General features: G+C 47.8%; 43 protein-coding genes, 2 tRNA genes and 2 rRNA genes. 1 reads left to right on the top strand and 46 read right to left on the bottom strand.

Going from position 1 to position 41,962, the window contains the following annotated elements:
- The 36 genes from KNP94_RS15005 to metG all read right to left on the bottom strand — a co-directional run.
- A 16S ribosomal RNA gene (locus KNP94_RS15005) occupies positions 1–59 on the bottom strand; the annotation flags it as partial.
- Positions 60–458: 399 nt separating this feature from the next.
- Positions 459–1,940 (bottom strand): lysine--tRNA ligase, encoded by a 1,482-nt coding sequence (lysS, locus tag KNP94_RS15000; RefSeq protein WP_157898521.1) that lies wholly within the window; start codon positions 1,938–1,940, stop codon positions 459–461.
- 170 nt (positions 1,941–2,110) lie between these two features.
- The gene (gene dusB, locus KNP94_RS14995; RefSeq protein ID WP_088835990.1) at positions 2,111–3,106 is read right to left on the bottom strand and encodes a tRNA dihydrouridine synthase DusB; all 996 of its coding nucleotides are present in this window, start codon (positions 3,104–3,106) and stop codon (positions 2,111–2,113) included.
- A gap of 31 nt (positions 3,107–3,137) precedes the next feature.
- Complete coding sequence (gene folK, locus KNP94_RS14990) at positions 3,138–3,635, bottom strand: 2-amino-4-hydroxy-6-hydroxymethyldihydropteridine diphosphokinase (RefSeq protein WP_215115911.1); 498 nt, start codon at positions 3,633–3,635, stop codon at positions 3,138–3,140.
- Positions 3,632–4,003, bottom strand: a complete 372-nt coding sequence (gene folB, locus KNP94_RS14985; protein WP_088835988.1) for a dihydroneopterin aldolase — start codon at positions 4,001–4,003, stop codon at positions 3,632–3,634. Before folB ends, folK begins: the two co-directional genes overlap by 4 nt.
- Positions 4,004–4,005: 2 nt before the next feature.
- Positions 4,006–4,797, bottom strand: coding sequence for a dihydropteroate synthase (folP, locus tag KNP94_RS14980; RefSeq protein WP_159172872.1), 792 nt, complete (start codon positions 4,795–4,797; stop codon positions 4,006–4,008).
- Positions 4,794–5,633 (bottom strand): aminodeoxychorismate lyase, encoded by an 840-nt coding sequence (gene pabC / locus KNP94_RS14975; protein WP_088835986.1) that lies wholly within the window; start codon positions 5,631–5,633, stop codon positions 4,794–4,796. The genes folP and pabC overlap by 4 nt, the downstream gene beginning before the upstream one ends.
- Positions 5,617–6,198: an anthranilate synthase component II gene (locus tag KNP94_RS14970; protein WP_214771754.1), complete on the bottom strand. Its 582-nt coding sequence runs from the start codon at positions 6,196–6,198 to the stop codon at positions 5,617–5,619. The genes pabC and KNP94_RS14970 overlap by 17 nt, the downstream gene beginning before the upstream one ends.
- The gene (locus KNP94_RS14965) at positions 6,195–7,583 is read right to left on the bottom strand and encodes an anthranilate synthase component I family protein (RefSeq protein WP_088835984.1); all 1,389 of its coding nucleotides are present in this window, start codon (positions 7,581–7,583) and stop codon (positions 6,195–6,197) included. The genes KNP94_RS14970 and KNP94_RS14965 overlap by 4 nt, the downstream gene beginning before the upstream one ends.
- 92 nt (positions 7,584–7,675) lie before the next feature.
- Positions 7,676–8,620: a cysteine synthase A gene (gene cysK / locus KNP94_RS14960; RefSeq protein ID WP_215115910.1), complete on the bottom strand. Its 945-nt coding sequence runs from the start codon at positions 8,618–8,620 to the stop codon at positions 7,676–7,678.
- Between the two features lie 80 nt (positions 8,621–8,700).
- Positions 8,701–9,012 carry a SurA N-terminal domain-containing protein gene (locus KNP94_RS14955; protein ID WP_214803562.1) on the bottom strand — a complete coding sequence of 104 codons (312 nt, stop codon included), beginning with the start codon at positions 9,010–9,012 and terminating at the stop codon, positions 8,701–8,703.
- Positions 9,013–9,024: 12 nt separating this feature from the next.
- Complete coding sequence (gene hslO / locus KNP94_RS14950; RefSeq protein WP_029332221.1) at positions 9,025–9,951, bottom strand: Hsp33 family molecular chaperone HslO; 927 nt, start codon at positions 9,949–9,951, stop codon at positions 9,025–9,027.
- 11 nt (positions 9,952–9,962) lie between these two features.
- A complete protein-coding gene (locus tag KNP94_RS14945) occupies positions 9,963–10,724 on the bottom strand; it encodes a type III pantothenate kinase (protein WP_088835982.1) in 762 nt (253 codons plus the stop codon).
- 161 nt (positions 10,725–10,885) lie between these two features.
- Complete coding sequence (ftsH, locus tag KNP94_RS14940; protein WP_088835981.1) at positions 10,886–12,892, bottom strand: ATP-dependent zinc metalloprotease FtsH; 2,007 nt, start codon at positions 12,890–12,892, stop codon at positions 10,886–10,888.
- Positions 12,893–13,012: 120 nt separating this feature from the next.
- Positions 13,013–13,558 carry a hypoxanthine phosphoribosyltransferase gene (hpt, locus tag KNP94_RS14935; RefSeq protein WP_012368964.1) on the bottom strand — a complete coding sequence of 182 codons (546 nt, stop codon included), beginning with the start codon at positions 13,556–13,558 and terminating at the stop codon, positions 13,013–13,015.
- A gap of 33 nt (positions 13,559–13,591) precedes the next feature.
- On the bottom strand, positions 13,592–14,836 hold the full coding sequence (tilS, locus tag KNP94_RS14930) for a tRNA lysidine(34) synthetase TilS (protein ID WP_215115909.1): 1,245 nt from the start codon (positions 14,834–14,836) through the stop codon (positions 13,592–13,594).
- Between the two features lie 76 nt (positions 14,837–14,912).
- Positions 14,913–14,984, bottom strand: a tRNA-Glu gene (locus tag KNP94_RS14925).
- Positions 14,985–14,993: 9 nt separating this feature from the next.
- A tRNA-Met gene (locus tag KNP94_RS14920) sits at positions 14,994–15,070 on the bottom strand.
- Positions 15,071–15,223: 153 nt separating this feature from the next.
- The gene (locus KNP94_RS14915) at positions 15,224–15,748 is read right to left on the bottom strand and encodes a S1 domain-containing RNA-binding protein (RefSeq protein WP_088835979.1); all 525 of its coding nucleotides are present in this window, start codon (positions 15,746–15,748) and stop codon (positions 15,224–15,226) included.
- A gap of 83 nt (positions 15,749–15,831) precedes the next feature.
- Positions 15,832–16,212: an FtsB family cell division protein gene (locus tag KNP94_RS14910; RefSeq protein ID WP_215115908.1), complete on the bottom strand. Its 381-nt coding sequence runs from the start codon at positions 16,210–16,212 to the stop codon at positions 15,832–15,834.
- A 65-nt stretch (positions 16,213–16,277) separates the two neighbouring features.
- Positions 16,278–16,550: an RNA-binding S4 domain-containing protein gene (locus tag KNP94_RS14905; RefSeq protein ID WP_214767903.1), complete on the bottom strand. Its 273-nt coding sequence runs from the start codon at positions 16,548–16,550 to the stop codon at positions 16,278–16,280.
- Positions 16,547–17,977, bottom strand: a complete 1,431-nt coding sequence (gene yabN / locus KNP94_RS14900; protein WP_214803555.1) for a bifunctional methyltransferase/pyrophosphohydrolase YabN — start codon at positions 17,975–17,977, stop codon at positions 16,547–16,549. The genes KNP94_RS14905 and yabN overlap by 4 nt, the downstream gene beginning before the upstream one ends.
- Positions 17,974–19,524: a polysaccharide biosynthesis protein gene (locus tag KNP94_RS14895; RefSeq protein WP_088835975.1), complete on the bottom strand. Its 1,551-nt coding sequence runs from the start codon at positions 19,522–19,524 to the stop codon at positions 17,974–17,976. The genes yabN and KNP94_RS14895 overlap by 4 nt, the downstream gene beginning before the upstream one ends.
- Positions 19,521–23,039 carry a transcription-repair coupling factor gene (gene mfd / locus KNP94_RS14890; RefSeq protein WP_088835974.1) on the bottom strand — a complete coding sequence of 1,173 codons (3,519 nt, stop codon included), beginning with the start codon at positions 23,037–23,039 and terminating at the stop codon, positions 19,521–19,523. The genes KNP94_RS14895 and mfd overlap by 4 nt, the downstream gene beginning before the upstream one ends.
- Before the next feature lie 55 nt (positions 23,040–23,094).
- On the bottom strand, positions 23,095–23,652 hold the full coding sequence (pth, locus tag KNP94_RS14885) for an aminoacyl-tRNA hydrolase (RefSeq protein ID WP_088835973.1): 558 nt from the start codon (positions 23,650–23,652) through the stop codon (positions 23,095–23,097).
- A 100-nt stretch (positions 23,653–23,752) separates the two neighbouring features.
- Positions 23,753–24,709 (bottom strand): ribose-phosphate diphosphokinase, encoded by a 957-nt coding sequence (locus KNP94_RS14880; RefSeq protein ID WP_029332210.1) that lies wholly within the window; start codon positions 24,707–24,709, stop codon positions 23,753–23,755.
- Between the two features lie 69 nt (positions 24,710–24,778).
- Positions 24,779–26,128, bottom strand: coding sequence for a bifunctional UDP-N-acetylglucosamine diphosphorylase/glucosamine-1-phosphate N-acetyltransferase GlmU (gene glmU, locus KNP94_RS14875; RefSeq protein WP_214894486.1), 1,350 nt, complete (start codon positions 26,126–26,128; stop codon positions 24,779–24,781).
- A 326-nt stretch (positions 26,129–26,454) separates the two neighbouring features.
- On the bottom strand, positions 26,455–26,766 hold the full coding sequence (spoVG, locus tag KNP94_RS14870) for a septation regulator SpoVG (RefSeq protein WP_088835971.1): 312 nt from the start codon (positions 26,764–26,766) through the stop codon (positions 26,455–26,457).
- A gap of 162 nt (positions 26,767–26,928) precedes the next feature.
- Positions 26,929–27,768, bottom strand: a complete 840-nt coding sequence (gene purR, locus KNP94_RS14865) for a pur operon repressor (protein ID WP_029332207.1) — start codon at positions 27,766–27,768, stop codon at positions 26,929–26,931.
- Positions 27,769–27,837: 69 nt separating this feature from the next.
- Positions 27,838–28,698: a 4-(cytidine 5'-diphospho)-2-C-methyl-D-erythritol kinase gene (gene ispE / locus KNP94_RS14860; RefSeq protein WP_029332206.1), complete on the bottom strand. Its 861-nt coding sequence runs from the start codon at positions 28,696–28,698 to the stop codon at positions 27,838–27,840.
- Positions 28,699–28,794: 96 nt separating this feature from the next.
- Positions 28,795–29,034, bottom strand: a complete 240-nt coding sequence (locus tag KNP94_RS14855; protein WP_012368950.1) for a Veg family protein — start codon at positions 29,032–29,034, stop codon at positions 28,795–28,797.
- 84 nt (positions 29,035–29,118) lie between these two features.
- Positions 29,119–29,997: a 16S rRNA (adenine(1518)-N(6)/adenine(1519)-N(6))-dimethyltransferase RsmA gene (rsmA, locus tag KNP94_RS14850; RefSeq protein WP_029332205.1), complete on the bottom strand. Its 879-nt coding sequence runs from the start codon at positions 29,995–29,997 to the stop codon at positions 29,119–29,121.
- Positions 29,994–30,551, bottom strand: coding sequence for a ribonuclease M5 (rnmV, locus tag KNP94_RS14845; protein WP_214803549.1), 558 nt, complete (start codon positions 30,549–30,551; stop codon positions 29,994–29,996). Before rnmV ends, rsmA begins: the two co-directional genes overlap by 4 nt.
- Positions 30,552–30,620: 69 nt before the next feature.
- Positions 30,621–31,901 (bottom strand): 3D domain-containing protein, encoded by a 1,281-nt coding sequence (locus tag KNP94_RS16080; protein WP_088835969.1) that lies wholly within the window; start codon positions 31,899–31,901, stop codon positions 30,621–30,623.
- The gene (locus KNP94_RS14835) at positions 31,898–32,665 is read right to left on the bottom strand and encodes a TatD family hydrolase (protein ID WP_088835968.1); all 768 of its coding nucleotides are present in this window, start codon (positions 32,663–32,665) and stop codon (positions 31,898–31,900) included. The genes KNP94_RS16080 and KNP94_RS14835 overlap by 4 nt, the downstream gene beginning before the upstream one ends.
- A gap of 58 nt (positions 32,666–32,723) precedes the next feature.
- Complete coding sequence (metG, locus tag KNP94_RS14830) at positions 32,724–34,676, bottom strand: methionine--tRNA ligase (RefSeq protein ID WP_214894484.1); 1,953 nt, start codon at positions 34,674–34,676, stop codon at positions 32,724–32,726.
- Between the two features lie 341 nt (positions 34,677–35,017).
- On the opposite strand from metG, the gene KNP94_RS14825 reads away from it, so the two are divergent.
- The gene (locus KNP94_RS14825) at positions 35,018–35,314 is read left to right on the top strand and encodes a transition state genes transcriptional regulator AbrB (RefSeq protein ID WP_012368944.1); all 297 of its coding nucleotides are present in this window, start codon (positions 35,018–35,020) and stop codon (positions 35,312–35,314) included.
- 41 nt (positions 35,315–35,355) lie between these two features.
- On the opposite strand, the gene rsmI is transcribed toward KNP94_RS14825, so the two are convergent.
- The 10 genes from rsmI to rrf all read right to left on the bottom strand — a co-directional run.
- On the bottom strand, positions 35,356–36,213 hold the full coding sequence (rsmI, locus tag KNP94_RS14820; RefSeq protein ID WP_214771745.1) for a 16S rRNA (cytidine(1402)-2'-O)-methyltransferase: 858 nt from the start codon (positions 36,211–36,213) through the stop codon (positions 35,356–35,358).
- Positions 36,210–36,464: a GIY-YIG nuclease family protein gene (locus KNP94_RS14815; RefSeq protein ID WP_214894483.1), complete on the bottom strand. Its 255-nt coding sequence runs from the start codon at positions 36,462–36,464 to the stop codon at positions 36,210–36,212. The genes rsmI and KNP94_RS14815 overlap by 4 nt, the downstream gene beginning before the upstream one ends.
- Positions 36,457–37,194, bottom strand: a complete 738-nt coding sequence (locus KNP94_RS14810) for a tRNA1(Val) (adenine(37)-N6)-methyltransferase (RefSeq protein WP_214894482.1) — start codon at positions 37,192–37,194, stop codon at positions 36,457–36,459. Before KNP94_RS14810 ends, KNP94_RS14815 begins: the two co-directional genes overlap by 8 nt.
- Before the next feature lie 49 nt (positions 37,195–37,243).
- Positions 37,244–37,606: a DNA replication initiation control protein YabA gene (yabA, locus tag KNP94_RS14805; RefSeq protein ID WP_029332197.1), complete on the bottom strand. Its 363-nt coding sequence runs from the start codon at positions 37,604–37,606 to the stop codon at positions 37,244–37,246.
- Complete coding sequence (locus KNP94_RS14800; RefSeq protein WP_029332196.1) at positions 37,603–38,433, bottom strand: PSP1 domain-containing protein; 831 nt, start codon at positions 38,431–38,433, stop codon at positions 37,603–37,605. The genes yabA and KNP94_RS14800 overlap by 4 nt, the downstream gene beginning before the upstream one ends.
- A gap of 6 nt (positions 38,434–38,439) precedes the next feature.
- Positions 38,440–39,432, bottom strand: a complete 993-nt coding sequence (locus tag KNP94_RS14795) for a DNA polymerase III subunit delta' (RefSeq protein ID WP_088835963.1) — start codon at positions 39,430–39,432, stop codon at positions 38,440–38,442.
- The gene (locus tag KNP94_RS14790; RefSeq protein WP_029332194.1) at positions 39,432–39,761 is read right to left on the bottom strand and encodes a cyclic-di-AMP receptor; all 330 of its coding nucleotides are present in this window, start codon (positions 39,759–39,761) and stop codon (positions 39,432–39,434) included. Before KNP94_RS14790 ends, KNP94_RS14795 begins: the two co-directional genes overlap by 1 nt.
- Positions 39,758–40,396, bottom strand: coding sequence for a dTMP kinase (gene tmk / locus KNP94_RS14785; RefSeq protein WP_214894481.1), 639 nt, complete (start codon positions 40,394–40,396; stop codon positions 39,758–39,760). Before tmk ends, KNP94_RS14790 begins: the two co-directional genes overlap by 4 nt.
- A complete protein-coding gene (locus tag KNP94_RS14780) occupies positions 40,393–41,814 on the bottom strand; it encodes an aminotransferase class I/II-fold pyridoxal phosphate-dependent enzyme (RefSeq protein WP_214894480.1) in 1,422 nt (473 codons plus the stop codon). The genes tmk and KNP94_RS14780 overlap by 4 nt, the downstream gene beginning before the upstream one ends.
- 68 nt (positions 41,815–41,882) lie before the next feature.
- Positions 41,883–41,962 (bottom strand): 5S ribosomal RNA (gene rrf, locus KNP94_RS16215); the annotation flags it as partial.

Here is a 41,962-nt window from a genome sequence, read left to right as displayed (position 1 = left end):
TGCATGTATTAGGCACGCCGCCAGCGTTCGTCCTGAGCCAGGATCAAACTCTCCATAAAGTGTTTGACTTGCTCGTTTTTGTGACCAAAGTCACGTTGACGAAGCTTGCGCTTCATTCATTGTTTGTATCCGAAGATACGTTTTTTGCCTCATCGTTCAGTTTTCAAAGTTCGTCGTGTCGTTTTCAGCGACTTTAATATCTTACCAAGTTATCAACACAATTGTCAACAACTTTTTTTGATATTTTTTTCGGTGTGTCACAACCATTTGCGGCACAAGAAATAATATACCACGGCTTTTTCGATTGTACAAGCATTTTATTAGAAAAACATTTAAAAAGATTATTTACCCGTTTTATTGCTGATTGATTCCAATCCATCATGTCTTTTCGAGCCTTCATTTTTCATAATAAAGCTCCCTCTCTACTATATATAGAAGAAAGGGAGCAAACGTGTTTGTTAGTTTTGTTGGTGGCGCATCGTTGGGAATAAGAGAACGTCCCGAATCGATGGTGCATTTGTTAGCAACATGACAAGGCGATCGATTCCGATTCCAAGTCCACCCGTTGGCGGCATTCCGTATTCCAATGCTTCGATGAAATCATTATCCATCTCGTGTGCTTCGTCGTTCCCAGCTTCCTTTTCAACAAGCTGTGCTTCGAAACGTTCACGTTGGTCGATTGGATCGTTTAACTCCGTGAAGGCATTCGCATGTTCACGACGCACGATGAATAATTCGAAACGATCCGTAAAGCGTGGATCTTCTGGGTTTTTCTTCGCGAGTGGTGAAATTTCAACTGGGTGACCATAAACGAAAGTCGGTTGAACGAGTGTCTCCTCGATTTTTTGTTCGAAGAATTCATTTAAGATATGCCCCGTCGACATATGTGACTGAACTTCGATTCCGTGTTCATGGGCAAGTTCGTGGGCCCGCTCTTTCGAAATATCATCAAAGAAATTGATTCCTGTCGCTTCTTTAACGAGATCTGCCATATGGGCACGTTTCCAACCAACCGTTAAATCGATGACGTCTTCGCCATACGTAACTTTTGTTGTCCCAAGTACTTCTTGAGCGACGTGAGCAATCAGGTTTTCTGTTAAATCCATGATATCTTCATAGTCCGCATATGCCTCATACAACTCAATCATCGTGAACTCTGGGTTATGGCGTGTTGAAATTCCTTCATTTCGGAAGACACGACCAATTTCATATACTTTTTCAAGTCCACCGACGATAAGACGTTTTAGGTGCAACTCAATCGCGATTCGCATGTAAAGCGTCATATCAAGAGCATTGTGGTGCGTGATGAACGGACGGGCAGATGCTCCACCTGCGATTGTGTGTAACATCGGTGTTTCGACTTCCAAGTAGCCGAGACTATCGAGATATTGACGGATGCCTCGAATTACTTTGCTTCGGGCGATGAATGTCTCCCGTGATTCCGTATTTGTAATGAGATCGAGGTAACGTTGACGGTACCGTTGTTCCACATCTTTTAATCCATGATATTTATCTGGAAGCGGACGAAGTGCTTTCGTCAACAATGTAAACGACGTGACATGGACTGATAACTCGCCGACGTTCGTTTTAAAGACATAACCACTGATTCCGATGATATCACCTAAATCACATGTCTTGTAAATTTCATACGCTGCTTCTCCGACATCGTCTTTCCGGACATATAACTGAATTTGACCTGTCACATCCTGAACGTTCGTAAATCCAACTTTCCCTTTACGGCGTGTCGTCATGACACGTCCCGCAATCGTTACTTCCGGTTTTAATTCAGCTAATTCCTCTTTTTCGTTCTCGCCGTAAGCTGAACGAATGCTTGCTGTATCCGTTGACCGTTCAAAACGAGCACCGAACGGGTCGAGTCCTTGCTCACGCATCGCGTTCATCTTACCGAGACGCACCTGCATTTGATCATTCATTTCCATGTCCTGACTCACTGTATTCACTCCTTCTAAAAATTGTTCACGACGGTCTTCATCATTCTGCATCAAAAAGCTGCCGGCATGACCGACAGCACCTTGAAAAAAACCGATTCGCTCATCTTTAATGCAATTAGCGTACCATAAAACGGGTAATGCCGACTATACTTTACCTGTCACGCATGTACTACGGTTGTTTCCAAGGTTTCGACATACTGACGTAACAACTCTTGAAGACCGGCATGGGTATCAATATCGAATAAGGCTTTTCGGACTTGCCCGTTCCCACTTAATCCTTTGAGATACCACGCGACGTGGGTACGCATTTCACGAACGGCTAGTTTCTCACCTTTCAGTGCAACGAGTCGTGCCGCATGCAACAAGCAAATATCAATCTTTTCACGTGGTGTCGGCTCGGCTGGTAACGTCCCGGATTCGAGATACTGGATGGTCTGATAGAGCATCCATGGATTGCCGAGCGCCGCCCGACCAATCATCACACCATCTACACCGATTTCATCAATCATCCGTTGCGCGTCTTGCGGCGTTTGCACATCACCGTTTCCGATGATCGGAATCTGCACTGCCCGTTTTGCTTCCCCGATGATGTTCCAGTCCGCAACGCCCTCATACTTTTGCGAACGGGTCCGCCCGTGAATAGCAACCGCCTTTGCTCCACCCGCTTCCGCTGCCCGGACATTATCGACACAATAAATATGATGGCTGTCCCAGCCTGTCCGCATCTTCACCGTGACGGGCTTCTCGACCGCTTGCGATACAGCATGAACCATTTCATATACTTTATCGGGATCAAGCAACCATTTTGCACCGGCATCACATTTCGTGACTTTTGGAACCGGGCATCCCATGTTGATGTCAATGATATCCGCATTCGTGTTGGCATCGACATACTGTGCCGCCTTTACGAGTGTCTCCTTCGATCCGCCGTAAATCTGCAGACTGAGCGGCTTTTCGCGTTCGTCGACATACAGCATCTCTAACGTCCGTTCATTTTCATACAAAATCCCTTTATCGCTGACCATTTCCGCACAGACGAGACCTGCCCCGAATTCTTTTGCAATCAAACGAAACGCAGGATTGCAGACGCCCGCCATCGGTGCGAGGATGACACGATTGTTCAGTTCGACGTCACCAATCTTAAAACCTGACATGTAGCGCTCTTCCTCTCTTCTTCAATACCCTCTATTCCTTCACGATTCGTCTGACGCCCGCTCGTTCCGTTTCCGGTAGTTGCGCGTAGAGTTCCTCGACCGTCCTCTTTAAATCCGGTACCTCATATTGCGGATTCAATTCCTGCAACGGCGCGAGGACAAATGCCCGCTCTTGCATCCGTGGATGCGGCACCGTTAATCCTTCTGAATGTATATCATCTGTATTATAAAGGATGATGTCAAGGTCTAACGTTCTCGGTCCATTCTTGAACAATCGCTTCCGTCCTTCTTGGCGTTCGATGCCCTGCAAGTGCTCGAGCAACACCTCCGCGGACCAACTCGTCTCAAGTTCGACGACCATGTTGTAGAATAAATCTTGATCGAGGTAACCGACAGGAACGGTCTCATAAATCGAGGACGGGCGAATCGCTTGAATCTCCGGGTACGCCGTCATCGCTTCAATTGCAGCATGTAAGTGCCCGGCCTTATCCCCGATGTTCGACCCAAGGGCGATGTAAGCACGGTTCATGCATAATCCCCCCGAACCCGATTGATTTCTACCGCGACATGCTCATAGTGCCCTGCGATCGGTGGATCAGGTTTGATGACTTTGACGGTCGCTTCCAAAATTCGTGGATCGAGCAAAAAGACGTGTCGGACGATTCGGTCCGCGAGCGCCTCGACCAACTGAACGGCCTCCCCTTCGACGACATGTTTCGTCGCTTCATAGAGTTCCGCATAATTGACACTTTCCCGTAAATCGTCCGTCTCGCCGGCGCGTGATAAATCAAGTCCGATGGATAAATCCACATTAAAGCGCTGTCCTAACTTCGTTTCTTCTGCGAACACTCCATGATAACCATAAAAACGCATCCCTGAAACGTGTATGCGATCCATCTTCATTCCCCCTTCGGTAATTCTGCTGCAAGCATCGCGTCCATCATCAGAGCGGCCCGCTTGATTTCTTTCACGTCATGGACACGCATCCACTCGCAACCTTGTTGGATGCCGTAACAGACGGTCGCAATCGTCCCTTCCACCCGTTCCGCCGCCGGGAGTCCGAGCGTCAATCCGATGAGTGACTTTCTCGACGTCCCGAGCAGGACGGGGTATCCAAAATCTGTCGCGATCGCGAGGTGACGCATCAAAAATAAATTCTCTTCATACGTTTTCATGAAACCAATCCCTGGATCGAGCCAAATCCGATTTTCCGAGACACCCGCCTGTTTCGCTAATCGGATTGATTCTTCAAGGTCGGCGCGGACTTCAGCTAAGACGTCTGTTCCGTGTGGTTCCGTCCGATTATGCATCAGGATGATTGGGACTTCGTGCCGGGCGGCGACCGTTACCATTGAACGATCCCCCCATTTCGAACCCCAGACGTCATTGATGAGATCTGCACCGGCACGGACAGCGGCTTCAGCGACTTCCGGTTTATACGTATCAATCGAAATCAAAACATCGAGCTCACGCTTCAAGCGACGAATCACTGGAACAACGCGGTCGATTTCATCTGCTGCTGAAACAAATGCCGCACCCGGTCGCGTCGATTCTCCACCAACATCGATTGCATCTGCCCCGTCCGCAACAAGTTGCCTAGCATGACGAACAGCGAGTTCGACATCAACGTATTGTCCACCATCTGAAAACGAATCCGGCGTCACATTTAAAATTCCCATGATTTTTGTCAACGTTTTTCCCTCCTCGACCACCGCGTCTCGACGGCCTCATCGAATAGCTGACGCACACGTTGATAGCCGCTTCCCGATTGCCCCGGGAACGTTCGTCCGTCAAGTGATGAAACGGCGACTGCTTCTTGAACGGAATTCGTGTAGAGAATTTCGTCTGCCTCCATCAACTGTGGCAATAAAGCAAGGCGTTCTTCGACCATAAGTTGCTCCATCAAGAACTGGCGGGTGATCCCATTCAAGGCACCCGTCTCAAGCGACGGTGTATACCACTTCTCCCCATAACGCCAAAAAATGTTCGAAGTGATGCCTTCACAAATGAATCCTTCCTTCGTCAAGAAGAGCCCTTCCGCTTCCGGATTAAACAGTTGGCGTTTCGCAACTAGATTGTTCATGTAGTGATGCGACTTTAAGCGATACGCCGTTTCCGGTGTACTGCGTGGCAACCGGACCGTTTCAAGCGCCCGCTCCGTCGCTTGTCGCGCACCAATCGGTCTCGCATAAATCACGACCGTCGGCGTGTCATACCGCTCAACGGAGAGTCCGATATCACGGGGACCAGCCGAGACATTTAAGCGGATGTATAAATCAGTCGTCGCATGGGCACGGTATAAGGTCTCAATCGCAACTAACAGTTCATCCCGCGTATAGGGGATGACGATTCCAATCGCGGCACAACTCATCTGTAGCCGTTTAATATGATCATCAAATAAAAATGGATGTCCTGCATACGTACGAAATGTCTCAAAAATCCCCATTCCATATAAATAACCATGGTCAAATGGTGAAATCCGAACGTCTTCTTCTTTTACTACCTGTCCATCATGCCAAAGATACATATCGATTCAACTCCAAAAAGTTTTTTAACATCCGTTTCCCGTCTCGGGTCAAGATTGCTTCCGGATGAAACTGGACACCGACGATCGGTAACTCGCGATGTCGCAGGGCCATGATTTCTCCCCCTGCTTCCGCTGTCACTTCCAGGGCATCCGGAAAGGTCTCCCGCTCGACGACAAGCGAATGGTACCGTGTCACTGGTGTATCTTGAGCGATGCCTTCAAACATCCCGGTCGCGTCGTGAGACAATAACGAAACTTTTCCGTGCATTAAGTCTTGTGCCCGGACGACTTGTCCGCCGAAGACTTGTCCGATTGCTTGATGACCGAGGCAGACACCAAGGATAGGCAACTTGCCTGCGAAGTATTCGATCGCAGCAAGGCTGATGCCCGCCTCGTTCGGAGTACAAGGTCCTGGCGAAATCACTAGGTGATCGGGTTTGAGTTGTTCAATCTCCTCGAGTGTAATCGCATCATTCCGAAACACCTGGATCTCTTGCCCGAGCTCCCCAAAGTATTGGACTAAGTTGTACGTAAATGAGTCATAGTTATCAATCAATACAATCATGTCGTTCCCTCCGCCATTTCTTTTGCGACCCAAAGTGCCTTTGCCTTACTGAGTGATTCTTCATATTCGCTCACTGAACTAGAATCGGTGACGATTCCTGCTCCCGCCTGAATATAAGCGACGCCATCTTTGGCGACGAGCGTCCGAATCAAGATGTTGAAGATCGCATCGTCCGCCCAACTGATAAATCCGAGTGACCCTGTATAAATACCACGCCGGACCGGTTCTAACTCCTCGATGATCTCCATCGTCCGGATTTTTGGTGCACCGGTGATCGTCCCACCGGGGAACATCGCTGCGAGAACATCGCTCGCACCTTGGTGTTCCGCTACTTTCCCACGGACATTCGAGACGATATGTTGGACATGAGAATATTTTTCGATCACCATCAATTCATCGACATGAACGGACCCATACCGGCTGACCCGTCCTAAATCGTTGCGTTCTAAATCAACGAGCATGACGTGTTCCGCCCGCTCTTTTTCATTATCGAGCAGCGTCTTCGCAAGCGCTAAGTCTTCCGCTTCATCCTTCCCGCGCGGACGTGTCCCAGCAATCGGACGCGTCGCGAGATCGTCTCCAATTTTTTCGACGAGCAACTCGGGTGACGCTGAGACGAGCGTCAACTCTTCATCGACGAAGTAGCCCATGTACGGCGACGGGTTCACCTGCCGCAACACGTCATAGACATGAGCCGGCGATGTTAAGAGACGTTCATGTTGACGAACCGCAAGATTGACTTGAAAGACGTCACCCGCTTCAATATAACGTTTGACGCGGTCTGCCGCCTCGACAAAGTCGGCTTGTTCGAACGACCGCCCCCGCTCTAACCGTTCATTCAAAACCGGGCGAAAGACTGGCGCAGGACTCTCCACTTTCCAAGCAAGTACTTCAGTTTCAAGTGCTGCTTCCGCTGCCTCGACCGTATCACGCGTCACGGCAACGAATAACTGACCTGCCTGTTCGTCATACACGGCGACTTCATCGTACCAATACAACGAAATATCTGCTGTTTCTAAATCGTCCTCCGCTTCGTCCGGTAATCGCTCTAAATACCGGACAGCGTCATAACTGACGTAGCCTGCCAGTCCACCGAAAAATGCAGGCATCCCGTCCGGACGAGCCGATGCATGACGTGCGCGTACTTCTTCAATTAATGAAAACGGAGAATCTGTTCGTTCTTCGACACCATCACGTGTTGTAATCGTCGTTTGTCCGGATTTCGTGCGTAACTGCCCGACCGGGTGCACACCAGCCATCGTATAGGAACCGATACGACCACTTTCGAGCCAGATATGACCGGTTTGTTCTTTTGTCCGCTCCACATAACGGTTATAAAATTGTTCCTTCGTCCATGTAAATGCTACATATCTCGTCTGTCGCACTTGCGTCCCCCACCTCTGTACGTATTCTGTCCTCATTATACGCAAAAAAAAGGCACGCGGGAGTCGAATGACTTCCGTGTGCCTGAAAAAAATTATAGTTTCGAACCTTCTTCTTCCTCGACTTGATAGAGTGGCGTACTGAGGTAACGTTCTCCATTCGAAGGAATGATCGCTAACACATTTTTGCCTTTTCCAAGACGTTTGGCCGTTTTAAGAGCTGCAGCGATTGCAGCACCTGAAGAAATCCCACCGAGAACTCCGTTTGATTTCGCGGCACGGCGCGCATGATCAAATGCTTCTTCCGTCGTGATTTGTTCGACACCGTCATAGATGTGTGTATCGAGAATCGAGGGTACGAATCCAGCACCAATTCCTTGGAGCTTGTGCGGACCCGGTTTACCACCCGAAAGAACAGGTGAATCCGTTGGTTCGACAGCGATGATTTCGATTCCCGGGAAGGCGTCGCGTAATACTTTACCAGCACCCGTGATCGTCCCACCTGTTCCGATTCCGGCGATGAAGGCATCCAGTGATAGTCCTTCGAACGCTTCAACGATTTCAGGTCCTGTCGTCTGTTCGTGGACGACGGGGTTCGCTCCGTTGTTGAATTGTTGCGGCATGAAATGACCATGTTCCTCTGCTTCCGCCGTCGCTCGCGCGATTGCACCCTTCATTCCTTCCGGACCAGGTGTTAAAATCAACTCCGCGCCGTACGCACGAAGAAGAGTTCGACGTTCCATGCTCATTGTTTCTGGCATGACGAGAATGGCCCGGTATCCTTTCGCTGCTGCGACCATCGCTAGACCAATCCCGGTGTTGCCACTCGTTGGTTCGATGATCGTATCGCCCGCTTTCAGTTTCCCAGCATCCTCTGCCACTTCAATCATCGACAGCGCAATCCGGTCTTTGACACTTGACCCGGGATTCATGTACTCCAGTTTCAAGTAGACATCTGCATCCTCTGGTCCTGTCAGATGGTTCAATTTGACGATCGGCGTGCGGCCGACTAAATCTAGTACTGAATTTGCAATACGCATGACCATTCCTCCTCATAATGAAAAACCTTTAATTCCAAGTAATCCGATAAATCAATTATCAATGGACTGGATGAAATCTGTCAATCAAAGCGCTCCACGGTAGGTTTCGTTCCATTTTTGGATTGACGTTCTATCGCTTCTTGAATCAAACGATCGAGTGTATCTTGTTCGTGTTCTTTACGCATTACTTGATAGACATCCGCTCGTGTGATGTCTTCGTCTCCGACTGTCGCGACGACGTCTTCAAGCGGTCCACCGATACTTTCTTGGACGATCTTCGGAGAATCGACTTTCGGTAGTTCTCCCATGAAGGCATATGCTCCCGTTAAAAAGTTCGTCAACAGTAAGATGAAAATCAACATCCACAAGTACTTAGAGTTTACATTTCCCATTTTCAGACCCTCTTATGCTCGTTCGAGCGATTTTTCACGAAGTGATTGTAATTCTTCGACGCCATACTGATAGTGTTCTGAACAGAAATGACAAACTGCCTCTGCTCCACCATCTTCATCAATCATCGATTGAATCTCGTCAGGTCCGAGCGCCACGATGGCTGTCGCGAGCTTTTCGCGATCACATGTGCAACCAAACGTAACCGGCACTGTATCGAGGACTTCGTATGATTCACCGAGGACGAGTTCAAGCATTTCTTCCGGTGTTTTTTCTTCTCCGACAAGAATCGAGATTGGTTTTAATGCGGCCACTCGTGCTTCGAGTGCGGCAATCGTTTCTTCCGATGCGCCTGGCATCAATTGCACGATTAACCCACCTGCTGCGATGACCGACTCATCTTCCGGATAAACGAGCACACCTGCACCGACGACAGATGGACTTTGTTCTGAGACTGCGAAGTAATACGTAAAGTCTTCACTGATTTCACCGGTTTGGATCGGTGATTGCCCTCCGACGAAGTCACGAAGACCTAAGTCTTTGATAACGGAAATATTTCCGCGACCGACTGCATCGCCGACTTTTAATTTCGTCAGACCGTCTGCATTGACGTACGTATCCATTTCGACACGTGGATGGCTGACGTATCCACGGACCGTTCCTTTTGCATCGGCATCGACGATGATTTTTCCGATCGGACCGTCCCCTTCAACTTTCAGGGTCACACGTGTGTCGCCTTTTTGCATCGTTCCCATCATCGCACCGATTGTCAGCGTCCGGCCAAGCGCCGCCGTGACGACCGGAGTCGTTTGGTGCCGGAGCTGTGCTTCATACACCGACTTTGTCGAACGGATTGCAAATGCACGGACTTCGCCGTTAAAACCGAGCGCCCGTACTAAATAATCATCTTTTAGTTGTGCTAATAATTCTTCACGTTTCATTATTTATTCCCTCACTTATTTCGTTCGTAGATAATACGCAACCCGTCAAGCGTCAAAAATGGATCGACGATTTCAATCGTTGCGGATTCCTCGCTGATTAATCGGGCAAGCCCACCAGTCGCGATGACTTTTGCTTCACCCATTTCTTCTTTCATCCGGTGGACAAGACCGTCCACTTGCGCGACATATCCAAAATACGTCCCTGACTGCATCGCATGAATCGTATTCCGCCCAATCGCGGATTGTGGTTTCGCAATCTCAATGCGCGGCAGTTTTGCTGCTTTGTTATAGAGTGCCTCAGTCGACACCATGACACCCGGTGAAATGATTCCACCGTAATAGCGTTTTTGTGAATCGATATAACAATAGGTCGTTGCTGTCCCAAAGTCGACGATGATCAATGGACCATCATATTTGACCGTCGCGGCGACCGCATTGACGATTCGATCCGCCCCGACTTCCCTTGGGTTATCGACTTTTAAGTCGAGCCCGGTTTTAATACCTGGTCCAATCACGAACGGGCGTCGATTGAAATAACGGACGCACATATTCTCCAGTGGAAACACGACGGGGGGTACGACAGATGATAACACGATTCCCTCGATTTCTTCCACGTTTAACTCTGCATCCCGGAACAAGGCTTTGACGAGCATCCCGTACTCATCGGTCGTCCGTGTCCGATCGGTTGCGATCCGCCAGTGCTCGACCAATGTCTCGCCAGCATAGACACCCAGTACGATATTCGTATTTCCAACATCAATTACTAAGATCATTTGACTGATTCCCCACTTTTCTATACGATACCTGCAATATACGTTGTGATTATACCATGTCGTCTAAGCTTCACCTACCGAAGTGCGCAAGCATCACGGCATATAAAAACAGGACCAGCACCCGCATAGCGGGTACTGATCCTGTCTCGTTGTGTCAGCGATTAAATTTGATCATCACGGCGTGGTTGATCAGGCTTTTCTACATCCACATTTTGACCTTCGTCGATGACTGAACCACGTTGTGTCGGAGATTCTGTCGGTTCATCGATGACAGGAGTCGTCGATTCCGGTTTTTTCTCGTCTTCTGTTTGTTCAGCTACCACTTCTGGCTCGTTCTTTTTGTATTCACCTGTCTCAATGAGGTGGTGAATTTGTTTTTGATCCAGCGTTTCAACTTCAAGTAACGTTGTCGCAATCAAATCAAGCTGATCACGTTTTTCCGTTAAGATCGTTTTCGCTTTTTGGTAACAGCGGTTGATGATCGCTTGGATTTCTGTATCAATCTCATGCGCAATCGCGTCCGAATAGTTTTGTTCATTTTGGAAGTCACGTCCTAAGAAGACATTTCCGCCTTGACCTGAACCGAACTGAAGCGGTCCGAGTTTTTCACTCATCCCGAACTCCATCACCATCTTCCGGGCGAGTCCTGTCGCACGTTGGAAGTCGTTGCTTGCCCCAGTCGATACTTCACCAAAGACGATATCTTCCGCGACACGACCACCAAGCAATCCGGTAATTTTATCTTCAAGTTCTGGTTTTGTCATGAAGTAACGATCTTCTTTCGGAAGCATGACGACGTAACCGCCGGCATTCCCACGAGGAACGATTGTTACTTTATGCACTTCATCCGCATCATCAAGTGTGACACCGATGATCGTATGACCTGCTTCATGCCACGCAACGATTTTTTTCTCTTTCGGCGAAATGATCCGGCTCTTCTTCGCTGGTCCAGCGATAACGCGGTCAATCGCTTCTTCTAGATCGACAATGGAAATCTTATCCCGGTCGGTACGCGCTGCAACGAGTGCTGCTTCGTTCAACAGGTTTTCAAGATCAGCACCAGAGAATCCTGGTGTCCGCTGTGCGATTGCTTTTAAATCGACTGTTGAGTCGAGTGGTTTATTTCGTGCATGTACCTTAAGAACTGCTTCACGACCGACGACATCTGGACGCTCAACCGTAATTTGACGGTCAAAACGACCTGGACGAAGCAAGGCTGGGTCCAAGATATCAGCGCGGTTCGTTGCTGCGATCATGATGATGCCTTCATTTTCACTGAATCCGTCCATCTCAACGAGAAGTTGGTTCAATGTTTGTTCACGCTCATCATGTCCGCCACCGAGACCTGCGCCACGTTGACGACCGACTGCATCGATTTCATCGATGAAGATGATACACGGTGCATTTTTCTTTGCATTTTCGAAGAGATCACGTACACGTGACGCCCCGACACCAACGAACATCTCAACGAAGTCAGAACCTGAAATCGAGAAGAATGGAACGCCAGCCTCACCCGCTGCTGCACGTGCAAGTAACGTTTTACCTGTACCTGGAGGACCGACAAGAAGGACCCCTTTAGGGATACGTGCACCGAGACGTGCAAATTTACGTGGGTCTTTCAAGAATTCGACAACTTCGACGAGTTCTTGCTTCTCTTCGTCTGCACCAGCGACATCTTCAAACGTAATTTTCTTTTTCTCCGTATCATAGAGGCGCGCTTTTGATTTACCGAAGTTCATCACGCGGCCACCGCCGCCGCCACCTTGTGCTTGATTAATTAAGAAGAAGAAGAGAATGAATATGATGATGAACGGGACGATCGTCGTCAGTAACGCGATCCAACCGCCATTCGTCTCTGCTGCTTTAAAGTCCATATTGACACCTTGACTGCGCAATTGTGTATAAAGATCCGTTAACTCCGTATCAACAGCTGGAACAACCGTTTCATACGTCGAATCCTTTTCACGTAAATCACCAGTCACATTATACGTCTGTCCTTCGTACTGGAAGGTAGCCGTCTTAATTTCACCTTTTTCAACCGACTCGACAAACTGTGTGTAATTGATTTCTTTGCTTTTGTTCACTGGACTCTGCAAGTATTGCAGAAACAAGATCAAAGCTAGAAAAATGACCCCAAACACGAGGGTATTCTTCACTGCTCGGTTCATCTTATGCCTCCTCTCCGCACCAACTGACATACCTTCATCAACTGATACGAATCCTGACGCGGCAAAGCGCGCTTTGTAATTGGTTTCATCTTATCATGTGACAGTCAAGATTAAAAATAATTAGCCACCGTAGACTGCCGGCTTCAACACACCAACATATGGCAGGTTACGATATTTCTCTTCATAGTCGAGACCGTAACCGACGACGAACTCGTGTGGAATCACAAATCCACTATAATCCGCGTGAAGATCATTTTTGCGACCTGACGGCTTATCGAGCAATGTCACGATTTTGACAGATTTTGCTTTACGGTACTTGAAGAGATCAACCAAGTATCCAAGCGTCAATCCACTGTCAATGATATCTTCGACAATCAGGATGTCACGTCCTTCTACAGATGTGTTCAAATCCTTTTCGATTTTAACTTCGCCTGTCGATGTCGTTCCACCGTGGTATGTCGAAACATCCATGAAATCCATCTCAAGGTGCATGTCCATCTTTTTGACGAGATCAGACATGAACGGCATTGCGCCTTTTAAGACACAGACGAGCAGTGGAAAACGATCACCATAATCTGCTGTCAGTTCACCCGCGAGTTCACCGACTTTATGTTGGATCTCTTCTTCCGAAATCAGTACTTTCTCCATATCATTCATTAAGGTCATGCTAGGTATTCCTCCTCCATTTTAAACACTACATTACCATTCTATCATTAAATAAGACCGTGCGAGGAGTTCAAATGACCCGAATTTTGCAATTCGATGTCCGACGACCGCTAAAACTTGACCCGTGGCGTCGACGACGACCGGAACTTCTGCCCGAAGATAACGTGGTACTTTCGCATCAATTAGAATCCGGCTTACTTTTTTCGTTCCGATTTCTAGCTGTATCCGGTCCCCTGGCAACTGACTTCGTACCGTCAGCGGGAAAGTAACTTCCGCTAACGGAATCCCTGCATCCCCGTATGAAAACGTCACATCTCGTTCACCATAACGGTATGTTCCCAAATCAGTCCCTACTTGAAACGATTCAAGTGCAGAATCTGTCGTATCTTTCTCGATACAGGTCAAGTATCCGTACGCGCGGCGAATCCTCCAGTTTCCATAATACACTTCGCTCGAGGGCATATCTACTCGGAGCCATGCTAAAAAGCGATCGAAATCCTCTGATGTCAACCGGACATCCGGTAAGAGCACTTGTAAAGCGAGTCGTCTCAAATCTGTCGGCAGCTGGTTGATCTCATCGATTACTATCCCATCCTCCGTCGTATGTCGCGCTACTAATGCTTCGACGTACGCTAAGTGCTCGTCCTGTATCGTTTGACGAAGCCGTGCGGCACGGACCGCCGCTTCTTCGAACCCCGGGCGCACTTGAGCGAGCCTTGGTAAAATATCGTGCCGGATTTGATTTCTTAAGTACTTCGTTTCCGCATTTGTCGCATCCTCACGCCACTCGATTTGTTGACGCGTCGCATAAGCCGTCAGTTCCTGTTTCGTCCAGTTCACCAGCGGACGATGCAACTGACCGGGACCGAACGGGCGATGAATCGGAATCCCGTCGATCGTCGCTTCACCCCGCAACAACTGAATCAATAACGTCTCGAGTTGATCGTCACGATGATGTGCTAAAACTAAGTGACTCCGGTTCGTCTCTTCCATTAAGTTTTCAAAAAACTGATACCGTTTCTCGCGACAACGGGCTTGACTCACCCGTTGTCCACCCCATTCTAAACGGATCGTCCGGAACGGGAGATTACGTTCAAAAGCCCAGTTTTCGACAAACGCGGCTTCTTCATCCGATACTGCACGAAGACCATGGTGGACATGGGCAATTAAAAGATCAAACTTCGCCTCGTGCAACAGATGCGCGAGCACCATCGAGTCGCAGCCTCCGGATACGCCGACGATGAGCGGTTCATTCGGAACAGGAGCAATCGTTTCCATGATGTACGCATCCCCTTTTCGAATCTACTATACTAAAAAAAGCCACCTCTATATAATAGAGATAGCTTTTAAAGAATGACCCGTACGGGAATCGAACCCGTGTTACCGCCGTGAAAGGGCGGTGTCTTAACCGCTTGACCAACGGGCCAAAAAAATATGGTAGCGGCGGAGGGAGTCGAACCCACGACCTCACGGGTATGAACCGTACGCTCTAGCCAGCTGAGCTACACCGCCATATTTTTAACTCGTGCGTCTTAAGCACATTTTCTATAATACGGTGGAGTCAAATGAAAGTCAACGCTTTTTATAAAAATAATTTCAAAAAAATAAAAGATGGAATGAACAGCGTCATTCCATCTCTATTCTTATAAAGAACAGGTCAGCAAGTTATTGACGTTTAGCACCGCGTCCGCCACGTTTTGAATCCGTTTGGCGTTTGAGTGTCGCAAGACGATCTTCACTGTCTTTGAGGAAACTCGTCATCAACGTATCGAACGTTTGCTCTTTACGTGGAGCAGGTGCTCCGCGACCACCTTTGTTGAATCCTCCACGATTTCCACCACCGCCGCCACTGCGCGGTCCTTTGTTATCAAACGGACGTGGTCCGCGATCTTGACCGGCCGGGCGTGGGCCACGGTCGAATTGACGTGCAGGACGAGGACGTTCGCCTTCAGGGCGGTCAACAGCCTTCTTGATTGAAAGACCGATTTTACCATCGTTTTCTACACTCAAGACTTTAACTGTGATTTCCTGTCCAACCGTCAAGACATCATTGATATCTTTAACGTAAGAATCTGCCACTTCGCTGATGTGAACGAGACCGGTTTTCCCAGTCGGTAATTCTACGAACGCTCCGAAATTAGTGATGCCTGTAACTTTCCCTTGCACTTTGCTGCCTACTTCAATCGACATAAATTGTATTGCTCCTTTTTAGTTGATTCATTTCTTATTATACGAGTGATTACATATTTTTTCAATCAATCGGCAACCATCGGTTAATCTTCAGGTGAGAAATAGAAAATTGTTTCGCCTTTTTTCGAGTACAACAACTCACTTCTCGCTAAGTTCGCAACATATTCTTTATCGTTCAGCCGTTCGATTTCCTCTTTCAGGCGTGCCGACTCTTTTTTCGATTTTGTTTGCTCTTGTTGAGCGACCTGGAACGATTGATTTTGTTCAGCAATCAATTGTTTCTTTTCGATGTATGACCACCCCATGAGAGAAAGGACGATGAGAAAGATTGACATACAAATCAAGAAACGTTTTTTTAAGCGCGATCGGTTCTCAATCGCATTTTGGCTTAATTGCTTTTTACGATCATTGAGCGGTTTAATCTTTGGTGGTGTTTGACGACCTGATTCTAACGGTGCCGGCATATCATCCCTCCTTATCCGAGTGGTCATCTCTGACACTCTTTAGTATACTTCCTTTTTCAGGTAAATTACATTGATTCTTCAGAATTCACTTTTTCTTCACGAATAATCTTATACATGTCCGTCGCTTCTTCTTTTTTCGCATGCTCTTTAATGCCGTCGATTTGAACGGTGACGATTTTGTTTCCGAATCGAATCGTCATCTCATCTCCGACTGCGACGTTACTGCTTGCTTTGGCGACTAAACCATTGATCGTGATACGGCCTTGATCGGCTACTTCTTTTGCGAGTGTCCGTCGTTTAATCAAACGGGATACCTTTAAAAATTTATCGAGTCTCATGACTGTTCCTCCTGCTTCGCTTGATTCCATAACTGATCTTGTTCGTCGAGCGACAACTCTTCAATTGGTCGCTTTGCGAGTTGTTCCACCCGCGTAAAACGGCGAATGAACTTATCGTTCGTCAGCTGCAACGCTTCTTCTCCCGATAATCCCATATATTTTCCGACAAGTGCTAACGAAAATAAGAGATCTCCGAATTCAGCAAGTTGCTCTTTTGGCGCTGCTTCTTGTAGTTCACGTATTTCTTCTTGTACCTTTTCAAGCGCACCACTGACTGTGTCCCACTCAAAGCCGACTTTTGCGACTTTTTTCTGAATCTGTTCAGCACGCATCAAGGCAGGTGCCCCTTTTGTGACACCGTCGAGCAGATATTTCCGCTCTGGTTTCTCCTGCGACTTGATCGTTTGCCAGTTCGCAACGACGTCTGCCGCCGAATCAACCGTCGTCTCTGCAAAGACGTGTGGATGACGACGAATCATCTTATCGCTGACACTGCCGATGACGTCCCGGATATCAAAGTACCCTTCATCGAGACCGATTTGTGCATGTAACATGACTTGAAGTAAGACATCCCCTAATTCCTCTATCATTAAGTTATCGTCCTGAAGGTCGATTGCTTCCAGTAATTCGTAAGATTCTTCGATTAAATGTTTTTTGAGCGATTCATGCGTCTGTTCTTGATCCCATGGACACCCTCCTTCACCACGTAAACGGGCGATGATGTCCTTGAGCGTCGCAAAATCCCGATTCAGCGCCTTTTCCTCCGTCACCGGCGGCACATAGACCGTCGTCAAATTACTGAGCATCGTCACACGATCCAGTTCATAGAGCGGAACTGTCATGACGTGTTGCTTGCTCGTCCCCGCTGCTGTGACGAGCGTCACCGGGTGTTCATCCGGATAACGTTCCATCAACATGACTTTCAAGTCACCTGCGACAAACGCATCGTACACTTGTCCGATCAGTACGTGTTGACGAATTTGCGCTTCATCAACACGGAAGGCCGTTGCGTCAAGCAATTGAAATCCTTCAATCGGATCTACCCCGACCGCTGCGAACATCGGATCAAGAAAACTTTGTCCACCGACGATGTCGATGTCAGTCGCACGCGCAAGTAGTTGTTGAACGGTACTTTCTGCTACAAGCGGGTGTCCCGGTACCGCATAGATGATTGGCGTTTGTGTCGCCTGATCAAGCAGTGTTTCGACGATGTCCGTATAGACCGCTTCAAAACGGTCGTGCCGCTCATAAATCGAATCAAACGATGTAAATTTCATTCCCTCTGTCGCCAGTTCTGAAACGACGGGATGATCTGCTGTCCGTAAATAAACAGGTTGTGTTGTTTCTTTCAATAACTTATAAACGCCAAACGGCAATTGCTCTAGTTCGCCAACACCTAAGCCGACGACTGTAATACGGTGTGTCATATGATTTTCCTCCGATGATGAATTCGATAAAGTTTGTCTCCGAACGGCAATAAAGACCACTCCCGCTCTGTCAGGACCCGCCTGCGCAGTGCAAATATACAAAAGATCAATGCACCACCGATGACGAGTAGACCCACTTCAAACATCGCTCCAATCCGCGTCTCGAAACCTGCCCATTGAAACAGACGTTCGACCACGTACAAAAACAACGCCATCGGGATGATTGCTTGGAGCAATCGGACGTAGAAAATTCGTCCTGCTGTTACACGTCCGAATTTCCGATTCAATAAGATGAGTTGTGCTGATGCCATCATTGCGAATCCGCCGAATGTCGCCATTCCCGCCCCGATCATACCATAACGGGGCAACAAGTAGATGTTTAATAACAGCTTGACGACCAGTCCGAGCACGACGCCTGCAAAGGCATATTTTTCAGCATCGACGGACTGGAGACAAGAGATGATAATCATCGAGAGCGATGCCGTAAAGGCCGTCGCAGCAAGCCAACTGAGCGCAATCGTCCCTTTATCATCTTGATAGAGCGCGATGTTGAGTGGACGCATGACACTAAACAATCCGACCGTCGCAGCTGCCGCGACCAATAGACCAGAACGAAGGAGTGTTTCAAGGTGCAACCGTGTCGCCGCGTCATTTTGTTTACGATACTCCGTCAGCAACGTCGGAACACTGGCCAGACTGATTGACGTCGCAAATAAAATTGCGAACTGCAACAATGGATAACCACGATCAAAAATCCCCTTCTCGATTTTCGTCTCCATCGTATCCCCGAGCAAGTTGACGAACGTCAATCCATCAATCAACTGCATCAACAGTAAAGCAAGCGACGCGATACTGACCGCCATCCCACTCGTCAATAAGACTTTCCCGACACGTTTTAAATGACGCTTCGAGACGACCGGGCGACCAATCCGCCCTTTCGCGAAGCGAAGGAGCAACAACAATGAAGCGACGCTGCCACCGAGCGCCGTCACGTGTGCCGCAGCACCGATTTGATAAGGATTCGCTCCGATCGAGACACCATAATACGTCACGAGTAACAATAGACAGACACGCACGGCATTTTCCGTAATTTGTGAAAAGGCGGTCGGTCGCATCTCAAGGTCTGCTTGAAACATTCCTCGTAACACGGCAATGACCGGCAATAAATAAAACGTCAACGTCACAGCACGTAACGGAAGGACGAGCTTCGGATCTCCGAACAGTAAAGCAAGTTCTGGTGCGATGATCCAGCCGAGCAGACCGAACACTAACGAAAGACTCGCAAGGACAAAGAAAATCGACCAGAGAACCTCTCGTTTTTCTTCCGGGTGATGCAACGTCAACTTTGCGACGATGACGGGTAGCGCATAAATCCCCAGTGCTGCCGCAATCGCGAATAATGGATAGACCGTCTGATAGACGTACAATCCAAAATCCCCTGCCATGTTTTGATACGGAATCCTATAAAAAAAGCTCAGCAGCTTTGAGACGTAACTCGAGATCGCCAGGAGCGCTGCCCCTTGCGCAATCGTTCGCCGTTGACTCATCGCATCGAGATCCGGCGGTCAAGTTCAGCGAGCAACCGCTCTGCTTGTTCCGTTGTTTGTTGAACGGTTTGTTTGCCACGGTTCAACGTCAAAACAAGTTTTCCTTCTTGTTGTCCCATGCCGAGTCCGCGACCAATCGGTACCGTCCACTTGACGAAATCCGCAACATCGAGCGTCTGAGTCGTTTGTTCGGATAAGACGATCTCGATTTTCGGGTCCGTTTGTTTGACCCGCTCAATCCGAGCCCGTTCAGCAAAAATCCGCATCCGCGTCAACTGAATCAATCGTGCGACTTCATTCGGGAATTCACCGAAGCGCTCCAGCATCTCTCCTTCGAGTGCATCAAGACTTTCTGTCGTATCAACATACTTCAAGCGTTTATAGAACTCAATTTTCAGTTCAGAATCCGACATATAATGACTCGGAATATACGCATCGAGACTGAACGTAAAGTCTGGTACGAATTTTTGGACACGTTGTTTCCCTTTCATCCGTTCCTTCCGTTCTTCGACGGCTTCCGATAACATTTGTGAATACAAATCGAACCCGACTGAATCGATAAAACCGGATTGTTGGGATCCGAGCAGATTCCCGGCACCGCGAATCGACAAGTCACGCATGGCAATCTTGAAGCCACTTCCAAGCTCCGTAAATTCCTTGATCGCCTGAAGACGACTCTCGGCGACTTCGGTCAACCGTTTTTGCGGACGGTACGTAAAGTAGGAATACGCGACACGACTTGAACGTCCGACACGACCACGCAGTTGGTAGAGCTGTGATAGACCCATTTGATCGGCATCATTGACGATCAATGTATTGACGTTCGGAATATCGATCCCCGTTTCAATGATTGTCGTACTGACAAGAACATCGGCATCCCCCTCGAAGAAGGCAATCAATTGACTTTCAAGTTCCGTCTCCGTCATCCGACCATGTGCCGTGACGACACGTGCTTCCGGAACGAGCGCCCGGATTTCCTCCGCCTTCCGTTCAATCCCTTCAACGCGATTGTAGAGGAAAAAGGCTTGCCCCCCTCGACCAAGTTCACGTTCAAGTGCTTCACGCATGATGATTCCGTCGTACTCCATCACGTACGTTTGGACAGGATAGCGGTTTTCAGGCGGTGTCTCGAGGACCGACAAATCACGAATCCCGATCATCGACATGTGTAAGGTCCGTGGAATCGGTGTCGCCGTCAACGTCAAAACATCGACATTCGTTTTGAGTTGTTTCAATCGTTCTTTATGTTTAACACCAAAGCGTTGCTCTTCATCGATGATCAACAGACCAATGTCAGCGAACTGAACATCTTTTGATAAGACACGGTGTGTTCCGACAACGACGTCGATCGTTCCTTCTTTCAAGCCTTTTTTTGTTGCTTTCAGTTCTGACGCCGATCGGAACCGACTCATGACTGAAACATTGATTGGCCATTCGCTGAATCGCTCGAGCATCGTTTCATAGTGTTGTTGGGCAAGAACAGTCGTCGGCACAAGGAGAGCGACTTGTTTTCCTGCCATAACTGCTTTAAATGCCGCCCGAATCGCGACTTCCGTTTTCCCGTATCCGACGTCTCCACATAACAGACGATCCATCGGACGCGGCCGTTCCATATCTTTCTTAATCTCTTCAATCGACCGGACTTGATCGACCGTTTCCTCGTACGGGAACGAGGCTTCGAATGCCTGCATGCTGTCATCATCTTCCGGGAAAGCAAATCCAACTGCCGCTTCTCGTGTCGCATACAATTTGATTAGTTCATCTGCGATGTCCTCAACTGATTTTTGGACTTTCGCTTTGACTTTCTTCCAGTCCGTTCCGCCGAGTTTATAGATTTTCGGTTCTTTTCCTTCTGCCCCGACGTATTTTTGAATCAAGTCGATTTGGTCAACCGGAACATACAAGGAGTCGTCACCGGCATAGACGAGGTGCAAGTAATCTTTATGGTTCCCTGCGACATCAATCGTTTTGATGCCGTGGTAACGACCAATTCCATGGTGGATATGGACGATATAATCACCCGTCTTCAACTCTTGGTAACTTTTGATCCGTTCCGCGTTCGTCAATTTCGTCGTCTGTTTCCGGCGACGGGTCGGTTGCTTAAAGACTTCTTCTTCCGTCACGACGACGAGTCGTGCATTCGTCATTTCGAAACCACCATGAATGCCACCGATTAAAATCGACGGATGTCCCCGACGCATATCTTCTTCTGCCGTATGCAAGGACGCTTCGACACCGTAGTCGGAAAGTGTCTGCCGCATCCGCTCCGCCCGCTCTTTGTTACTCGCAAGAAAGACCATCCACATGTCTGCCCGGGCATACCGATCGATTTCCTGTTTCAGACGTTCCATTTGGCCATGAAACGGAGCGATCGGTTTGATGTTGAAGTGAATCGCTGCACTTTCAGGGACGCCGCTTCTGCGTGTCGGAAGGAGCGACAAGTAGAGTAGCTGACGTTGTTCGAAGACTTTGAGCATCGGAACCGAGAGAATGTAATCACTAACGCTTTGCCCCCGTTCAATCAACGAAGCCATCCATTCCGCTTCTTCCGCATCCTGAACTTCCGCCGCTTCTTCGATCCGTGCGATTTCATCGACGATCAAGACGGCATCTGTGATATCAGCCAGTAATGTCTTCTGATACAGTAACGGCGCGTATTTCGCGAGTTGTTTCGGTCGCTCCCCACTTTCGAGCAATTCGACGTCATAGGCGATCCCTTCTTCAAGTGCTGCAAGGACTTCCGTACTTTGGACACGTTCTTTCGTCGCTTCATAGAGTGCACGCAACCGTTCACCCGCGGCACGGAGATTTTCCGTCGTCGCAAAGTGTTCAGCTGCCGGTGGAAGCAACGCTTCTGCGACCACACCGAGTGATCGTTGCGTTTCTGCATCGAATGTATAAATCGAGTCGACTTCTTCATCAAATAAATCCAATCGATAGGGACGGTCGACCGTCAACGGATAAATATCGATGATACTCCCGCGAACTGAAAATTCTCCCGGTGTTGTCACGGTCGCCGTTCGCTCATATCCGGCGTCGACTAATTCTTGAATGAAGTCCGGAATTGCCAAGATATCGCCCGGCTTAATCCGTTTCGTATGTGCTAAGAAATCACTTGCAGGTGGAGCATACCGTCTGAGACCGACGAGTGGGATGATTAAAATACCATCATCGGTCGTCAGGAGCCGGTGCCGCGTTTCAATCCGTGTCGCCCGTAATTCCGGGCTCGCCCCGTACGATAATTCAGCAGCTAATGTCTCGTCGACCGGGTAGAGCATCACTTCCTGTTCAGGCACCAGTTCAATCAAATCATCATACAGTTTTTGCGCTTGAAACATATTGTGGGTGACGATGACGAACCGTTTTTTTGTTTCTTGATAAATGCCTGCGACGAACAACGCTTTCCCGCTATTCATCAAGCCTGTGATGAGTTGGGCATCGACCCCTTGTCGAAAACGCTCACGGACCGTTTTTATTTCTGGTATTCCGAGCAACAGATTTTGTAGTTGTTTCATAGTTTCCCCTCCTAAGACGACAGCAAAAACGCTTTGGAATTCCAAAGCGTTTCGTTCAGTTATAGCGATTCATCAAAGCCAAAAATGGTGTATCGGTAAAGTCTGTCGCGATTTTCACAGCGTCCGCCAATACTTCCCGCAAGACAGGTTGTTCTGCTTTTGAGAACGGCATCAAGACCCAATCGATGACTTGAATCGGAGCAGGCGGACGACCGACACCGAGTTTTAAGCGTTTAATTTCTTGTGTGCCTAAATGCTGAATAAGCGACTTGACACCATTATGCCCACCGGCGCTTCCTTTTGAGCGAAGACGCATCTTTTCAAGCGGCAAATCGAGATCATCATAGATGACGAGGACGTCTTCGACCGCGATTTTATAAAAATCCAGAAGCGGACGAACTGCTTCCCCGGATAGATTCATGTAAGTCAATGGTTTGACGAGCACAACACGTTCCCCATTTATCATTCCCGTTCCGAAGACTGCTTTAAACTTCGACTCGGATAATTTTATTCCGTGTTCCTCCGCCAACGCGTCAATTGCGAGGAAACCGATGTTGTGACGAGTGTTCGTATATTTAGCTCCAGGGTTTCCTAGACCGACGATACATTTCATATCGCTACCTCCTTTTGTTTATTTCCTTTGATGAAAAAAAAGCACGAACAAGGGTCCGATTTCAAAAAACCGGACCTCATCGTTCGTATCTGTTTGTTGATCAGCTAAAGAGCGGGCTGATTGATTTTTGTTCATGGACACGGATGATTGCTTCTGCAAGTAACCGCGCGACAGAAATTTGTTTGATTTTGCTTGCGCATTCACGTTGCGTCAAGTCGATCGTGTTCAAGACGACGAGCTCTTCAATCGCTGAGTTCTCAATCCGTTCCATCGCTGGACCAGAAAGAACAGGGTGTGTACAACAAGCATAAACTTGTTTCGCCCCATTTTCGATTAAAGCGTTCGCAGCAAGTGTAATCGTTCCTGCCGTATCGATGATGTCATCGATGATGATGGCGATTTTGCCATCGACTTGACCGACGATGTTCATGACTTCCGCGACGTTCGGTTTCGGACGACGCTTATCGATGATTGCGATCGGTGCTTTTAATTGTTCTGCTAATTTACGTGCCCGTGTAACACCGCCATGGTCTGGAGAAACGATGACGAGTTCATTTGGGTCGATGTTTTTCTTCTCGAAGTAAGTAGCAAGAAGTGGAACACCCATTAACTGATCTACTGGAATATCGAAGAAACCTTGGATTTGAGCAGCATGGAGATCCATCGTGACGACACGTGTCGCTCCTGCGACTTCAAGTAAGTTCGCAACAAGTTTTGCTGTGATCGGCTCACGCGAACGTGCTTTACGGTCTTGACGTGCATAACCATAATACGGCATGACGACGTTGATCGTCCGTGCAGAAGCACGTTTTAATGCGTCAATCATGATGAGGAGCTCCATCAAGTTCTCGTTGACCGGCTGACTTGTCGATTGGATGATGTAGATATCATCTCCGCGAACGCTTTCTTCGATGTTCATCGAGATTTCGCCATCACTGAAGTGTTTGACTGAACTTTCGCTAACGGGAATTCCGATGACCTTAGCGATTTCCTCTGCCAGTGGTTTGTTCGAGTTGAGTGCGAAAATACGAATTTCATGTTCTAAGACAGTAGACATGTTTAGGTGGCCTCCATTTGTTTGGTTTAGACGAGTAGAGCGACAAGTAATGAATAAGGTGTAGCTGAATTAACGATAATCAGGTTTTGTCGTTTGACGCTCACGGGCGATCGCAAGACCGTTTTCCGGAACATCATCTGTCACTGTCGAACCTGCTGCGACGAGTGCATTTTTACCGACTGTGACGGGGGCGATCAAGTTGACGTTACAACCGATGAACGCATCATCCTCGATGACCGTTTCGAACTTGTTTGTTCCATCATAGTTGACGGTGATTGATCCACATCCTAAGTTGACGTTTTTACCAATCGTTGCGTCTCCGACGTAACTCAAGTGTGCCGATTTGCTTCCTTCACCGAACGTCGATTTCTTGACTTCAACGAAGTTACCGACACGCGTGTTCGCTCCGAGCACCGCTTGCTGACGCAAGTGCGCGAATGGACCGACTTGTGCTGCTTCCCCGATCCGGCTATCGGTTACGACCGACTGACGGACGACGGCAGCATCTGCCACTTCACTGTTACGGATGTCACTATTCGGTCCGATGATACATTCAGACCCGATGATCGTCTTCCCAAGCAATTGTGTCCCTGGGTAGAGCGTCGTATCCGAACCAATCGTAACATCTGGTCCGATATAGGTCGATGCCGGGTCGATGAATGTGACACCTTGACGCATCCAATGCTCGTTCGTCCGCTTACGCATCGACGTCTCAGCTTGCGCGAGTGCGACACGGTCATTGACACCGATTGTCTCTTCAAACGTCGGCGCCGCATAGGCAGCAATCGTTTCGCCATCGGCTTTTGCGATTTCGATGACATCCGGCAAGTAATACTCTCCTTGGACATTATCGTTCTTGACTTGTTTTAACGCAGCGAACAACAACTCATTATCAAACACGTACGTTCCTGTGTTGATTTCTTTAATCGCGAGTTCTTGTTCTGTCGCATCTTTATGTTCAACGATTTTTGAAACATGTCCCTCTTCACCACGAATAATCCGACCATATCCAGTCGCATCATCCGCATGAGCCGTCAAGACGGTCACTTTTGCACCCGTTTCTGCATGGTGGTCGAGTAACGCGGCTAACGTCTCACTCGTTAAGAGTGGTGTATCCCCACAGACGACAAGCGTCGATCCTTTTTCGTTTCCAAGTACCGGTTCTGCCATTTGAACAGCATGACCCGTGCCAAGCTGCTCACTTTGAAGCGCATATTCCACCGATGTGCCAAGCACTTCTTTTACAGACTCCGCACCATGCCCAACGATTACGACTTGACGCTTGACGCCAAGTGTCGCGAGTTGGTCCACGACGTGTTGTACCATAGGTTTCCCAGCTACTGGGTGGAGTACTTTGTAGAGTTTTGATTTCATGCGTGTTCCTTTACCAGCTGCTAGAATTACCGCGAAATGATTCATCCTTGTCGCTCCTCCACGTAAATTAGTGTTGATTTCGTTCAGAAATAGTACACTCGTACCAACTATAACGAAAATGAGGCCACTATTCAATCACAGGACCGAGTCAAATTGATGAAACATCCATTAAAAACAGACTGTAGACAACGTGAGGAGGCTGACTCATAAGTCGTTTTAAAATCAACCTTTGTGATGGACGGGCTTTTCTTTTCATTGCTTTCATCGGAAGAGGCACAACCCGTTGTTGTTTTGTAAGAAGATTGCAGCAAACCTTTTTAACAGCAAAAAAAAGACCGGTCCGCCGCAATACGGGAAACCGGTCTCCTCTATTAAGGGCGATCTGTCAATTCGACTGATGTCAGCTCTAAATCGAGCGCCTCTTCATTTTCTTCACGCAACACATATGCTTCTAGTACTGAATCTTCGACCTTTTTTCGCATTAATGCATTGATTGGATGAGCGACATCACGAAAGATGCCTTCTTGCGTCCGTTTGCTCGGCATCGCGACGAAGAGACCACTGTTCCCTTCAATCACACGTAAATCGTGTACTACGAATTCGTGATCGAGCGTAATCGAGGCGAGTGCTTTCATGCGCCCCTCTGCCACGACGCGACGAATTTTAACGTCCGTAACGTTCATTTTGTCCGCACCCCTTTTAGTAACCGATGTCACAACTCTTCGTTGTCTACTTCTACTTACGGTTCAAAACAAATAAAGGTTTAGCTTTTTCCAATCTTTTTAGGCATAATTTCCAAAAGTTTGATAATTACAGTATAGTTTCAAAGAAATCACGTGTCAAATTCAGGTATTCCCATCACTTGTGAAATACTGGTCGACGTTCCCACGCTTCACTTGAATCTGTCCGAGATCGACATCGACGTCGGCAAGTTTCATTAAGCTGACGTATTCACTGACCATCTTTTTCTCGGCACCTTCTGCTTCAATCAAGACCCCGACACCGGCTACTTTCGCTTCGAACTCGCTCAGTAAACTCATCATTCCACGAATCGTTCCCCCAGCTTTCATGAAGTCATCAATCAACAAGACGTTCGCTCCGCGCGGAAGACTTCGTCGCGCCAGTGCCATCGTCCGAATCGCTTTTGATGAGCCTGATACGTAGTTGATGCTGACGGTCGATCCTTCCGTAACACGACTGTCCGAACGAACGATCACGAACGGTACACCGAGTTGTTCAGCAACGGCGTAAGCAAGCGGGATTCCTTTTGTCGCAATCGTCATGACGACATCCACTTTTTTCTGACTGAAGACAGATGCAAAAACTTGTCCCATCTGCTTGACCATCCGTGGATTGCCAAGTAAATCTGTCAGATACAAATACCCCCCCGGCAACAGACGATCTGGCCGTGCGACGCGTTCACATAAATCATCGATAAACGGTAATGCTTTTTCGCTACTCCATGTCGGAATGAACATGACACCGCCCGCAGCCCCCGGGACTGTGACGAGTCGTCCTGTTCCTTCATGCTCTAACATTTCACTCACGATATCTAAATCTTCACTGATTGACGATTTTGCAGATTTATAGCGTTCTGCGAAAATTGTCAATGAGATCAGATGATGCGGATGGTCGAGTAGATAACGTGTCATATCGACTAACCGACCACTTCTCCGAATTTTCATCTAAATTGTTCCACCTCTCCGTAATTCCGAATATTCACTAGTGAATATATCATTTTCATACGGATATTATCAATGGTTTTCGCCTAAAAGACGAACGACGTAGACTTCGTTACAAAAACCTCTTAAGCCATTATAGAGACGTTGGGCCCGGTTTTCGTGTTCCGTCAACGCGAAGACCGTCGGACCACTCCCGCTCATCAAGACACCTTCCGCCCCGCAACTCGTCATGAAATCCTTGATTTGCTCGACTTCCGGGTGCATCGGTAACGTGACCGACTCAAGAACATTTCCGAGTGATTGACAAATCGCCGTAAAATCCTGCTCTTTAACAGCTGTAATCATCGCTTCGACATCCGGTCGTTTGGCCGTCGTCAAATCGAGTGCGCCATAAACGTCTGCCGTCGACACACCGATCGTTGGTTTCGCAAGCACGACCCAGCACGGAGGCGGAGCGATCAATTTTTCAAGCTTTTCACCACGTCCTGTCGCGATCGCCGTCCCGCCCATGACACAAAACGGGACATCCGAACCGACTTCCGCGCCGATTTCTGCGAGTTGTTCGAGCGTCAATCCGAGCTGCCATAAATCATTTAAACCGCGTAATGTCGCTGCAGCGTCACTCGATCCACCCGCGAGACCCGCTGCGACCGGAATTTGTTTCTCAAGGTAAATCTCTACTCCAGCCTGGATGTTAAATTTTTTCTTCAAGACGGCTGCCGCCTTGTAAGCCAAGTTCCGCTCATCGTTCGGAACATAGGCGTGCTGTGCATTCATTCGAATCTCGCCTGACGGAAGTTCCGTCAACTCTAAGCGGTCTGCCAAGTCCACTGTCGTCATCACCATATGTACATCATGGTAACCATCTGTCCGCTTCGCCGTCGCATCCAACACTAAATTGATTTTCGCTGGTGCCTTTACAATAATCGTCATCGTGCCGTTCCTCCTCTAGTACGTATCCTGTACGAATTGTATCAACCTTTCCACAAAAAAAGAAGCGAACATTTCTGTCCGCTTCGGAAGGTAAGTTTACGAATTCGCAAATTCGATTTGTACGGAGTCGGTTAACACGTCAGCGTAGCTATAAGAAACTCGCTCGACATTGTGGCGCTCTGCGTCTAGCTTGACTACAAACACCGAAGGATACGTCTCAACGAGCGTTCCGATTCGGGTTACGACCTTTTTACGACCGCCGCTTGCTTTTAGCGTCAGTCTTTCACCAACATGTGTTTCGAAAACATGTCTGATTTCGTTCAACGTCTTTGGCATACGCTTCACCTCACTAATATTTATTATAGCATATTAATTAAATATTTGAAAGGTCGAATATTATATCTTTTCTTCCCGCTACCGTCAACGTTTTTTAATCGGCAAAAGTGCGTCCGCGAGCTGTGCGAATTCCTGCAAGCTGAGCGTTTCACCACGACGTCTTGGGTCGATACCTGCTTCATGCAACGCGGCTTCGACAGCTTCTTTTTCTGCTTTTCCGAAGTGGCTCGACAAATTATTTAAAATCGTTTTCCGGCGCTGGGCAAAACTCGCACGCGCAACTTCGAAGAATAATTTTTCATCTTTCGTTTGGACGGCCGGCTCTTTTCGGATGTTCAAGCGGATGACAGCCGAATCGACGTTCGGAGCGGGAATGAAGACTTGCTTCGGCACCGTGAAACAGACTTCGGCTTCCGCATAGTATTGAATCGCAATTGATAATGAACCATACGCTTTTGTACCTGGTTTCGCACCGATCCGTTCCGCTACTTCCTTTTGAATCATCATGATGAGTGTTCGGAATGGTGCTTTCGCCTCCAATATCCGCATGATGATCGGTGTTGTGACATAGTACGGTAAGTTTGCGACGACCGCAAGATCCGTAATTCCTTCTTGTGTGAACTCCTCGTTGACAATCGTTTCGAGATCCAGTTCAAGTGCATCTCCATGGATGATTTTGACGTTCGGATAAGGTGAGAGCGAATCATCTAAAATCGGTAACAGCCGTTGGTCGATTTCAAGGGCAACGACTTTTTTCGCCTGTTTCGCGGACTGTTCCGTCAACGACCCGATTCCCGGTCCGATTTCAAGAACACCGCTCTCCTTTGTTAACGAAGCAGCGCCGACAATGTTCGCGAGTACGTTCAAATCGATTAAAAAGTTTTGTCCTAAGGACTTCTTAAATGAAAATCCGTGTCGCGCGAGGATTTCCTTCGTCCGGTGTAGTGTTGCGATGTCTTTCAATCTTGTTCCTCCTCTAACTGTCTCAGTGCAGCTTCCCATTCCTCTTTTGTGATCCGAATCGAAGCGACGCGTTTGACGAGTTGTTTCGCATTCGGTTCACCGATTGCGAGCAACTGTCCGAGCCGGCGTCTGCGTGACGATGCTGATGGACCACCGATTAAGTCTGCTGCAAGTATCATATCCCGTGTCACTTCTGCGACATGGACTTCTTCTGTTTCATAAACGGCTGCGAGTGCACGTTCGATTGCCTGCGGCGAAGCATGCTCGACACCGATTTTACCGCGTTTATCTTTTGCGTCCGCACGTGGCAGATAGGCTTGTTTGCATCCCGGAACACGTTCATTGATACGTGCGCGAATCCGGTCACCCGGAAAGTCTGGATCCGTGAAGACGATGACGCCTCGGCGTTCGAGTGCTTTTTCAATTCGTTGTAACGTTTGCTCATTGACGGCAGAGCCGTTCGTTTCAATTGTATCGACATCAAATACTTCCTGTAGTCGTGTCGTATCGTCACGTCCTTCGACGACGATGACTTCTTTTAAGCGTTTTTGCATCAATTCTTCTCCACCTTCTTCAAACACTTCCGTAATTGTACCTGTTTCCACGAAAAAAACAAGGAAGCGTCAACTGCCCGCTTCCGTGCCCGACTCATTCGGAATGACCCAAAGCTTGACGGTCTTCCGCCCGAACGTCTTCGCCGTCTGTTCATCACTGACGAGGACATCAATTTTATTGCCTTTAATGGCACCGCCCGTATCGAGCGCGACCGCCAGTCCGACCCCCTCGACATACACTTTCGTCCCGAGCGGAATTACTTTCGGGTCGACGGCGACGATCGGTAACCCTTGATAGGTGATTGTATCCGTGACATCGTACCCCGTCGCTGTCAATGCGCGCCCATCATACAATTGACTCCCGTTCGATGCCGGGTCATTCGTATAGGCCGTCGCCTCGACCATCAGCGTCTTCGCATTCTTGAAGTCTAAGTCTGCCGTGACTTCCGGTGCGACCGTCAATGGCGTCGTTGCCTCCTCTTCATTGAAGACAGGTGCCGGTGTCTCTACTCGTTCAATCGGTTTTGTTCCGACTTTAATGATTTGTTTCACCGGTTCACTCGTTACTTCATCGGTCAGTAACTTCTTCTCTTTACTGAGCCCGTCAGCGAGCGTCAATTCGTACTTTTGGGTCCGGATTCCAGGACGCCCCGTCGTCGTTACAAGTTGTTGTCCTTTCGGTAATGTCGGATCTTCTACTTGCTCGACATCGAACGGAAGCAACTGTTCTTCCGTTAAGGTCGCCCGTCGCGTCGTATTGACGGTGACGAGCGTATCTTCCGAGACAACGGTATCAAGGCTCGGCGCAACACGGTCTGTCGCTTGTAACGTCACTCCTTGTTTCGCAAGGAGCTCACGGACGGTCGTTTGGTACGTATAGACTTGACTGGCTCGTCCTCCGATGACGATGTCAACCGGAAATGCTTCACGGAATCGGACTGTCATCCCGGTCGTCAAGACGGCATGAATCGAAGGGTATACATCATCGGTATCGGCTTGGACGATGCCACGTTCCTTCAATAAATCCGATACAAGACGAGCATGTGTCCGAACCGTCTGTGCTTGCCCGTATCCGACAATCATCGTAATTTCTTTTGCACGTTGGATGACAATCAAACCATTCTTTGGTAAATCCGCACTGCGCGAAGGTTCGATGTTATCCTCCGCTCGCACTTCGATTCCATTTTCACGTAAGACACCATAGACTGATGTTTCTATCGTCTTGACGTGTTGTTCTTGTCCGTCAATCATGATAGTGACGTCGCGCGGATGATCCATCGCCAAGTAGATTAGAATCGCAATTAACAATAAGGCACACCCTGTCGCGATATAAGAGAACGAACGCATCATGGGAGACGGAAGACCCGCTTCGCGTTTTCTGTTGTCGCTTGTTCGATATCGGCATACATCATGCCACGCAGTTGCGCGATTTCTTCCGCCACGAACCGGACGTACGCCGGTTCATTCCGTTTGCCGCGGTATGGTGTCGGTGTCAGGTAAGGACAATCTGTCTCGACGAGTAACCGATCAAGCGGAACTTCTTGAGCGACACGTTTCGGCATCTTCGCATTTTTAAACGTTACCGGTCCACCGAGCGAAATATAAAAGTTCATTGCTAGGCAACGGGGTAAGAGCTCGGCACTCATGCTGTAGCTATGGAGAATCCCACCGACTTCTTTCGCGTCTTCTTCTTCGAGAATACGTAACGTATCTTCCGTTGCTTCCCGGTTGTGAATGACGATTGGCTTATTCTTTTTCTTCGCGAGTTGAATTTGTTTACGAAACGCAGCTTCCTGAACATCTTTTGGTGACGTATCCCAGTGATAATCAAGACCGATCTCACCGAGGGCGACGACTTTCTCATGGTCCATGAGGCGCTCAACTTTCGCGTACGCTGCATCATCGAAATCGATTGAATCGACGGGATGCCAACCGATGACGGCATACAGATCATCATACTGTTCAACGAGTTCCATCGCCCGGTCGATTGTCTTATGATCGAATCCGACGACGATCATTGGTGAGACTCCGTTCGCGCGTGCGCGTTCAATCGTTTCTTCGACGTCTCCGTCGAACTGATCGGAATTTAAATGTGTGTGTGTATCGATTAACAATATCCTCAACTCCTTTTTCAAAAAAATGCCTGTGACGTGAAGTCCACAGGCATCCGAATTATTTTACACTGGCACCGTTCGCCATCGTTGACGGGACGGTCGCTAGTTCAAGTTTACCTGATTTTTCAGCCGCAAGCACCATACCTTGCGATAATTCACCACGGAGAGTGACCGGCTTCAAGTTCGCGACGACGATGACCTTCCGACCGACCAGGTCTTCCGGCTCGTACCATTCAGCAATGCCTGAAACGATTTGGCGTGTTTCTTTCCCCATGTCGACCGTTAACTTTAACAGTTTTTTTGCTTTTTTGATTTTTTCTGCTGTGACGACTTCGCCGACACGCAGCTCAATTTGATCAAAAACATCAATTGTCGTTTCCGGACGAACATCCTCATCTGCTTCTTCGACTTCTTCTTCCTCAACTCGGGCAGCAGATGCCTGTTGCATCATTTCGACGATTGCTTCAACTTCCTCTTTCATGTCGCGGCGCGGGAAAATCGGTTCAGCAATCCCGACTTTTGTTCCTTCTTCAATCGACGCGAACTGTGCGAGTGCTTCCCAGTTCATCGGCTGACCAGCAAGACCAAGCTGACGGAACATCTCGGTCGGAGATTGTGTCATGAACGGTTGCAACATGATCGCGACGTGACGCAGCGTTCCGACGAGGTGGACCATGACCGAGCCGAGTTCATCCGTCTTCGTTTCGTCTTTCGCGAGTACCCACGGTTGTGTCTCGTCGATATATTTATTCGCGCGACTGATTAATTGCCAGACGTGCGCTAAGGCAACCGAGAATTCCATATGCTCCATCGAAGCCTCGACCTTCTCGACTGTTTCTTTCGCAAGCGTCGACAATGTCGCATCGAACGGCGTGACATTTCCCGCATAGGTAGGGATGACCCCATCAAAGTATTTCGTGACCATCGCAATCGTCCGGTTGAGTAAGTTCCCGAGATCATTCGCGAGATCGAAGTTCATCCGCTCAACGAATGCTTCGGGTGTGAACATCCCATCTGAGCCGAAAGGAACTTCGCGTAAGAGATAATAACGAAGAGCATCAAGACCATAACGGTCAATCATCGGAATCGGGTCAACAACATTCCCTTTTGATTTCGACATCTTCCCATCTTTCATCAACAACCAGCCGTGCGCGAAAACTTGTTTCGGCAATGGGAGATCGAGTGCCATCAAGAGTGCCGGCCAAACGATCGTATGGAAACGAACGATTTCTTTTCCGACGAGATGAACGTCTGCTGGCCAGTACTTGTCGAAGTTCCCTTGATCATCCGTTCCGTAACCGAGTGACGAGATGTAGTTCGTCAAGGCATCAACCCAAACGTAGACGACGTGTTTCGGATTCGACGGGACTTTAACGCCCCAGTCAAATGTCGTCCGTGAGACGGCGAGATCTTGGAGACCTGGTTTAATGAAGTTGTTGATCATTTCATTCTTCCGTGATTCCGGTAAGATGAATGATGGGTTCGCTTCAAAGTATTCGACTAAACGATCGGCATACTTACTAATTCGGAAGAAATAACATTCCTCACGAACAAGTTCGACGGGATGGCCGCTATCTGGGCTTTTTCCATCCACTAACTGCGATTCCGTGTAATACGTCTCGTCCGGAATCGAATACCAGCCTTCATATTCACCAAGATAGATATCACCTTTTTCGAGTAATGTCTCAAAAACGTGTTCGACGACTTTCTTGTGGCGTGGTTCTGTCGTTCGAATGTAATCGTCATACGAGATGTCGAGACGATCCCACAGGACTTTAATCTGCTCGACGACACCGTCGACGAATGCTTGTTCAGAAATACCTGCTTCAGCTGCTTTTTCCTGAATTTTTTGTCCGTGTTCATCCGTTCCTGTTAAGTAACGTACATCGAATCCTTGAAGACGTTTATAACGCGCCATCGCGTCTCCTGCGACCGTCGTGTACGCATGACCGATATGTAGCTTCGCGCTAGGATAATAAATCGGTGTCGTGATATAAAATGTTTTTGACATGTTATTCCTCCGTTCTATTGTTCATTCCATTATTATACGCTGTTCTATCGCCGCTGTCGAAACTCGTTTTTTGTCGAATCAAAACATTTTTTGACATCAGACATCAAATTACAAAAAAACACACTCAATAGTTTGAATTCCTTTAAAAAGGGAAAATCTATTAATAAATCGTTTCAATTATGGATTTTTTGAGAAATAAATGACATTTTGATTTCAAGCTATTCGGATTGGTTGACTACTTTTGGAAAGTTTAGTATTCTACATTCTATAGAAGTGATGTCGAATTTTGACGATTTTTAAAAAAATACAGAGACTTAGACATCCAGAGGAGGAACAACAAAATGAAATCAACAGGTATTGTACGTAAAGTAGACGAGCTCGGCCGGGTAGTCATTCCAATTGAACTTCGCCGCACACTCCAAATCGCAGAGAAAGATGCACTCGAAATCTACGTTGATAACGAGCAAATCATTCTTAAAAAATACAAACCAAACATGACTTGCCAAGTTACTGGTGAAGTATCAGAAGATAACTTCAAATTGGCAGACGGAAAATTAATTCTCTCTCCAGACGGCGCACAACGTGTCCTCGTTGAGTTAAAAGATTTCCTCGATCGTCATTACGCAGGAAACGAATAAAACCAAGAAGGAAGCGCGCCGATTCGGTACGCTTCCTTTTTTCATTTCGATTCGTGATAAGACAGGTATAAGGCTTGTCGATCAAGTCCCCGTTCCTTCGCAACACGCTTTAACGCCGCATTCGGTTTTTCACCGTCTGCGATATACCGTTCGATTTGATCGAGTGGATCTGCCTCTTGCTGGATTTCACTCGGACGTTCTTCCGTCGTTCCTTCGACGATGACGACAAATTCGCCCCGGACCTCTTCTGACGCCCAGTCTAACGCTTCCGTCACCGATCCACGAATGTATTCTTCATAACGTTTCGTCAATTCACGGGCGAGCGTGAGTTGGCGATCACCGAGTATTTCGAGGACACCTCCAAGCATTTCCTTTAGCCGATGGGGTGCTTCATAAAATATCAATGTTCCTTGCTCATAACGTAACGTCTCGAGTGCTTCACGCCGCTCTTTTTTCTTGCGTGGTAAAAAGCCGTAATACAAAAAATGTTCCGTCGGTAGACCTGACGCGACGAGGGCCGTCAATGCCGCATTCGCACCCGGTAAGACGACGACCGGAATGTCTGCTGCAATCGCGAGTCGGATTAAGTCGCTCCCCGGATCGGAAATCCCGGGCATTCCAGCGTCGGAGACGAGGGCGACCTGTTTCCCCGACAATAAGTCTTCGAGCAGCCGTTCACCGCTAACTTGCTTATTGTGTTCGTGATAACTGACGAGTTTCGTGTCGATTTCAAAGTGATTGCACAATTTCATCGTCTGGCGTGTGTCTTCTGCCGCGATGATATCGGCCTCTTGTAAGATGCGGACGGCTCGATACGTCATATCCTCTAAGTTCCCGATTGGCGTCGGTACGATATATAAGCCGTTCGTTTGATCCTTAAAACTGCTCGTTGCCTTCATGACGTCCCTCCTTGAATAAGCTGTTCTTTTTTCGCACGCGTCAATTGTTTGATCGCATACTCGCGTTTCAGCGCGTCCGATTTCGTTTCAAACGTCTCTGTGTACGCAAGGACGACCGGTAGCCGTGACCGTGTGTACTTGGCACCCTGCCCCGTATTGTGTGTCGCAACACGCTTCTCGACATCGACAGCGTACCCTGTATACAGACTCCCATCACGGCAACGCACGATATACACCGCATGCTTAGACATTCAGGTGTTCCTGCATTTGCAAGGTATACGTGTCATCTTGCTCGTAGACGATGAACGGGGGTAACACCTTCAAGCCCGGTTTTGCATCCTTGATGCCTTCAATCAACAGCATGTTCGCTTCTTTCCCTGCCTTCGGATAAATCAATTGCATCCGCTTCGGCTCAATCCGGTACTGACGCATCAGCGTCACGATGTCGAGTAAACGTTCCGGACGATGGACGAATGCCGTTTTCCCGCCTTGTTTAAGTAAGTCGGCGGCTGAACGAATGCAATCTTCAAGTGTACATAACACTTCATGCCGAGCAATCGTATAGTGTTCACTCTCATTTCGGTTCGATGATTCATGTGCTAAAAAATACGGCGGATTGCAGGTCACGACATCATAGGCACCGTATCCGAGTTGTTTCCCGGCCGTTTTGACATCCCCCTCAATCATTTGGAGCTGTCCCGCTTTTTCGTTCAACTCGATACTACGGCGTGCCATCTCGACGAGGCGCGGTTGAATTTCGAGTCCCGTGATCGTTCCGTTCGTCCGGTACGATAAAAAGAGCGGAATCGCACCGTTTCCGGCACACAAATCGACCAACTTACCTTGGCGGATCGGGACCCAGACGAATTGCGCGAGTAACGCGGCATCCAGTGAATACGAAAAGACGGTCGGACTTTGAATGATGCGACCGTCTCTTCCGAGGAGATGATCGAGTCGCTCATCTGGTAATAATTCAAGCATAGGTGTCTTCCTTTCTGAAAAAAAGACTGACTCCTAGGAAGTCAGCCTCTCAATGTTTCGTTAACATGGACAAGCAGAACAGGCAATCCCCGTCTTTACGGACTTGACCGTAGTGCAAGTTACAAATGTGGAATCCTTCTTGATAGAGGCGACCGAGGTTATCGTATCCGGCACCTACTAACGCTTCGGCTTCCGCTTCTTCTGTAATCGGTTGTTGTTCGTCTCGCTCCACCTTCTCACGCAGGTGATGATTTTCGAGGTAGAGGTGTTGATTTTCCTCCATCATGTAAGCAAGCTGATCTTTTAATACGCTCAGATGCTCAGTCAGCAAATGAATCTGTTGCTCGATCGCATCGACACGCGTAATGATTTCTTTTTTATCGACTCTCTCCACGCGTATGCACCCCGTCATTCTTTTGGTCGTTTTTGTTTTACGGCACCGACGGATAACAATTCTTCCATCGAATAAGTCAGAACGCGGGAACGGTCTTTCAGTTCAATTTGAACTACTTGATCGAGGATGTTCAATCCGACGACACGACCTTCGCCTTCTGGTACAGTCAGACGTTTTCCGTAATCCGGTAGATCACGTCGCATTTCTTCATACGTATCGTTCTCGTATTTCAAACAGCACATTAAACGGCCACAGACCCCGGAAATTTTCGTTGGGTTCAGTGATAAGTTTTGATCTTTCGCCATCTTGATTGAGACCGGCTCAAATTCACCTAAGAACGATGAACAACAAAGGACACGGCCGCACGGACCGATTCCACCGAGCAATTTCGCTTCATCACGAACTCCGATTTGGCGCAACTCAATCCGTGTCCGGAAGACTGCTGCTAAATCTTTAACGAGTTCCCGGAAGTCGACGCGACCTTCCGCTGTGAAGTAAAAGATGACTTTATTACGATCAAACGTATATTCGACGTCCACGAGTTTCATATCGAGCTTATGTTCGCGAATCTTTTCGACACACACTGCATGTGCATCAAGTGCTGCTACTTTATTTTCACGGACGATCATTGCATCTTTATCATCAGCAATCCGAAGAATTGATTTTAATGGTAAGACCACATCTTCCTCGTCCATTTGTTTATCGGCGATTACCACTTCGCCATATTCAATGCCCCGTACTGTCTCCACGATGACGGCTTGTCCTCGTGATAATGACTCTTGTCCAGGTGCAAAATAATAAATTTTGCCCGCTTCTTTAAAGCGAACGCCTACTACTTCTAGCATATCGCTCTACCCTTTCTGTAAGTCAAACATGAGACGCTCAACTGTTAATTGAGGATTAACATTCGCTTCGACCCGTTTGACGGCTGCAAGTACTGCCTGCAACCAGCGGGTGATCGTCGCCTGACTCTTTCCACCCATCTGCTCAAGTAATGGTCGGCTATTCGTATACGTAATGATCTCCCATGATGGATTCAACTTCAGATGCAAGGCATCTTCGAAGAAACATGTCACGAGTTCTAGACCAATCCGGACGTCTTGCCGATTCTTAAATTGATTAATCCACTTCTCTTGAACGAACAAAGGCAAATCTGCCGGACGATTCGCTAATTCCTCCATCAATTGTAACACTGACGCTCGCGCATTTACAAACCAGTCTTCGATTAAGGCTTGCTCCGCATCATCAATTTTTGAATAGACGCGAGCTGCAAGTTGGGTTAACTCCGCATCTCGGGACGTTTTATCCGATAAAACTTGTCCAATCATCACACGATCGGCCGGTCGAAAACTTAACAGTTGTCCACGAGAACGAATCGTCGGTAATAACAGTTGCGGTTGATTCGTTAGTAGAATCGCTACTTTTCCTTCGCCCGGTTCTTCGAAGAACTTCAATAAACTATTCGCTGCTTGCGGAGTCATCCGGTGCGCTTGCGTCACGACATAGATTTGCCGATCCCCTTCTAACCCCCGAAGTGACAAGTCATGCATCAATTGCTGGATTTGTTCTTTTTTGATGGTTGCCCCATCTGGCTCAATCTGGTAGTAATCGACAAGGTTTCCGCTATCCATCCGTCGACAGCTTCGGCATTCATTACACGGCTCTACTTGATCTTTCCGCTCACAAAATAAACTCTTGGCGAACAATTGAGCCGCTTCCAAAAGAAGCGGCTCATAGTCTCCCGTAAAGATATAAGCATGATTGATTCGATTTGCTCGTAAAGAATTTTGAAGAATCGTCGAGATGACAGATTGTGTTTGTTCGAGCTCATGAAATGTCCGCATCAGAACTGATGAAACCCTTCAATCGGCAAGACAAAGACTGTCGCGCCTCCGACTTGAACTTCAACCGGATAGGGAATATACGAGTCGGCGTGTCCTCCCATTGGTGAGATCGGCGAGACCATTTGATCGCGGCTCGAACAATTTTTCTTGATCAAACGCATCAAATCGTCAACACGTTCACTTTGAACCCCAATCATGAATGTCGTGTTACCTTCTTTTAAAAAGCCGCCCGTCGTCGCAAGTTTGGTTGCCCGAAAATCATTTTCAACAAGCGCTTCTGCTAAACGTAAGCTATCTTTATCTTGAACAATCGTAATGACCATTTTCATGATAATCTCTCCCTTTTCTTCAAATAGGCTAACACATCTTCTAACAGTAGCGACTGGACCGCTTTAATCGATTGATTGGCGTCAATCAATCGAATGCGTTCCGGTTCTGACGCGGCTAATGATAAAAAGCCATGATAGACACGCTCTCTGAATGCATCATCACGTTGCTCGATCCGGTCAAGCGCCCCTCGTTCAATCATTCGTCTTTTCGAGTCCATGACCGTCAAGTCAAACAAGTACGTTCGATCAGGGGTTAATCCTCCTGTTGCTTGCTGATTGACGTTACGGATCTGTTCAATTGAATACCCGAGTCCATATCCTTGATACGCAATCGAGGCATCAACGAAACGATCACATAAAACGACAGTCCCGGCTGTAAGTGACGGACGAATCAATTCATTGACGTGCTGTGCCCGTGACGCCGCATACAATAAAATTTCTGTCATTTCATCCATCTCCGTGAAATCTGGATTCAGAATCAACGAACGGATTTCATTCCCAATGCGTGTGCCGCCTGGCTCTCGTGTCATGATGACCTGATAACCCTCTTTTTTTAATGCTTCTGCCATCAATTGAAGCTGTGTCGTTTTTCCTGCGCCATCTGGTCCTTCGACTGTAATAAACGTTCCCTTCATTCAACAAACCCTTCCTCTATGACACGCAACGTACCTTCTTGCAAAGACTCTCCACCCTGAAGATGGACGGATGCGGCTATATGATGCTCAATACATACTATCTGTTCTTTTGTCACACGCTCTCCTCGCAACAAGACTGGAATACCTGGCGGATATGGAATAATCGTTTCAAGTGCAATCTGACCAATCGTTTCACGAAGCGGAAGATTCCGATATTCCCTCTCCTCTAACTGATCCAGTGGGCAAGCGAGTGATGATACTTTTATTTTACCCATAATTGATTGCTCGATATACCTTTTTGAGGGAATTCCTTTCATTTTCAACTTTTCAATCGCATCTTTTACCTGTCTTAACCACTGAGTTCGGACAGTTTCCGATAATTTGTGAAGAGGTAAAATGCAGACGACAAATGAAGCTAAAGCAAACTCTGCATCTATTTTTTCATTGGCTAATGCATCGAGTAACTGTTCTCCGGAATAGTCCTCATAGGAAAGAATCACGCGTGACCAATCATCAAAAGTAAAAGCATGCATTCCATCTAGTCCGTCGAGTTCGTCTTTGAACAGTTGATGACTGTTCCGGACCTCTTCCATTTCATCAATCGTCCACTGCTGTCGATAGTATCGAGCATAATCGAGCGAAGCCATGATGAGATACGAAGGGCTTGATGTTTGAAACGACTGGAGTGCATGGTGGAGCTTACGACGTTGTACATCCGTTAATCGCTCATGAATCCAAGCCCCCATCGTCAATGCCGGTAACGTCTTATGAGCAGATTGGACGACAGCTGTAGCACCCTGTTCAAAGGCTGAACGGATTCCAACTGCTTCTCCAAAATGTGCACCATGTGCCTCATCAACTAATAATGGTATTTTATAACGTGCTGTCACTGCTACGATTTCTTCGATAGCTGCTGTTTCTCCATAGTAACTCGGTGAAGTTAAAAATACCGCGACTCCACCCGGATAAGATGTTAACGCTTCCTTTAATGTTTCACGTGAAACATTGCCGGCGATTTGTGTTTCTTCATCATACTCAGGGCTCATGAAGATTGGAGACAATCCTAACCATTCGAGTGCATTAAAAATCGACTTATGTGAATTTCTCTGAACGTAGACGCGATCTCCTCGTTTAGTCACAGCCGCAAGCATTGCCCAGTTACCACTTGTTGAACCATTGATTAAAAAATGACTATCTTCCGAATCATAGACTTCACGCAACAATGCTTTTGCTTCTAGAATCGCTTCTGTCGGGTGGTGAAAATCATCTAAGCCAGCTAGTTCTGTTTTATCCCATTCCAAAAAACTAGGTAGACCTAATACGATTGATCCATTTTTATGACCAGGAACGTGCCAAGATGTTGCCTTACGTTCGACATGTCGCTTAAGTGCCTCAATGATTGGAAGCTGACTTTTCATGAAATACACCTCTTGTTTTTAAAATACAAAAGACCGACCTGCAAGATGCAGATCGGTCCTTTTCAATTGCCTGGCAACGTCCTATCCTCACAGGGGGAAGCCCCCAACTACTTTCGGCGTTCAAGTGCTTAACTTCCGTGTTCGGCAT

Source organism: Exiguobacterium sp. s80 (assembly GCF_018618725.1).
Lineage (GTDB): Bacteria > Bacillota > Bacilli > Exiguobacteriales > Exiguobacteriaceae > Exiguobacterium_A > Exiguobacterium_A oxidotolerans.
The sequence above is the reverse complement of the archived record's forward strand: the minus strand, read 5'-3'. Positions and strand labels throughout refer to the sequence as shown.

Bases quoted from the DNA above. Each gene is read 5' to 3' on its own strand.
- lysS (WP_157898521.1), bottom strand. From the start codon at position 1,940: ATGGAAATGAATGATCAAATGCAGGTGCGTCTCGGTAAGATGAACGCG.
- dusB (WP_088835990.1), bottom strand. From the start codon at position 3,106: ATGTCAGGTTTTAAGATTGGTGACGTCGAACTGAACAATCGTGTCATC.
- folK (WP_215115911.1), bottom strand. From the start codon at position 3,635: ATGAACCGTGCTTACATCGCCCTTGGGTCGAACATCGGGGATAAGGCC.
- folB (WP_088835988.1), bottom strand. From the start codon at position 4,003: ATGGATCGCATACACGTTTCAGGGATGCGTTTTTATGGTTATCATGGA.
- pabC (WP_088835986.1), bottom strand. From the start codon at position 5,633: ATGTATCTTTGGCATGATGGACAGGTAGTAAAAGAAGAAGACGTTCGG.
- KNP94_RS14970 (WP_214771754.1), bottom strand. From the start codon at position 6,198: ATGATTGTATTGATTGATAACTATGACTCATTTACGTACAACTTAGTC.
- cysK (WP_215115910.1), bottom strand. From the start codon at position 8,620: ATGCGTATTGCAAATTCAGTACTAGATTTAGTCGGCCGCACGCCGATC.
- KNP94_RS14955 (WP_214803562.1), bottom strand. From the start codon at position 9,012: ATGGGAAATGTAAACTCTAAGTACTTGTGGATGTTGATTTTCATCTTA.
- hslO (WP_029332221.1), bottom strand. From the start codon at position 9,951: ATGAAACGTGAAGAATTATTAGCACAACTAAAAGATGATTATTTAGTA.
- KNP94_RS14945 (WP_088835982.1), bottom strand. From the start codon at position 10,724: ATGATCTTAGTAATTGATGTTGGAAATACGAATATCGTACTGGGTGTC.
- ftsH (WP_088835981.1), bottom strand. From the start codon at position 12,892: ATGAACCGAGCAGTGAAGAATACCCTCGTGTTTGGGGTCATTTTTCTA.
- hpt (WP_012368964.1), bottom strand. From the start codon at position 13,558: ATGACCTTAATGAATGATATGGAGAAAGTACTGATTTCGGAAGAAGAG.
- tilS (WP_215115909.1), bottom strand. From the start codon at position 14,836: ATGGAAACGATTGCTCCTGTTCCGAATGAACCGCTCATCGTCGGCGTA.
- KNP94_RS14915 (WP_088835979.1), bottom strand. From the start codon at position 15,748: ATGTCGATTGAAGTAGGCAGCAAAGTGCAAGGGAAAGTTACAGGCATC.
- KNP94_RS14910 (WP_215115908.1), bottom strand. From the start codon at position 16,212: ATGCCGGCACCGTTAGAATCAGGTCGTCAAACACCACCAAAGATTAAA.
- KNP94_RS14905 (WP_214767903.1), bottom strand. From the start codon at position 16,550: ATGAGACTCGATAAATTTTTAAAGGTATCCCGTTTGATTAAACGACGG.
- yabN (WP_214803555.1), bottom strand. From the start codon at position 17,977: ATGACACACCGTATTACAGTCGTCGGCTTAGGTGTTGGCGAACTAGAG.
- KNP94_RS14895 (WP_088835975.1), bottom strand. From the start codon at position 19,524: ATGAGTCAACGGCGAACGATTGCGCAAGGGGCAGCGCTCCTGGCGATC.
- mfd (WP_088835974.1), bottom strand. From the start codon at position 23,039: ATGAAACAACTACAAAATCTGTTGCTCGGAATACCAGAAATAAAAACG.
- pth (WP_088835973.1), bottom strand. From the start codon at position 23,652: ATGAAATGTATCGTCGGTCTAGGAAACCCTGGAGCTAAATATACGAAC.
- KNP94_RS14880 (WP_029332210.1), bottom strand. From the start codon at position 24,709: ATGTCTACTGTCTTAGAACATGAAATTCGTATTTTCGCACTCAACTCG.
- glmU (WP_214894486.1), bottom strand. From the start codon at position 26,128: ATGAATCATTTCGCGGTAATTCTAGCAGCTGGTAAAGGAACACGCATG.
- spoVG (WP_088835971.1), bottom strand. From the start codon at position 26,766: ATGAACGTTACGGACGTTAAAATTCGTCGCGTCGTGGCAGAGGGGCGC.
- purR (WP_029332207.1), bottom strand. From the start codon at position 27,768: ATGAAAATTCGGAGAAGTGGTCGGTTAGTCGATATGACACGTTATCTA.
- ispE (WP_029332206.1), bottom strand. From the start codon at position 28,698: ATGACGATTATTGTAAAGGCACCAGCGAAAATCAATTTAGTGTTGGAT.
- KNP94_RS14855 (WP_012368950.1), bottom strand. From the start codon at position 29,034: ATGCCAAAGACGTTGAACGAAATCAGACATGTTTTCGAAACACATGTT.
- rnmV (WP_214803549.1), bottom strand. From the start codon at position 30,551: ATGCAAAAACGCTTAAAAGAAGTCATCGTCGTCGAAGGACGTGACGAT.
- KNP94_RS16080 (WP_088835969.1), bottom strand. From the start codon at position 31,901: ATGATGCGTTCGTTCTCTTATATCGCGACAGGGTGTGCCTTATTGTTA.
- metG (WP_214894484.1), bottom strand. From the start codon at position 34,676: ATGTCAAAAACATTTTATATCACGACACCGATTTATTATCCTAGCGCG.
- KNP94_RS14825 (WP_012368944.1), top strand. From the start codon at position 35,018: ATGAAATCAACAGGTATTGTACGTAAAGTAGACGAGCTCGGCCGGGTA.
- rsmI (WP_214771745.1), bottom strand. From the start codon at position 36,213: ATGAAGGCAACGAGCAGTTTTAAGGATCAAACGAACGGCTTATATATC.
- KNP94_RS14815 (WP_214894483.1), bottom strand. From the start codon at position 36,464: ATGTCTAAGCATGCGGTGTATATCGTGCGTTGCCGTGATGGGAGTCTG.
- KNP94_RS14810 (WP_214894482.1), bottom strand. From the start codon at position 37,194: ATGCTTGAATTATTACCAGATGAGCGACTCGATCATCTCCTCGGAAGA.
- yabA (WP_029332197.1), bottom strand. From the start codon at position 37,606: ATGACGGGGTGCATACGCGTGGAGAGAGTCGATAAAAAAGAAATCATT.
- KNP94_RS14800 (WP_029332196.1), bottom strand. From the start codon at position 38,433: ATGCTAGAAGTAGTAGGCGTTCGCTTTAAAGAAGCGGGCAAAATTTAT.
- KNP94_RS14795 (WP_088835963.1), bottom strand. From the start codon at position 39,432: ATGCGGACATTTCATGAGCTCGAACAAACACAATCTGTCATCTCGACG.
- KNP94_RS14790 (WP_029332194.1), bottom strand. From the start codon at position 39,761: ATGAAAATGGTCATTACGATTGTTCAAGATAAAGATAGCTTACGTTTA.
- tmk (WP_214894481.1), bottom strand. From the start codon at position 40,396: ATGAAGGGAACGTTTATTACAGTCGAAGGACCAGATGGCGCAGGAAAA.
- KNP94_RS14780 (WP_214894480.1), bottom strand. From the start codon at position 41,814: ATGAAAAGTCAGCTTCCAATCATTGAGGCACTTAAGCGACATGTCGAA.